Raw genomic sequence first — 57,671 nt, 5'->3', positions numbered from 1 at the left:
ATTTTCGTACCATGCACGATCTACTAACTCAAGCGCTGGTTTTCCGTTAACTGTTGTGAACGTTAAATCAGGATATTGTGTTGATGAGTGGTTACCCCAGATTGTCATGTTCTTGATATCGTTGATATGTGAACCTGTTTTCTCAGCAAGAAGGCTTAAACCGCGGTTATGGTCAAGACGGGTCATTGCATGGAAGTTTCTTGGGTTAAGATCTGGGGCATTTTTCATTGCAATTAATGCGTTAGTATTTGCAGGATTTCCAACAACTAATACTTTCACATCACGGCTTGCGTGAGCATTCATTGCTTTACCTTGTGGACCAAAGATCGCGCCATTTGCTTCAAGAAGATCTTTACGTTCCATACCTGGACCACGAGGACGCGCACCAACTAACATTGCGTAATCTGTATCTTTAAATGCAACATTTAAATCATCTGTTGCAATGATATCTTGCACTAATGGGAATGCACAGTCATTAAGCTCCATCACAACACCTTTCAGTGCTTCTAATGCTGGCGTAATTTCAAGAAGTTGAAGGATTACAGGTTGATCAGGACCAAGCATATCGCCCGCTGCGATACGAAATGCCATTGCATAACCGATATTACCAGCAGCTCCAGTGATGGTGACTCTTACAGGTTGTTTCATGAATAATTCTCCTATGGGATAAATTTCAAGTTTGTAGTAAAAATGTAATCTTTTCTATTATACGCTTTCAAGTAAGAAAGTCTTCCCCTTTACTTGATTATCAATAACAATTGATAATCAGCTTAGCGTAATTTCAAGGATGCTAAACCAATTAAAACGAGAATAAAGGTGAAAATCCAAAACCTTACAATAACTCTGGGTTCAGGCCAACCTTTTAACTCAAAATGGTGATGAATAGGCGCCATTCTAAAGAGCCTTTTTTTGCGGAGTTTGAATGATCCTACTTGCAAAATCACGGATAAAGTCTCGACTACAAAAAGACCACTCATAATAAAGAAAACAAGCTCTTGACGAACAATGACCGCAATCACCCCTAATACGCCCCCTAAAGAGAGCGCACCCACATCCCCCATAAAAACTTGAGCAGGATATGTGTTAAACCATAAGAACCCTAAACCGGCTCCCACAATTGCAGCGCAGATAATTAATACTTCGCCAGCTCCTTCCACAAAAGGAAGCGAGAGATAAGTTGTATAAACAGAGTTTCCGGCAATATAAGCAAAAATAGCCAGTGCACCAGCCACCATAATCGTAGGCATAATGGCAAGTCCATCAAGTCCATCTGTCATATTGACCGCATTACTAGCCCCAACAATCACTAAATAAGTAAAAGGAATAAATAAGATCCCTAAAGGAATCGCTAAATCCTTAAAGTAAGGAATTAATAGATCCGTTTCAGCTGGCGTTGAAGCATTGAAATAGAGCGCTCCTGAGGCAATTAACCCTGCGATACTTAAATAGAGATATTTCTCTTTCGCCCGAAGCCCTAGAGATTGTTTTTTAATGACCTTACGATAATCATCTAAAAATCCAACGGCCCCAAATGAGAGCAAAACAAATAGCACAATCCAGATATCAATATTGGCTAAATCTGCCCACAATAGTGTTGAAAACAGAATCCCCACAATAATCAAAATACCGCCCATTGTGGGAGTTCCCTGCTTAGAGAGATGACTTTCTGGACCATCGGTACGCACAAACTGCCCAATTTGCTGCTTTTGCAACATCCTGATAAAACTCGGCCCCAAACCAATACTAAATACAAGCGCGGTTAATGCTGCCATAATGCCGCGCATCGTAATATACTGAAATACTCTTAGCGGCGACCAATAGTCAGCAAGATGGGAAAGTAGCGCATACAACATAATTGATCAGTCCTTTACTATTTTTCTATTTTTTTATTTCTTTAATAAGTTTAGCACTCAACCTGTTTAATCCCACATTAATCGTCGATTCATTAAACAAGTTTTATTTTTAGCAATCTTCACACTCGACTAAGGCTTCGTAAAAATATTGCATATTCATACTATTAGATCCTTTTAACAAAATGGTTAAAAGTGCAGAATCATTATAGTGTGCAATTTTTGTAGTAAGCGCTGTGAGTAAAGCTTCATGATCTGGGTAACTAACAGCCCCTTTTCCAAATCCCTTTACGGTATGTTTTGTTAATTCTCCTAGGGCAAACAACTCACTAAATCCGGCATTTTTAGCATAAATACCACACTCATCATGAATTTTTATCTCATCAACCCCAAGCTCGCGCATATCACCAAGGACAAGCCAACGATTGCCGGCGCTACAAGCATCTATCCCCGCCTTTAAAGAGTTAGGATTAGCGTTATAAGCATCATTAATCAGCTGAACATTATCTTTAATTTTAACAACTTGTAGGCGGCCTTTTACCGGCGCTAATGCTTCTAAGCCTTGCTTAATAGTGTCAACAGACTCTCCAGCTGCAACGGTTGCCGCACTTGCGGCTAACGCATTGAGAATATTGTGGCGACCTAATAGTTGCAAGGTGATGGGCGCTACTATTTTTTGCGGCGCAATATTTAGCGTAAATTGATTATTTCCCACAATATCGCTTGCATAAATATCGGCAGGATTTTCAATAGCAAATGTGAGGGATTTAAAATCTACAACACACCCCTTCCAATAATCGACAAACTGATCATCAGCATTAATAATGGCAGTGCCAGATTCAGCTAGTCCTAGGAATATCTCTGACTTAGCTTTAGCAACCCCTTCAAGAGAGCCAAACCCCTCCAAATGACAAGCGCCGGCATTATTTAAAATCGCAATATCAGGCTGGACGATTTTCGTTAGATATTCAATCTCTTTAGGATGATTTGCTCCCATCTCTATCACTGCATGTGTATGATGCTTATTAAGTCTTAAGAGCATCAGCGGGCAACCGACATGATTATTATAATTACCTTCTGTTGCTAAAACTTCATGATTAACCGATAAGATCGAGGTGACCATCTCTTTTAAGGTCGTTTTCCCATTAGAGCCTGTTAGCGCAATCATGGTTCCTTTCCATGCTTTTCGCCACGCTTTCGCAATCTTCCCCAAAGCTTTTTGACTATCTTTAACCACAATTTGCGCAATCTCAGCCGAAGGAATAAAGCGCTCAACAACTGCGCAAATTGCCCCTTTTAATTCAGCACTTTCAAGATAATCATGCGCATCAAAACGCTCACCTTTCCATGCAAAAAATAGCTCGCCAGGTTTTAACTTTCGAGTATCGCTTGCGGCGCCAAAAAAGTAAGCATCTTGTCCTTTGAGCTCACCTTTCATAATTTTGGCTGCTTCAGATAGCTTCATATTATAGCTCCTCATTATTTTTCTGAACTTCGGCGAAATCAGAGAAATAGATCTCTCTGTCACCTAAAATTTGGTAATCTTCATGCCCTTTTCCGGCAATTAAAATAATATCGCCCTTTTGACTTCTAGCAATCGCAAGCGCAATTGCCTTTGCCCTATCCGCTTCAATGACAATATTTTCAGATGAGCGATTTTTAAAACCAGTCTCGATATCTTTAATAATTAATAACGGATCTTCAAAGCGCGGATTATCACTTGTGACAATCACTTGATCGGCAAACTCTTCTGAAATCTCGGCCATTAATGGACGCTTTCCTGTATCCCGATTCCCACCACAACCAAAGACAGAGACTAACCGCCCCTCATCTAAATGCTCACGCAATGAAATCAAGGCTTGTTTTAACGCATTTGGCTTATGGGCGTAATCCACAACGGCAACTGCGCCATTATTAAGGTGGACCATCTCCATACGCCCTTTAACATTCGTAATCGCCGGGATGGAATCGATAATATCCGTTATAGAAAGACCAAATGTTAAGAGCGTACCGATTGCAGCTACTAGATTATAAGCATTAAAGGCTCCATAAAGATGACTCTCAATAGGGTATTGCTGACCATGATATTGAAGAGTGAAACGCAATCCCTTTTCATGCAGTTTAAGATTTTGAATCTGCAGATAATTCGCTTCATCTGAATTTTTTGTTCCATAAGGGAAACGAGTCACAGCTGGTTTTTCTTCTTTTAATCTTTGATTGAGCTTTTCTCCAAAAGCGTCATCAATATTGATAACACTGTTTTCTTGATCATACTCCATAAAAAGCCGAGCTTTCGCTGCGCCATAAGCTTCTATCGTGCCATGATAATCGAGATGATCCCGATTTAAGTTGGTAAAAACCGTCGTTTTAAATTTTAATCCTTCTACTCGCTTTTGATCGAGCGCATGGGAGGTTACCTCAAGAGCAATCGGTAACATTCCACTGAGTAAAACGCGCACATCATCCACTTTATCAATCTCTGCTAAAGATTGATAAAGCGCCATAAGATCTGGTGTGGTATGGGTATTTTCTTTTAAGCTTCCCATAAAGCCGATACCATTCGTCCCTACTAATCCACAATCGATATTTAAAGCACTAAAGGCTTTAGTAATAAACTGCGTCACGGAGGTTTTCCCTTCGGTTCCCGTAACGCCAATTAACTCGATACGAGATTGTAGATCTTCATAGAACTTAAAGGTTAATTGACGCATTAACGGGTCAATCTCTACAACTTTTAAAGATGGAATTTCTTCTAATAGTGGAAACTGATTCTCGGGATCTTCATAAATTATCGCACTCACACCCGTAGAAATCAGCGCTTCTAAATAATCTAAGCCATGAGCTTTTGCCCCTTTTTTGGCAAAGAAAAGATCCCCTTTTTGGGCATAACGGCTATCTGAAGATAACCCTGAAACAACTATTTGAGAGAACTCAGGAGGAATCTCGTTCACAACACCACTTTGCTGTAATAAATCTTGTAAAGTCATTCTCTTCTCTCCTTTTTAACAACGATATTCTCTATTTAGCGATCAACTTAATATTAGGATCATCTAAGAGTGCGTCCGGCTTTGTGCCCATAATTCTTAAAGTACTTCGCATCACCTCACTAAAAATAGGTGCTGCAACTAAGCCACCGTAATAACCATCTTTTCTCGGCTCATCAATCATCACTGCAACCACATAACGCGGATCTGAAATAGGGGCAATTCCTACAAAAAAGCTTCTATGATGCGTACTACTATATTTTCCATTGATAATCTTACGAATCGTCCCAGATTTTCCCCCGACCCTAAAGTTAGGAACTGTTGCTCGCCAACCGCCAGCACCTCTTGCCTTATCCGTAGCCGCTTCTAACATCACTAAGACATCTTCTGTAACTTTCGGGCTAAATATTGGGGTCGTTTCTGGATAGTAATCATTTTTCACTAATCGTAAAGGACGATAATTCCCCTCATTCCCAAAAACAGTATACATTTGTGCCAGTTTTAACGTATTAACACTAATCCCATAGCCGTAAGCTTTTGTAGCATATTCAAAGGGATCAAGCTGCCAACGTCTTAATGTCCCTAATCGACCCGGCTCTTCACCCGTTAATCGAATTTGACTCTTTTGACCAATGCCAATTTGATTAAAGATATTAAATAAGATGGATGGATCTAATGATTCAGCAATCTTTACAACCCCGATATTACTCGATTTTGCTAAAACCGTCGTCACATCCATTGAGTCTGATAAAGAGACATCTCGAATAAGATTTTTACCAATACGATAGCCACTTCGACCCGTTTTAACGATTGAATCAGGCTTCCAGCGACCATGCTCCATACCCGCTGCAACGATAAAGGGCTTGATCGTTGACCCAGGCTCAAAGATATCTGTAATCGCGCGATTTTTAAGTAAGGTTGCACGGCGATCCTCTAATCGATTAGGATTTCCCGCAGGCTGATTGACCATCGCTAAGATATCCCCTGTTCGCATATCTGCAACAATGACCGATCCCGCTACAGCTTCATGCTTAATCATCCCGGTCTTTAGCGCTCTATAAGCTGAAATTTGAATACGACGATCAATCGTTAAATTTAGATCTTGGCTCTCACGATGATTCTCTTGATCAACAATCTCACGACGCTCAATAACACGCCCTTTAGCATCTTTTAAAATTCTTGTGGTTGTGCTATTACCCTTTAACCAATCTTGATAGGCAAGTTCAATACCTTCAATCCCATCATCATCAATATCGGTAAACCCTAAAATATGGGAGGTAATTTCAGCATCGGGATAATATCTCTTATATTCGATCTGATCATAAACACCCGGAATCTTTAATGCCATCAGCACTTTTGCTTCATGCGGAGGCAATTGTCGTTTCAGCCAATAAAAACGAGACTTTTGGCGATTTAAAACTAATTGCTTAATCTCTTCTTCAGGGCGCTTTAAAAAATAAGCAAGTTTGGGAAGCTCATGAAGATTTTGACTTAAGATACTCGGATCAATCCAGATAGATCTTACTTCGGTAGATAAGGCAATAGGCTCACCATTACGATCAAAAATTGTGCCGCGAATAGCGGGCTTATTCATATGACGAACAAACCGATTATCCCCCTGTTCAAGGAGAAAATCGGTCATATAATATTGAAGGTAAAGGGCGCGAACTGCAACTGCTACTGCGATTAAGGTAAAGATACCTAGTACAAAATATCGCCGCCATTCCCGCCACTTCCTTTTCGCAGGTTTTGATGAATTCTTCATCCGCTATAGATACTCTCTAAAAAATGGATCTGTCAGCGATTACTGCGCATTGATTTTGTTATCAAGACCTACATACTGAACATCTGTATTTGTCTCAATAACATAAACCACTGCATTTTCATCAGGAACGACCATGCGCAATTGTTCACGTGTTTCTTGGTCTAGTAATGCTTCGGTCACAAGCATGCTCTCCTCAAGTTGCAATCGTCCAAACTCTTCACGTAAAACAGTATTTTCACGTTCTACCTGATCAATCTCATTCCAAAGCTTATAGCTCTCTTGAATAGTCATCGCACGATTAACCCCTAAGAAGACAACGGCCATCATTACTACTATTACTAAATTTTCTGTTCTCATAAGACCCTCTTTGCAACTCTTAAAATTGCACTTCTTGAACGCACATTCTCACGGCATTCTTCATCACTTGCTTTAATAGGCTTCCCTATTACTTTTAGCGCAGCATCACCTGCACTGATTAATACGGGGAGATCAGGGTAAAGATCTTTTACCGTTGATTGCTCTCTCATAAAATGTTTAACGATCCGATCCTCAAGCGAATGGAAGCTTATCACTGCCAATCGCCCTTCAGGACCAAGTAACTCCACCGCATGCGATAATGCAGATTCAAGCTGATCAAGCTCTCCATTTACCGCAATTCTAATTGCCTGAAATACCCTAGTCGCAGGATGAATCCGCCCCTCTTTAAAAGGCATCGCATTACTAACAATCTCCGCTAATTCAAGCGTTGATGTAATTCGTTTTTCTTGACGATATTCATCAATGGCTCTTGCCACTCTTCCAGAAAAACGCTCTTCACCATACGCTTTAAACGCATGCGCCATGGCTTCTACTTCTGTTTCTGCAATCCAATCTTCAGCACTCACACTTGCTGCTTGATCCATTCGCATGTCTAAAGGACCTTCCTTCATAAAGCTAAAACCTCGTTTAGCCTCATCTAATTGTGGGGAGGAAACCCCTATATCCATTAAAATGCCATCCACATGCTCAATACCGAGTTCGCGAATGAGCGATAACATATTCCCCATCTCTCCACGAACAAACTTAAAGTTAGGATATTTAGCAAAATGCTCATGCGCATAAGCCTCTGCCGTTAAATCCCGATCGATCCCAATTAAGAGTCCTTCTGGATTTAAATGTTGCAAAATTTCTCGCGAATGCCCTCCTCGCCCAAATGTGGCATCAACATATATTCCAGAGGGATTAATGTTTAATGCTTCAATGGACTCATTTAAAAGCACTGAAATATGTTTATTTGGAGGATTACTCACAATTATCCTTTCTGTTTAGTCTATTAGCGCAAATATTACACTTTTTATTCAAAACTTTCCACTTTTCGCCACTTTTCTCCACTAAATTTATTTTTAAGCAAAAAAATAGAGGCTTTTGCCTCTACTTTTCTTTAAAAAACAGCGATGGTAAATGGTTTTGATTTATGGTCTTTTTTACACACAAAACAATAAATCTAAAATTCAGCGATAACCCCTACAATATGTGCGTTAACAATGATTCAAAACATAAAACAACAACTTAATCTCGACACTGATTAGGGAGTAAATGGATACTCACATCTCCGCTTTGGCACTTTAATAATCCTCTTGTTAAGTGATCAAGCGAATTAAATGAAAAAATAAACTTTTTCTCTTCATTATTAATAAATAATTTATTAAAAAGTACTTCTAAGTGATTATCTGGATAGATTGTGATCGATTTTATCTCCGGCGCTTTCTCTTTTAAAAACTGATTTGAAACCGTTATAGGAGATAATACTTTTTCCATAGAGAGATTTAATGCCACTTCTGAAATAATCTCTTTGGCATTATTTAGCTCATTATCAATCTGCTTTTTTAGCATCATATCGCGAACAACAATTCCCACAACGCTTGCAATTAGCAGCAATAAAATGAGGGTAATCATCATTTCTGGCTTGATCCGACGTAAGAAAAATTCTTGCACGTTAAACTCTGCTCTACAGGTTAAAAGAAGCTCTGATTATAGCATAATGCACGTATAAAAAATCTCTTACATCATTAAAAATTTCTTACATCAATTCATATTCTAGATTTAAGAATCTGCTAATTGACAACTTGCCGGCAGATCAGATTCTGGCATATTTTCCCCCACACAGCGCCAGCGAATAACACTTCCATTATCACTAATATCTGCTGTTAATCGTAATTGCACCACTCCATCTCCACTTTCTCCCACCACTTCTGAAGCTTTATAGGTAACGGTAATTTGATTACCATTAACAGCTATAGATTCCACACTATTTCCAGCATAACTCTCAGGCTCCCCAAGATTAAGTTCTCCATGAGAATTATCGCTACTAGGCCAGCGATTATTTAATGTGTAAAACAGCTCTACGTCTAGTTGAATACCACTTGCTAGCGTTACGCCTTCTGTTATTTTAGCACTCTGAACATAACTACGATAAATAGGAACCGCGATCATACTAATCACCGCCACTAATGCCAGCACAATTAATAACTCCATCAAAGTAAATCCCGCTTCTTGCTGGCGATAATGTTGATAGCGATTAAAAAACTTCCTCTGATTCACCAATAACGGATCTCTTAAATAGGTTTGAAGCATAATGTCTCCTTGTAAGATTAAATATAAAACTTCAATCAAAACAATGATTAGTTAATCTATTTTTATCTCTCCCTTTAAATTGATCACCAATCACTTAACCCTTATTAAGGGTAGTAGAGCAATCGATTATTTTGGAGAATTCCCCTTCAAACCAAAACCTCTATCATGTTGCTTTCTCTACTATAAAAATACAAAATAGAGACCCTAAAACGGATTTAAAATATTATTCCTCTTTATCATGGACATTTATTGAATATGAAAAAAATGCCTCACTATATCCTTCTGCTACTCATCACAGCCTTCCTCACCGCTTGCGCAAGCTCAACACAATCAGGATTAACAGGTATCAATCGCTCACAATTACAAATTGTCTCTGCCGAAGAACTTAATACTAATGCTAAAACACGCTATTTAGGGCTTATTAATAGCGCTAAAAGTGAAGGTGCAATTGATAACAACTCACGCACAGCAAAACGAGTCAATACGATTTTTAAACGACTAGTACCCCACACCACAATCTTTAGACCTGATGCACAATTATTTGAATGGGAAATCCATGTGATTAAAAGCAATGAGCTTAATGCCTTTGCAATGCCAGGGGGAAAAATGGTTGTCTATAGCGGTATTGTAGATCGCCTAACACTCTCTGATGATGAAATAGCCGCTATTGTTGGCCACGAAATGGCTCACGTTCTTCGAGAGCATAGCCGAGAAAAGGTTTCTCAAGAACTGTTAAAGTCTTCTGGTATTTCAATCGTTTCAGCAGTTCTAGGATTAGGGAGTGGTGGGGACTCACTATTACAACAAGCAGGGGATGTTGCTTTCTCCCTTCCTTTTTCTCGCACCATGGAGAGTGAAGCCGATACTATTGGCTTAGAATTAATGGCGCTTGCCGGCTATGATCCTAATGCGGCGGTTACTTTATGGCAAAAAATGGCTAAAGCCTCTGGAAATACTGGAAGCTCACTACTTTCCACTCACCCATCAAGCCCTGAAAGAATCGCTAATATACAATCTCAAATCCCCAAAGTTGCCCATCTTAAAAAATAATTATTTAAACCTTACAGTAAAGTCAGTTTAAAAACATCTATCTTGCTTGCCGCGAGAGGGAATACTTGCATGTTTTTAGAAATTACGTGCCAGCAGTTTTAAGCCTTTTTTCGGTTCGTATCGGAATTTAATGTGTAATAGCTATATCTCGTGCCCACAATTTTAAATCCAAAGCTTTTATTTATCCTATTTCACTATATTAGTAAAATCGGTTTAAAAGAGACTGAATCAGATTGCTGGTGCATCAATTATGAGAAATGCAAGAATGGTTCTATCTGCATCATGCAAGCGGGTTTGATTCGCACACTCTACTGTTTTACTTTTATAGTAAAATCGGTTCAAAAGAAGCCGACTCAAATGCCGGCGCTCTGCTATGAGAAGCAAGGAGTTGGTTCTATCAGGCATCTTGCAAGTCTGTTTAATACGCCCTTATATCAATTAATGCAAAGCTGGGGCGAATATTTCGTGTTCTTTCTAAAACCCCGCGCCAGCAGTTTTTCTTAAACCAAATCACTATAAGACGAATCAGTAACAACCAAAAAAGCTAGATCCCAATGGATACCTAGCTTTTTTTAAATCTTAGAAAAAATTGATGCTCAAAAGCTACCCTAAAAAATCGACAAACCATGCTTCAAGCGCCCAATCTGTACGAGTTTGTGATGATCTTAATCGATTAATTTCTACAAGCTTTTCATACTGTAATAAGCGCATTTTTTCTGGCATATTTAGCAAGATCATAAAAATAGCCTCCAAATTTGGAAAGAGCGATCGCCGCGCTTCTTCAAATGAACTTGTTAACAAGAAAAATAGATAACTAAAACTTAAATCCTCAGATTCTAATAATGCCGCTACGCCTTTAGCAGGCGAAATCTCTCGAGATAATAGATCGTGAATAGTTTGAAGCAAGTTTCCCCGCTTTTCTAAATAATTATCCTCTAAGTAGGACAATGCCTTAAAAGGCGCATCAAAAGAGATGGCTAATAGCAATCGTAAAACCTCAGCATTAATCTGCTGCCCCTTTTTTACCGTCAAATCTTGCAAAAAAAACAGCGCTTCCTCTACGCTAGGAGCATGGACAAAATAATCCTGACAACGACTTCTCACTGTAATTGGAAGTTTTTCAATACTACTGCTTTCTAAAATAAAAAAAAGATCCGTAGGCGGTTCTTCTAATACTTTTAACAAGCTATTTGCCGCATTAAGGTTCATGCGATCAGCATGTTTAATTACAACGACCTTCTTGCCTGTTTCTGGTGTTAAGCGCGCAAATTGCTGGATATTTCTAATCTCATCCACTTTAATTTCCGCCTCACCTTTAATCTCATAAAGATCAGGATGAAATCCAGAAGCAATCCAGCGGCAGCTTTGGCAAACACCACAAGGTAAACCATCTTTTAATTCTCGGCACAAAATACCGCTAACAAGCGCATCTGCTAAGCAGACTTTCCCTACCCCTTCTTTACCATAAAGCATTAAGGCATGAGGCGGTTTTTGCCCCTTAAAGCGCATTAAAAGCTCATGGTAATCTTTTTGTAACCACGGAACCTCTTGAAAATTCACTGCAACAACTTTATCTTCCATATTGCGCAATCAACTCCCTTAGCCGTTGATAAATCGAATCAGAAACTTCATCTACTGAAAGAAGCGCATCGATCTTATAAAACTGAAGAAATCGCTCTTTAGAAAGAGAGCGAAAACCTTCAGAGACTGCTTCAAAAAAGGCGAGATTTTCTACTTCAAAACGATCTTTCTCCCCCCTATTTTGCACACGTTTCATTCCCTCAATAATGGGAATATCAAACCAAAATGTACAATCAGGGCGAAGAGATCCTTGAATGAGATTTTCTAATACTGCAATTTTCTCTAACGAAATGCCGCGCGCATAACCTTGGTAAGCATAACTAGACTCGGTAAAACGATCACAAAGAACCCATTTTCCAGCACTAATAGCCGGGATAATAACCTTATCAAGATGCTCAGCCCTTGCAGCAAACATTAAGAGCAGCTCTGTCATTTGAGTCATATCATCTTGCAATAATAATCCTCTAATTTTTTCTCCTAAAGCTGTACCGCCAGGCTCTCGAGTAGTAACCACCTCAAAGCCTTCTGCCTCAAGAAATGTTTTTACTCGATTAATCTGCGTAGTCTTACCAGCACCTTCTGTTCCTTCAAATGTGATAAACATCCCCATTGGGTGATCAACATCTGCCATCATCTCACCTTTATTGTCGATTACGTTCACGGCGTCTATACTCTCTTACCGCATTATTATGCTCATCTAAAGTGACGGAGAAAACATGCTCACCAGAGCCATCTCCTTTTGCCACAAAATAGAGCGTTTTCCCCTCTTTAGGGTCAATCGCAGCAAAGATTGCCTCTCGACTCGGCATTGCGATAGGCGTTGGAGGAAGCCCATTTCTAGTATAGGTATTATAAGGTGTATCTCTTTGAAGATCTGACTGATAGATCTTACCTCGATAACTATCACCTAACCCATAAATAACGGTAGGATCTGTTTGTAAGCGCATTCCTTTTTGTAATCTACGAGTAAACACTCCAGCAATCTCTGGGCGCTCACTTGCAACACCACTCTCTTTTTCAACAATAGAGGCAAGTGTTAATAACTCATGCTTATTTTTTAATGGTAAATTAGGCTTACGTTGACTCCAAGCATCATCTACCACTTTTGTCATTGCACTATGACTACGCTTTAAAAGATCGGCATCTGAATAATTCTTAGGGAAAAAATAGGTATCTGGTAAAAAATATCCTTCAAATGGCTCTCCCTCTAAATTAAGCGCTGCCATTACCTCATCATTGGTTAAACCTTTTAACGTTTGATTAAGATGTGGCGACTTCTCAAGTGCTTGCCTTAATTGAGAAAAATTCCAGCCTTCAATAATTGTGAAGTTATACTGCAACACCCGCCCACTTGTGATGATCGCTAAAAGATCTTCAGGATAGAGCGTTGGCTGCAGAGAATACTCCCCCACTTTTAACTTATTTGCATCTCCTGTAAACCGCGCATACCACTTAAAATAAAGCGCATTACGAATAATATTCTTCCCTCGTAACAAGGTCACAACATCATCAATATTCATCCCCGGCGTAATATCTAAAACAATCCCTTTCTCAGGAAGATTCACAGGCGTTTTCAAGAAGCTTTCCACATCTTTTGACACCACAAAAAAACCGCCTAAAAGCAGGATTAAAAAGATAATCACACTAACTTTTGATAGAAGATAGCGAAAAAATGTCTGAATAATTTTACCAATCAGTCTCAATGGGAACCTCTTAATCTAACTTTCTAAAAATTAAGCTACCATTGGTTCCACCAAACCCAAATGAGTTAGACAATACAACATTAAGCGTTGCGGGTCTTGCAACCTTCCCAACAATATTATACTCAGCCGTTGCCGGCTCAGGATTATCTAAGTTAATCGTTGGTGGAATAATCTGATCACGAAGTGCTAATATTGAAAAAATCGCTTCAATACCGCCAGCTGCTCCCAATAAATGGCCTGTCATCGACTTGGTAGAGCTAATAGCAACATCTTTAATGGCATCTCCAAAAGTTGTTTTAACAGCCTCAAGCTCCATTAAATCACCAACTGGCGTTGATGTACCATGGGCATTAATATAATCAATATCACTTGCTTGAATGCCGGCATCTTTAATTGCCGCATCCATACAAAGAGAAGCACCCTCACCATCGGGGGATGGACTTGTAATATGATAAGCATCAGAGCTCATCCCAAAACCAATCAATTCGCAATAAATATGTGCGCCGCGTGCTTTTGCATGCTCATAATCTTCTAAAACAATAACCCCAGCACCATCACCTAAAAGGAAACCATCACGATCAACATCCCACGGTCTAGATGCTTTTTCTGGCTCATCATTTCGACGAGATAAAGCTCTTGCCGCAGCAAATCCTGCAACACCTAAGGGGGTTGTTGCCATTTCAGCACCGCCCGCAAGCATCACATCGGCGTCACCATGCTCGATTAAACGTGCCGCTAACCCAATTGAATGCGTCGCTGATGCACATGCTGTCACAGCGGCAATATTAGGACCTTTCAATCCTGTTAAAATTGATAGCTGCCCTGAAACCATATTCACAATCGATCCTGGCACAAAAAATGGGCTTACCTTATTAGGGCCACGATCAATTAACGTAGAGTGATTCTCCTCAATTCCAGGGAGACCACCAATACCAGATCCGACCATCGCACCCACACGATTTGCATTATCTGCATTAATCTCTAAACCTGAATCTTTAAGCGCATCTAACCCTGCCGCAATACCATATTGAATGAATAGATTCATTCGTCTTGCATCTCTTGGGGAAATATATTGTGAAATATCAAAATCTTTTACAGGTGCTGAAAAAGTCACAGGCGATTCACTTGCATCAAACATTGTAATTGGCGCTGCACCACTTTTCCCTGCTAAAATATTTTTCCAAGACTCTTCAAAAGTATTTCCTACAGGTGTCACGGCACCAAGCCCTGTAACTACCACTCGACGTTTCATTAAAAATTCCCCTTATGCATCTATTTATTTAAATATCATCTTAAAATAAAAAAGCGACTGTATAGAGCTTAAAATAAGTCCTAAACAGTCGCTTCTATTTACAATGTATCAACAAGATCATCAATATTTGACTCAAGACTTGAGTCTATATCAAAAATATCCGTTCAATACGCTGTAGATCAACTATTATAAGTTAGCATTAACGTAGTCGATAGCCTGCTGAACTGTAGTAATTTTTTCTGCTTCTTCGTCTGGAATATCGCAGTCAAATTCTTCTTCAAGAGCCATTACTAACTCAACAGTATCAAGTGAATCTGCACCTAAATCATCAACGAATGATGCTGAGTTCACAACTTGCTCTTCTTTAGCATCAAGTTGTTCCATGATTACTTTTTTGACTCGTGTTTCGATGTCGCTCATAACTTCAAATCCTTAAATTATTATAACAAAATGGCAACTACCAATTCTGTACTAAAAAAACGACTGTTGAATTAACAGTTCACCAAAATTAATACACTCGCAATTATAACTAATAAAAAAAAATTAGTCCATTAACATACCACCATTAACATTGATCGTTTCACCGGTGATATAACCTGCGTTTTCTGACGCTAAAAACGCCACAGCCGCTGCAATCTCTTGTGGCTCACCTAATCTTGCTAATGGAATATTTGTTAAAAGCGCCTCTTTTACCGCCTCTGGTAAATCTTTAGTCATATCTGTATCAATAAAGCCAGGAGCCACGCAGTTAACAGTAATACCGCGAGATCCCACCTCTTTTGCCATTGATTTAGTAAATCCAATAACACCTGCTTTTGCCGCAGCATAGTTCGTTTGACCAGCATTACCTGTAATCCCCACAACCGAGCTAATATTGATAATACGACCAGATCTTGCCTTCATCATAGGACGTAAAACGGCTTTTGATAGTGAGTAAACACTCGTTAAATTGGTTAAAATTACATCATTCCACTCATCATCTTTCATACGCATTAAGAGCTGATCTTTTGTAATTCCGGCATTATTCACAAGGATATTTGGTGCACCTTTCTCTTTCGTGATAGTTTCTAATACAGACTCGATACTTGCCGCATCCGTCACATTTAAGACTAAACCTTGACCTTGATCGCCTAGATACTCAGAAATTGCCGCCGCCCCATTTTCCGATGTTGCTGTCCCAAAAACATAAGCGCCATCTTTTACTAAGCTTTCAGCAATCGCTTTACCAATCCCACGAGTTGCCCCTGTAACTAACGCAATTTTTCCTTGTAAACTCATATTATTCCTCTATTTAACGATTTACTCATTACTAGATTATGAAGCAATCTAAACCACATTCATATCTTTATATTCAATACTCTACCGAGATCTTCTAACCTGCGGTAATCTTTAAACTAACTCAAAATGCCCAACTGAGTTATTTACTTGCTATCTTACACTGTAAAACGCTATGCTCCGCAAATTTCTACCTGCAAAGTAATATCTGTATCAACTTGTTTTGGCGGATCCCATGGCGAACTTTGCTCCACTAAACGAATACTAAGCTGATGACGATTCCCACTAAATTCAGGGAAAAAGTTATAGTCATTCATATTAATACGAAGCAATCCTGCGCGCCATTTCACCGATCTATAATAAAACCCATGTTTAAATGAGCACTCTTCAGTCACCATGGATCCACGAATACATCTTAAAACAAAATGAACGGCATTCATGACATTCTCTATTACCGCCATCCATTCATAAAAGTGCTCTTTACGGGTTTGAAATGGCATATTGAGCCAATTGTGCAATACCGGCAGATCAAATGCACAAATACCACCAACAATTACAAAGCGCTGGCGTAAAGTATTTAAAAAGACATTCTCTTTAATCGCATCATACGCTCTAAATGATTGCCGACTTAAGATCCCCTTTAACTCATTTGCCTCCAAGCGATCCGCTTCTGAGAGAGATTCAATTAACATCACTTGATCGAGCTGCTTAATTAGCTCAATTTTTGTATCATTTTTTGAAACAAGCGACACTAAATCCAATAACGCTCTTACTGCAGCAATCGTACTATACTCAGAATCTTGCTCGATATAGACCAAAGACTGCTCTGCAAGCATCTCTATCCTTAAAAATCGTCTAATACCTTCAGTTAAGGGAAATTCGTAAATCATTCTTATCCTTCATATTTTTGAAATCGTATTGAATTATTGCGGTTTTGAGTAAGATTCATGAAGCTTATCAAGTTGCCTCTCCACGAATTCCTTATTTTGACTCACAATGATGTAACTACCAAGCTGACGTCGATCTAATCTTGAAATCTGCGAGCTTATAATTTTTTCTGCCATCTCTTTACTAATATTATCACGGGCGATTAAGCGCTGTAGTTGCAAATCGTATGGGACTTCAACCACTAAAACCTCATCACAAATTGCTAAATAAGGGGAGGTATTATAGATGACTGGCACTACAATTACACCATATTGATAAGGTTCAAGCGATTCAATCTGCCGCTGCACTTCAGCTTGAATTCGCCCATGTAAAATAGTCTCTAGCGCTTTTTTAGCTTGAGAGTCATTAAAAATCAACTCTCTCATCCTTCCCCGATCGAGCTCCCCTTGATCAGTAAAAACAGCCTCACCAAAATGCGCTCTAATTTCTGCCAACGCTTCAAGACCAGCATCATTATCTCGATTCGTCATCGCCCGAGAGATCACATCTGTATCGATAATGATAGCCCCTTTTTTCTGCAAATAATCAGAAACAAAAGTTTTACCACTAGCAATACCACCCGTTAACAATACCAATCGAGCTTTACTACCTTTTATATCACCCATAGATTCTCAACTTCGATCCCATCAGCCACACCTTAATTATTATCGCTTTCAAAAAGATGCAGTTAATCTTGTTATAAAGTAGAGAATTATACCTGAAAATCCTAAAGAAGGACCAAACGGAATTCCTTTCTCAGTTTTCAAAGAAAATTTAAATCCTTCTAAAAACCCATAACAAAGCCCTAAAATCGCCCCTAAAAATAGAAACTCAGCAATGTTATTGCCTCCTACCCAAGCACCTATTGCAGCTGAAAATTTTAAATCCCCTCGCCCTAAAACTTCTCGCTTATAACGCCACAATCCCAAAAGATACACTAAAAGCATAACGCCATAAGCATAAATAACTCCCCAAATAGCTGCGCTTAACGTTAAAGATGATAATCCTAAAAGAGATAGCAAAATGCCAGCCCAAAGCAAAGAAAATACAAGAGGATCTGGCAAAAGATAATACTTCGCATCAAAAATCATCAATGAGAGGAGTAATGCTAAAAAATAGAGATCCACCCATTTTAAAGAGACCTCTTGTGACCTTAAGATCACCACCCAAAATAATGAAATTAAAATCAGCAAAGCTACCGATTTAACGAAATGACGCTCATCCCCACTTAACAGATTAAGGAAATCTACCGCAAAATCTTTTATCTTTAAAGAGAATTTAGCGCCTTTTAAAGGTCGATAAATTCGCAAAAACCAGAGAAAAAGGAGAAGCCCTATCACCGCTAAGGGGAATAACAGAACAAAATAGAGCTCTGTCAATGTGAGTAAAATCATATCACCATCCCCATGTTAAACATTGGCAGATAAAGCGCTATAAGAATAACTCCGACAATAAGACCAATAAACAGCAAAGAGAGCGGATCAATTAATGCGACAAAAGCATCCACCCGCTCCTCAACCTGATCAGCATGATATTCACCCGATCTCTCTAAAACCTTTATTAGCGTTCCACTCACTTCTCCCACTGAAATTAACGTTAAAGTCACATCTGTAAAAATTGGGCGATCTTGAGCAGCTATATAAAAGGACTGACCTTGCTCAAGTGAGCTTCTTAAGAGGCGCAGCTGCTTTCGCAAATATAAATTACTTACGCCTCCCTCATATAATTGAAGACTCTTAATAAGTGGGATGCCCGAATCAATCATTACACTAATAATCTGAGAAAACCCCGCATTAAAATTCGCTAACAACAACCTTCCCACTAAAGGAGACTTAATAATTAGATAATCTAATTTTTTTCGTAAAAGCCCCTCTCTTTGTAGCACCTTCCGAATAATCCATAACAATAAAATTGTATAGAACAATACCCAACTGCCATGTGATAACAAAAAGTGAGAAAGATTGATAATTTTTTGGGTAATTTCCGGCAATTCAACGCCACTTGATTGATAGAGTCCTTCAAATGTCGGTACCACTGCTACAAGAATAAAAACAAGCACCGCCATCGCAACAACAATCACCATTAAAGGATAAATTAAGGCCTTTCGAATAGCCTTTAAAGTCACTAATCTTCGGCGCTCAATACTTGCAAGATAATCAAAAATTTCCGGCAATCTACCAGCGGCCTCCCCCACTTCAATCAACGCAATATATAGCTGCGAAAACGAGCGAGGATAAAGCGTTAAAACAGATGAAATCGGTGCTCCGGAGATTACTGCCTCTTTAAGTTTTTGCAAAAAAAGTGATAATGAGCGCTTTTTAGCAGAATGAAGCAGTAGGTCTAACGCCTTAGTAATAGGAACCCCTGCAGCGAGCAAAAGAGAGATTTGCTCAGTAAAAAATAACCGCTCCTCACGCTTTAAACGAATCCCCACACCCAAACCCACCTTATTATTACCCAGAAGTAACAGTAGTCTATTTTCCCATAAAGAGGGATTAACCTCTCTAACAGCATTTTTCACCATTCCGTAAAGGCACGATCCTTGGAGATAAACAAAAATAGTTAACTCAAATACTTTAAGTAAACTAAAAAATGCCTGACTTGTTCAGGCATTTTTGTATAATACTCACAAAACCAATATTAGCTTATCTCTATCACAATGAAAGAATTAATACTGATTAGACATGGTGAAGCTGAACACCTAGCAAATAAACTTACTGGAGGCTGGAGCGATCATCCACTCACAGCATTAGGTATGCAACAAGCTTTAAAAACTGCAAAAACCATTTTTAGTTATTTATCAGAAAGGGCTCATATTAGTTTATATAGCAGCGATCTTATACGCGCACAAACTACAGCACAACAAATTCAATCTCATCTCAAAATCAATTACATTCACTATCATTTAGGTTTACGCGAATTAAATAATGGTATAGCTAAAAATATTTCTATAGGTGATGCCAAAAAGCTACTAAACCCTATTACAGGACCTACTCTAGATTGGACTCCATATCAAAACGGAGAAAGCTGGAGAATGCTAAGTCAACGCATTAATCAAACAATGGAAGAAATTCACTCACAAACGCATGATGATACAGTCATTATTATTTCACATGCTAATGCCATTATTTGCATGATACATTGGTGGTTAAATATTACAGAAGATCATCATCTTACAAATATCATGTATAGCATCGATCCTTGTAGCATTACACATTTAATACAAGACAAACATGGATGTTTAACTATTAAAAAATTGAATGATACTTCTCATTTAAAATAAAATGAGCTTAAAGCAAAAGCCTTCTTAGATTACTAAGAAGGCTTTTTAGTTTTGCGAGTCGATCTATAAGCCGAGTTCTATCGAGAATTATTATTCATCTAAGGATACAATTACTCATATCCTCAAACAACCTCCCCGTATACAGTGTGGATTACACTATAAGTATCCCTATTTGGTCTTGCTCCAAGTATAGTGAACTTTCAGTAAAGACTTCTAAAATTTTCAAAAAAGAAATAACTATGAGGGCAATATCATCATTTTACCGCAAGCAAAGAAAAAGCCCTAGCTTTATAAAAGCTAGGGCTTTTCATTAATATGGTACCGACGCCCAGATTTGAACTGGGACGCAGTTACGCACTACCACCTCAAGGTAGCGTGTCTACCAATTCCACCACGCCGGCATATCATCTCTAATCAGAGTTACTTTTAAAGTTCCGCTGAATCAAGATGGACTATACTACAGCCATTCCCTACCGCTGACAAGCTAATGATAAAAAATAATCCACCATCTTTAAATAAAAAACTTTAAACACCAAACAACCCAATATAATCAATCCCTTAAAAAGAGACAAAGCCCAATCTTTCACACCACCAACTTGACGGATATTTAAATGGTAATGCCAAGTCCCACTAAAAAAACTACAAACACAATCATCAACCTCCTCCCAATTTATCTTTTATAGCTATCCCATTATCGTTAAGTCTGCTCAAAAATTACTGAATTAGATTGCCAAGCATCGGTTACGAAAGATACAAAAATAGCGCTATTTAGCATCACGCAAGCGAGTTTGATTCACATGCCGTACTACTTTGCTTTTTAAATAACACCTCTTAAACCAAATCGGCTATAACGGCATTTTATTAAAAACAACAAAAAACCCTAACTTCTATAAAAGTTAGGGCTTCTCTATTTATATGGTACCGACGCCCAGATTTGAACTGGGACGCAGTTACGCACTACCACCTCAAGGTAGCGTGTCTACCAATTCCACCACGCCGGCATTTTTTGACTAACTATCCATTAATTTGTAGTAGGTGCTCCACCAATAACAGGGACTTCCTGAGTTGGGAGAGAGTCAATCACACTTTTGCTAGCGGTAATCTTACCTGAATTAAACATCATTACAAGGCTTGTGATGAAAAATAGCACAACCATCCATTTCGTTAAGCGCGCTAAAAAGTTTGCTTTACCCGCAGCACCAAACACAGTGCCCGAAGCGCCCTGCCCAAATGATGCGCCAATGCTTGCGCCTTTGCCTTGCTGTACTAACACAAGACCAATGATAATAAGACATACTACAATATGTAGAACATAAATTAGATTATCAAACATCTTCTCTACCTTATATAAGATTATGCTAAAGCAATCTTTGTAAATCCTTCAGCTTCTAACGATGCGCCTCCAACAAGAGCCCCATCAATATTCTCTTTTGCGAAGAGCGAATCAACGTTTGAAGCATTCACACTTCCACCATAAACGACTCTCACAAGGTCAGATATCTTATCATCGTAAGCTTTTAATGTACAGTGAATAAACTCATGAACCTGATCGGCTTCTTCCGGAGTCGCAGTCTTACCTGTACCAATTGCCCATACTGGCTCATAAGCGATAACAGCATTTTTAAATGCCTCAATACCAATCTCATCAATAACAGATGTTAATTGCGCTTTAATCACATCTTCTGTTTTTCCACTCTCTCGCTCTTCCAGCGTTTCACCAACACAGATTACAGGTGTTAATCCAGCCGCTACAACAACCTTCATTTTCTTTGCCACATCCGCATCTGTCTCACCATAAAGCGTTCGTCTTTCTGAGTGCCCGATTAAAATATAATCACAACCAAAATCTTTTACCATCGATAAAGAGATTTCACCGGTAAATGCACCTTTAGCTTCGAAAGAGATATTTTGTACGCCTACTTTAATATTCATCCCATCTAAAATGGTCGCAACTTGTTGAATGTAAATTGCTGGTGGAAATACAACAACATCTGAATCCGCGTCTTTAACTGTCTCAATGAGCGCATTTAATAGGTCACGATTTTGTGACAATGAGCCATTCATTTTCCAATTTCCTGCAACAAAACGTTTCTTCTGTTTCATTTTATTAATTCCTTAAACCAGTATTATAAAAAAATTTCTAAATATTTAATCATTCAATGCTAATAATTGCTATAATCGTACCTTATTTTCTAGTGCCTGCCTACTTTTGCAAAATTTATGGTATGGGTAGTAAGTTAACCGACTTTTCATTGAGTACAAAGATATGATCCCAAAACGTTTGAAGTCTTTTTTTTCCCGCGATCTTTCAATTGACCTTGGTACAGCGAACACCCTTATCTATATGCGTGGTCAAGGCATTGTATTAAACGAACCATCTGTTGTTGCGATCGAACGTGACCTTAGAACCGGTCGTCCACGCCTTTCTGCTGTTGGGCAAGAAGCAAAACTCATGCTTGGCAGAACTCCTGACACCATTGAGACAACGCGCCCTCTTAAAGATGGCGTTATTGCTGATCTTCCTAAAACAGAAATCATGCTTGAAAACTTTATCAACCAAGTTTTAAAACGTAATATTTTACTAGGTCGTCCTAATCCTCGCGTGATTGTTTGTGTTCCATCAGGTGCAACTCACGTTGAACGCCGAGCCATCAAGGAAGCCGCTGAAAGCGCTGGTGCATTAGAAGCAAGATTAATTCCAGAGCCAATGGCAGCAGCACTAGGCGCAGGAATTCCGGTACATGAAGCAACGGGATCAATGGTATTAGATATCGGTGGCGGAACATCTGAAGTCGCTGTGATCTCCCTAACAGGAATCGTTTATGCAAATTCAGTTCGTATCGGTGGAGATACTTTCGATGAAGCGATTATTAACTATGTTCGTCGTAACTACGGCATGTTAATTGGGGAACCAACAGCTGAGCGTATTAAACAAGATATTGGAACAGCATTCCCAACTGCTGAAGTTTTAGAAACTCAAGTACGTGGTCGTAACTTAAGTGAAGGCTTACCACGCACATTCTCCTTAACCTCAAATGAGATTCTTGAAGCGTTAATGGAACCACTACAAGGAATTGTGAGCGCAGTACAGCTTGCTTTAGAATCAACGCCTCCTGAACTTGCGGCGGATATTTCTGAGCGTGGTATTGTTATCACTGGTGGTGGTGCTTTACTTCGCAATATCGATCAACTCATCTCTGAAGAGACTGGTCTTGATGCCATTATTGCCGATGATCCTTTAACTTGCGTTGTAAGAGGCGGTGGTAAAGCACTAGAACTCCAAGGAGTTTATGGTAGCAATGCCTTTGGTCTTGAATAATTAACCATTCATCTCTAACTATCACCTATTTATAACGTTAAAGATCCATGGATAAACAAGATAAAGGTCAAGAGCAATTTGATTTCCATAGCTTTGGGCTGAAGGGAAAGGCAGTTTTTTTCTGCCTTTTTTCGATCGCGCTCATGTTTTTGGATCACCGCACAGACTTTTTACGCTATCCTAAATATTATCTAGAAGAGATTAGTCATCCACTCTCTTTAATTGCTGAAAGCCCAAGTCGTGCATTGAATAGATTGCAAGATTGGTATACCGAAAAAGAGATCTTACTGCAACGAATTGAAACGCTAGAAGAAAAAGAGCTCTACCTTGCCTATGAAACCCAGCAAATGGCTGCATTAACAGCTGAAAATAGACGACTAAGACTCTTACTGCAATCCTCATCAAAGCTTGAACACTCTACGATTATTGCCGAGTTAATTAATATCAACTCAGATCCTTATCGCCATATTGTGATGCTCAATCAAGGCGCAAGCCAAGGCGTTGAAGAAAATCTTCCGGTTCTTAACAACCTAGGAATTGTTGGGCAAACGATCTCAGTATCTCCCTCTTCAAGTAAAGTGATCTTATTAACAGATCCACATCACTCCCTTCCCATTGAGGTTAATCGTAATGGGATTCGAGGGATTGCAAATGGTAATGGTAAACTCAATGAGATCGAGATCTCCAACATTGCTTTTGATGATGATGTTAAAGTGGGCGATCTTCTAGTGACTTCTGGTTTAGATGAGAGATTTCCTCAAGGCTACCCTGTGGCGATTATCAAAACAATCACGGTAGATTCCACAGGTTACTTTGCAAAAATTATTGCAACCCCAACGGCTAAGCTTGACCGTATCCGCGAAGTACTTATTTTATCAAATGGAGGAGAAAATGAATTGGATTAAACGCTCCTTCATCATTTTAATAACATTTGGCATCTCAATTGTTTTAGACACGATTTCCATGCCGGCATTCTTCGAAGCGATTCGCCCGAATTGGACGACAATGATGATGCTTTTCTGGACTATTCGTCTACGCACACAATTTAGTGTCGGTTCTGCTTGGCTTGCAGGTCTTTTTTTAGATATCTCTAAATCTTTTGTCTGGGGACTACACGGCTTTACCTTTGCACTACTATGCTATCTGATTAAAAGATACTACTCTCGTGTCAAGGCCTTAACACTCCCTGAACAAACAGTATTAATTCCGATAGTTTTTGCAGCTCAATCACTTATTGCAATTTGGGTTAATGGGATTCTTGGGAACTCAACACCAAGCTTTACTCACTGGATGATGCCCATTATTGTATCGAGCCTCTTCTGGCCGATTTTAAATATCATCCTCAATGAAGTTTGCGAAATCTTTGGTATCACTGATAAGAAATAAGAAGGTGAACGAAAGATGTTAGAGAAACCACAAAAAAAGCAAAATACCACTAACACCCTCTTTCTTGGACGCTCACTTATCGGAGCGTTCTTAGTCTTGATCGGCTTAATTTTCCTGATCGCAAGATTATTTAATCTACAAATTATTGAGCACGATCTCTACACAACAAGATCTAACGCTAATCGAATTAAACTACTCCCACTGCCACCAACGCGTGGACAAATTTTCGATCGTAACGGTGAAATCTTAGCTACAAACATTCCTGTTTATAACCTTGAAGTCATCCGTCAGGATCTCACGCAGCCCTTAGAAGAGGTCTTAGCCGCCATTAATGAGCTCATCCCTCTATCTGAAGATGAGCTTAGCCGCTTTGAAAGAGCCTATCGTAGAGCAAATCGTCAAGAGAGTGTTGTCCTTAAAAAAGGGCTTAATGAAGATGAATCAGCGCAAATAGCTATTAACCTTCATAAACTTAACGGCATTCATTTACGAGCAAACTTAGTGCGCATCTATCCTTATAAAAACCGAGCCGTTCATGCGATTGGTTATGTTGGGAGGGTAGATACTCGCGATATTCGAGAAATCACAGAACAAGGTCTTGAACACGAATATAGTGGGATTACACATATTGGTAAACGAGGCGCTGAAAAGAGCTTTGAAAATATTTTACGAGGAACAATGGGATTTGAGACTGTTGAGTCTAGCTCATCAGGGCGCACGGTTCGAAAAATTAGTGAAGTCCCCCCTATTCCTGGGAAAAATATCTATTTAACGCTCGATATTCGACTCCAAATTCTCGCAGAAGAAGCGCTTGAAGATTACGATGGCGCAATTGTTGCAATTGATCCACAAAGTGGCGATATTTTAGCCTTTGTGTCAAAACCTACTTATGACCCTAACCTCTTTGTCGATGGCATTACCCATAAAGACTTTAACGAGCTCAATACAGACCCATCAACCCCATTTCTCAACCGAGTGATGCAAGGATTATACCCTCCTGGCTCTGTGATTAAGCCGCAAATTGGCTTAGCGGGTTTAGAAAATGATTTCATTACTGAAAAAACCATTATTAACTGTAAAGGTTACTTCTCTGTTCCTGGTAATAACCACCGATTTAGAGATATGGGCTATTACGGGCCATCAGATCTTCGTAAAGCATTAGAGCGCTCTTGTGATGTCTACTTTTATGAGCTTGCCTATAATATGGGCGTAACCACAATGACAGATTTCTTAAAACCTTTTGCACTAGGTACTAGAACCAATATCGACCTCATTGGTGAATCTGCAGGCGTGGCTCCTACGCCTGAATATAAACGCCAACGCTTTAAACAGCCTTGGTATACTGGCGATACAATTACCGCAGGAATTGGTCAAAGCTATTGGTTAACAACTCCTCTACAAATCGCCCAATCAACAGCCATTGTTGGAATGAGAGGTGAGGCGTTTGAGCCACATATTTTAGGGGCTACCGCAATGCCACCTTCAAACCAAAAAGAGTTTGTGCTACCAACACCAATCTCTCCGATTGTCCTTAAGGATGATCACTATTGGGATGCAGCAATTGATGGCATGATCTCAGTAGTGCATGGCGCAAGAGGCACCGCTAGAACAACAAAATCTAGTGATTATATTACTGCCGGAAAAACAGGAACGGCACAGGTAAAAACGATTGCACAAGGTTCTAAGTATGATGCAAAAAACCTTGATAGACGCCATCATGACCACGCTTGGTATGTTGCTTTTGCACCTGCTGAAGCTCCCAAAATAGCAATAGCCGTTATTGTGGAAAACGGGGGATCGGGTTCTCGTGTGGCAGCACCTATTGCCAAAAAAGTCTATGATGCATGGTTAAAGGATTTTGATACTCCTTTTGCCAAAGAGACATTAGCGAGAGTTAAAGCTGAGGAGATCTCGCTATTATTAGATAATGACGCACCTCAATTACCTGAACTACAATTAGAATCAATGCCCTCTTTAGAAGAGGCTCCCTTAAAGGATGAAAAGCCGGAAAATACGCCATCACCTACCCTTAAAAGTCTGATGAATATTCGTCTTGGCGCAGATCAAACAAGAAAAGAACAGACACTTAAAGGTTCAACAATAAGGATTCAACATGAGATATGAAGAGCTATATCATACTGAAGAGGTAAAGCCTAAAGGTCTCTTAGCGTTCTTTCATCTCGATACAGTACTCACCTTTTTAATTTTCATGCTAACACTCTTTAGCTTGTTAGTACTTTATAGCGCATCAAATCACAATATGGATTATGTGATGTCACAAGCGATGAAAATTATTGGGGGATTTGTGATGATGATTGTGATCGCCTTTATTCCTCCTGAGCGCATTAAACAGCTCACCCCTATTTTTTATCTCATTGCACTACTCCTGCTTCTTGCCGTAATTTTTATTGGTGTGGAAGCAAACGGGGCTCACCGCTGGATAGATTTAAAAGTGATGCGTTTCCAGCCCTCAGAATTAGCAAAGCTAGCCGTTCCAATGATGCTTGCTTACTATCTACATAAAACCAATATCCCCCCGACATTTACAAATATTGTGCTCTCTTTAATGATTATTGGGATTCCTTTTGCCCTCATCTTTATGCAGCCTGACCTTGGAACAGCCATCATTATTCTTTTTTCTGGCGTAGTGGTACTTTTTCTTGGCGGAATCCAATGGCGATATATCTTTATTGCCATCATGACAGTTGCTGTGGCAATCCCTTCCATGTGGTTTTTCGGCCTAAAGAACTACCAAAAAGACCGAATCATCACCTTTCTTAACCCAGAGCTAGATCCGCTTGGAAAAGGCTATCAAATTATCCAATCTAAAATTGCGATTGGCTCTGGCGGTATCTACGGCAAAGGGTGGCAAAACAGTACTCAAGTCTCTTTACAATTTCTACCAGAAGCGACAACTGATTTTATCTATGCCATTATTGGTGAAGAGTTTGGCCTTATCGGCACATCTCTCTTAATTATCTGCTATCTCTTAATCATCTGGCGCGGTCTATATATCTCGCTCAATGCAAGAGATAGCTACTTCCAGCTAGTTGGCGGTGCGATTAGCCTCGTTTTTTTCTTCTATGTCTTTGTAAATACAGGCATGGTTAGTGGTATTTTACCTGTTGTTGGTGTTCCACTACCATTTGTGAGCTACGGAGGGACTGCAATTGTGACTCTCTTTATCTCCTTTGGTATATTAATGAACATCTACTCACATCCCGCATCAATCACGAAAAGGATTCAATAAATGAGATTACGACTTTTAACCCTCAGTCTTATTAGCGCAATGACAATGACAGCTTGTGCTTCAAATGTTTCAAGCCAAAGCAATCTCGAAGCATCAAAGGCATCGGAACCTGCTCGCCTACAACAATCAGAACAAATATCTAAACCTTTACCTAAAGTTGATCCTACAACAAAAGCTGAGCGCACAGGCCTTGCAGAACGTGCCGATGTTCAAGCATTTATTACTAAAACAAGCCGTGAAAAAAATCTTGATGCTAAATGGATGACAGATGTGCTCAACCACACTAAGCTTCAACCTAAAATCGTAGAAGCGATGAATCGCCCTGCCGAAGGGACGATGAACTGGGGTAAATATCGCCCGATCTTTATGACAGATAAACGCATTAATGATGGTATTAAATTCTATAACCAATATGAGAGCGATTTTATTCGTGCCGAAGAAGTTTATGGCGTTGACCGCTTTGTTATTGCCGCAATTATTGGCGTTGAAACAGGATATGGACAAAACCGCGGATCATGGAAAGTCGTTGATGCACTCTCCACGCTTGCTTTTGATTACCCAAGACGAGCGGCATTTTTCTCCGGCGAGTTAGCGGCTTTCTTTCAAATCTTAAACGAAAATGGCGGGGATCCGTTTAGCTATAAAGGCTCTTATGCCGGCGCAATGGGTTATCCTCAATTTATGCCATCAAGCTATCTTGCTTATGCTGTGGACTTTGATGGTGATGGTAAACGTGACCTTTGGAACAACCCTGTTGATGCCATTGGGTCTGTTGGAAACTATCTCATGAAAGCAGGATGGGTTCGTGGCGCTAAAATTGCCGAGCAAGTCTCCGTTAGCACTAGTAACAACGCTTATCAAGCACTCAAACAAACAGGGCGCTTAACACCACCTAAAGAGACAGTAGCACAACTTAAAAATGCCGGCATTATTACTAATGCAGATCCATCTGCAAAAGTGACGCTTTTTGAATTTGAAGTTACAAGTAGCCCAAAAGTTGACGAATGGTGGATCGGTTACCGCAACTTCTATGCAATCACTCGTTACAATAGCTCAAAACTTTACGCATTAGCGGTATTCCAAGTATCAGAGGCGATTAAGAAAGGAGTTCGTTAATGGGATTTAGTACCACTAAAAAACTCCTGATCTGTACCCTAGCAATCTTTGTGATTGCTAGCTGTGCGGGTAGTAAAAAGCCAAAAGCGCATAATGGCAGAGGGGCAACCCCACAAGATCTTCCTTTAAGCAAATCAGGAAACCCTTCTAGTTATGTGGTTTTTGGCAAAACATACACCCTTCTTCCAACAACAAAAGGCTACAAAGAGAAAGGGATGGCATCTTGGTATGGGGATAAATTCCACGGAAAACCGACCTCAAGCGGAACACCTTATGATATGCATGCTTATACCGCAGCGCATAAGACACTACCTATCCCAAGCTTTGTCACGGTCACAAATACAGATACCAATAAATCGATCACCGTAATGGTCAATGATCGGGGACCTTTTGTAAAAGGGCGCATTATTGATTTATCCTATGCAGCAGCAAAAGAGCTTGATGTTGTCCAAAAAGGAACCGCGCCGGTAATCGTTGAAGCTATCGGACCACACCAATATTTAGATCCCAATAAAAAACCACGCAATAATCCTAGAACTGAGGCAAAATCTGCAATTACAGCAGCCAAGGCAAGCGCTAGCGATAATGTGACGATCGTTGAGCAACAATACTTCGATCAAGCTCCGCCTAGCCAAGAGTTTATTAATTCTAGTTACACGAATCAAACGCAATCTCTCGCAGGAAATAGCAACCTTGCATCGGGTTACCATATTCAATTAGGATCTTTTGGAAGTGAGCAAAATGCACTCAACTTTCAACAAAATATGACAAATAGACTGCAACAACCGACCCAAGTCAAGTATGATAAAGGGCTATATCGTGTCTATGTTGGTCATTATAATAGTCGTGAAGAAGCAGGAAATGCAGCATTCTCTCTTCCTGTATCTACAACCATTATCCATTTCTAAAGATAAAAAATTATGTTTAAAAAACTTTTCACAATCTGCGCTGTGGCGGTGACTTCGATGTCACTTTCCGTCGCACAATCACCAAACTCTACGCTTCAGCTCCCAGAATATGCCGTTAAATCATGGATTATCATGGATTATGAAACAGGGGCAATACTTGCTGAATCTAACAGTAGACTGCAATTAGAACCTGCAAGTATCACTAAAGTCATGACAGATTACGTTGCTGCTGATGCCCTACAAAAAGGGACTATTCACGCCAATGATAAAGTACTTGTCTCCGCAAAATCACGCAGTATGAGTGGCTCAAGAATGTTCTTAGAAGAAGGAACGCTTGTGTCTGTTAATGATCTACTCCAAGGATTAATTGTTCAATCAGGAAATGACGCAGCTGTTGCTATTGCCGAGCATATCGCATTTTCTGAAGAATCCTTTGCGGTTAAGATGAATGAAACAGCAGCTGAACTTGGCATGAAAGATAGCCACTTTAAAAATGCCAGTGGCCTACCAGATCCAGAACATGTCACCACTGCTTTTGACTTAGCCGTTCTGTCTCGCGCACTCATTAAAAATTTTCCAGAACATTATAAGTTTTATTCTCAAAAGAGCTTTACCTGGAATAACATTAAGCAAAATAACCGCAATACCCTTCTTTGGGAAGATTCATCGGTTGATGGAATTAAAACAGGCCACACAGATAGCGCCGGTTATAACTTAGCTTCAAGCGCAGAGCGTAATGGTTTTCGTATCATTGTGGTGGTGATGGGCGCTAATAATGAAGCCTATCGTCAACGTGTATCACGTGAGCTTATTAACTTCGCCTTCCAAAACTTTGATCGCAAAAAAATCTATGAAGCCAATGAAGTGATCGCAAGAGCCAATGTTCTTCATGGGATAGATAAAACGGTACCTGTTGGCGTTAGTGATAGCATTACCGCAACACTTCCTCGTGTACAATATGATAACTTAAAAGCGCAAATCAAAGTCAATAGTGGTCTCGAAGCGCCAGTTATGAAGGGAGAGCAAGTTGGTAATTTAGAGTTTTATATCGACAACCATCTGCTTCATAGCTTTCCGGTTGTCGCTTTGAAAGATGTGGAAAAAACAGGAATATTCCAACGCCTTTGGGAGAGCTTCCTGGGCAAACTTAACAATAAAATCAATAAGTTTAAAGAAGCGCTTTAAATTTAAACATTTTTTTGTAGTATTTTTGTAGTTTATTCGTTATCATACTTCCCACGTAAACAGTGTGTGTTTATTTTTTGATTAAATTTTTAGGAAACGAGAGACATGTCACAACAGATTATTGATGATCTAAAAGCACAAGGTATCACCGCAACAGAAATCTTATACAACCCAAGCTATGATGTTCTTTTTGAAGAAGAGACTAAACCAGGCCTAGAAGGTTATGACAAGGGTACAGTTACAACTCTTGGCGCTGTAGGCGTTGATACAGGGATCTATACAGGTCGCTCTCCTAAAGATAAATATATCGTACGTGATGAAACTACTAAAGATACTATCTGGTGGGCAGATTCAGGTAAAGGTAAAAACGACAACAAAGCGATCACTCCTGAAGTTTGGGCAGATCTTAAAGACCTCGTTTTAACACAACTTTCAAACAAACGTCTTTTTGTTATTGATGGTTTCTGTGGTGCTAACGCTGAAACTCGTTTAGCAGTACGTTTTGTAACAGAAGTTGCATGGCAAGCGCACTTTGTTAAAAACATGTTCATTCGCCCAACAGCAGAAGAGCTTAAAAACTTTAAGCCTGACTTTACTGTATTAAATGGCGCGAAAACATCTAACAAAAACTATAAAGAGATGGGTTTAAACTCAGAAACTTTCGTAGCATTTAACTTAACTGAAAACATGCAATTGATCGGCGGTACTTGGTACGGCGGTGAAATGAAGAAAGGTCTCTTCTCAGTTATGAACTATCTTCTTCCACTTAAAGGCATCGCTTCAATGCACTGCTCTGCAAACGTGGGTAAAGATGGCGAAACTGCAATCTTCTTCGGTCTTTCAGGAACAGGTAAAACAACACTTTCAACAGACCCTAATCGCCAATTAATTGGTGATGATGAGCACGGTTGGGATGATGATGGTGTATTTAACTTTGAAGGTGGTTGCTATGCAAAAACAATCAACCTTTCAAAAGAGCAAGAGCCAGAAATCTACGGTGCGATTCGCCGTGATGCGCTTCTTGAAAACGTTGTAATCAAAGAAGATGGTTCAGTTGACTTTAATGATGGTTCAAAAACTGAAAACACACGTGTTTCATACCCAATTTATCATATCGATAACATCGTAGAGCCAATCTCTAAAGCAGGTCCTGCGAAGAAAGTTATCTTCTTAACAGCTGACGCTTTTGGTGTGATTCCACCTGTATCAAAATTAACGCCAGAGCAGATGCAATACTACTTCCTCTCAGGTTTCACATCGAAACTTGCAGGTACTGAACGTGGTATTACTGAGCCAACACCAACATTCTCAGCATGTTTTGGTGCAGCGTTCTTACTCCTTCACCCAACACAGTACGCAGAAGTACTTGTTAAACGTATGCAAGAATCAGGCGCAACAGCGTATCTTGTAAACACAGGTTGGAATGGAACAGGTAAACGTATCTCACTTAAAGATACACGTAACATCATCAACGCAATCTTAAGCGGTGATATCGATAAAGAAGAGACAGAAATCGTTCCTATCTTCAATCTTGAAGTACCAAAAGCAATTGCAAACGTTGACGGTTCAATCTTAGACCCACGTTCAACATACGCACAGGCTTCAGAGTGGACTGAGAAAGCTGAGAAATTAGCAGACCTTTTCAACGATAACTTCGATAAATACACAGACACTGAATTAGGTGCTGAACTTGCAAAAGTTAGTCCTAAGAAGTAACCCAATCAGGGTTCTAGTGAGATCTAGAAACTGATTTTGAAGTAAGTAATTATTAAAAGCCCGCGAGTTTACCTCCGGGCTCTTTTTTTATTATAAGAAAATGAGAAAATTCTATTGTAAACCGCTTGGTAGAATACCGCCGCTTTGCGCAATTTTAGCCATAATTTGCTGATGTAGCCACATATTCATTGTTGCAGAATCACTCATATCACCGTCAAAACCTAGCTCTTTAGCTAATTTTTTACGAGCATCTAAACTACTATCTAAACCTAATAGCTTCATTAAATCTACAATAGAGGTTTTCCAATTTAATTTCTGCCCTGACTTTGCTTCTAAAGCAGTTAAGATCGCAGCTACATCCACATCCTTTACGCTCTCTTGTAATACTTCAGCGACCGCCGCATTATCTTGTAAATCTATATTCTCCAATTTTTTAGTTTCAACCTTGGGAAAAATCCCTTTCACGATACCGCCAAAAATACTCATAGCCAAACTCCTTTCTTACAACGACTAATAAATCATCCTTATAGCTATAAGGATAAAACAATATAAGAAAATATATCAATATTTACATCAATTAAGTATGAAAATAAAAGGCCATATATCGTTTAAAACGCTCTGCTCTCAATCTATTCCCAGCTACTAATTGAATATCTCAAGTATCGAGATAACAGTACTATCTGTAATCTTTCATAAAAAAGAATTAAAAGGAAGCTTTAATCAAGCAACCTTTTAATTCTCATTTATTACTATTTATGGTTATTGAGTCTAAAGTTAAAAGACTCAATTATCTTTTACTTATCATTGTGGTAAAGAGATCTTCACGCCTAATAGCTTAATAAATGCCGCCAACCAAGCAGGATGAGCAGGCCAAGCGGGAGCTGTAACAAGATGCTCTGAAACTTGCACACCATCTACGGCGATATCTGCATATTTACCACCAGCTAATGTTATCTCAGGATGACAAGCCGGATAAGCACTTACTTGGTGACCACTTAAAATACCACTTGCTGCTAATATCTGTGGCCCATGACATACTGCGGCAATAGGTTTTTTTGCCTGATCAAACTCTCGTACAATCTCTAAAACTCGCTGGTTCAATCTCAAATATTCAGGCGCTCTACCACCGGGAATGACTAATCCTACATAATCTTCACTCTTCACAGAATCAAAATCATAAGTTAAAACAAAATTATGTCCCGGCTTTTCACTATAGGTTTGCGCCCCTTCAAAATCGTGGATTGCCGTTAATACAATATCTCCTAATTTTTTCTCAGGACATACAGCATGCACCTCAAACCCTAGCATTGTTAAAGCTTGAAACGGTACCATAATTTCATAGTCTTCGACATAATCACCAGCTAGTAATAGAATTTTTTTAGAATTCATCATATCTCCTTCCTCGCTTGTTATTGATTTCCCCTAATAGATTAAACTTCAAGGGACTAATAAATAGATGGCTTATCAACCTCAATACCTGTTACTTACAAGGTCAATATCTTAAAAGTAGCAGATATTTATCACAACATCATGAAACTGATGATTTTATTGAACTTATCATTAGGATTATATGACGTTTTAAGGATGGATAACCGATACAAAATGCTGACATAAAAAAACTATAAAAATGAATCGATAAACGCTAATAAGCGTAATTGCTGCTGCGCTTCTTCTTGCATATTATCTTCTAAAAACCAAGCGGCAGATAATGCACATCCCACATAAATCCAACGAATTAAACGATCTCTTTCCAGCCCATAGTCATTATCAGAATGACACAACATCACAAGTTTCTCTTCAAAAAGCTTTATGTTCACTCGCATCATGCCCAAATCAGGATTTATAAAAAGTGGCAAATAATCAAAATAGTGTTCACCATAAAAGCCCTTAGAATCAATGGCTCTAACATCTGTTGCTGAGAAATAAAGGAAGTTCCCATGATGTGCATCCCCATGAAGAGAAACATGGGAAACCGGGGCATTTAATAGTTCTTGTGAAATCAGCTTTGCTTTTTGTAGTAACACAGAATCTGTCTCTAATAACATTGAGGATTCAAAAACTATTGTTAAAGGTATTAAGTCTTTAAATTTAGAGAGTGGAGGCGATTGATGAAGCATTACAAGCCTTTTTGCCATTCTTGCTGATACCGAGATATGTCCCTTCTCATCTAATGCTTCCGGCAATAATGAACGACTCTCTTTTGCATACGCTAATAAAATAGCTTCATGGCCAGTCTGAAACACTTTTACAGATGCTCCATTATCAGCCTTCGACCATATCTCTAATTGTGCAATTCCTCGCATTTCATCAGCATTATTGGTGATTTTTAAGAGACAAAAACGCCCTTTTGTATCCACTACTTTTTGCAGAAGGCTCGTAGCCGTATAAAAAGGATCTTCAACCGCTGAGAGCTCCCATAAACTCAGATATCTCCTCAACTTCTCTTGATCATGCTTCATGATTTATATCTCTTTTTTATAAAAGCTTACTTCATATTAAGTATAGTCGATTTGGTTTAAGAAACACTGTTTTTCAACAGTACAGCATGTGCATTAAACTGACTTGCACGGTGCCAGATAGAACGATTCTTATGCTTTTCATCATCAATGCACCGGCATTTAAATCAGCTTGTTTTGAACCTATTTCACTCTACCTAACCCACAGATAAAGACACCATACAAAAAAAGCGCCTATTCACTATTCATTAGGCGCTTTTTAGATAATACCTGTTGGGATATTGAATAAAGCAATCTTACTTCAATCGCTCTAACTTTAAGATTTTAAATTGGGGATTACCAGTGAGCTCTGTACATTTCACATACTCATCATAACAAACCTTCTCAATGGCAATAAAACGATTCACCACAAAGTAAGCAATCCCTTTGCGTCTTAATAGGCGCTTGGTATTTTGCACAAACTTAATGGTAAGATCCTGTGATGTCCCAAAACCTTGGTGAAATGGAGGATTACAGATAATCCGATCAAATGAGCGATCTTCAAGCTGGGATCCACAATCATCAAGTGTTACCGTTGCTTCAATCCCAAGCTCTTTAAGGTTATGATCACAAACCATGACTGAAGCCACATTACAATCTGTAGCAACTAATGATTCGATCTTCGGATTTTTACCAACACTTGCTGCTAAATAGCCATAACCACAACCTAGATCTAGCACTTTCCCTTCTAAAGAGAACTTATCTTTATTGAGCGTTTGCGCTAAAAAAATACTCCCTTCATCAATCTTTTTATAACCATATATGCCGGGTTTACTAACAAATTCGATCTCTTGCGCCTCATCTTCAATCTGAATAAAGTTGCGATACTCTTCCCCATCAAGCTCGATCTCTCCTCCTGCTCGCTTTTCTATACGCGCATAACGAAGACCTTTCCCTAATAGCTCTAATTCCACAACCGCGCCCATTTTTTCAGCGTGTTTAATCACGCTTTTAACGCCTTCTTTATTATTGCCGGTTAAAATTAAGCTTCCACCCTCTTTTAAGATTCGATTTGCCTGAACTAAGAGATAATTCGTTAATACTTTTGATTTATTAAGACGAAACAGAATAAAATCAAAATAGTCATCAGGGGCATCTTCTAGCTCAAAATCACTTAAATTGCCATCAAACCCCATTTTTTGAAGATCATTATCAATATCTTTGCGATTAGTGATATAACGAATATTCTCTTTAGCGCTTATTCCAGAAAGATCAAAACTTTCATCGGCAATTAATAAACCTTTGCCTTGATTAATCAGCTCGCTATCGCGAAATAGTGCATTACTTGCTTCAGCCATTTTCTTTAAAATCCTTCTACTTCTTCATCTGTTAAAGCGCGATATTCGCCTTCTGCTAATCCATCTAATGTTAGATGACCAATTTGCATTCGGTGAAGATCTTCAACATGATTCCCCACCGCTGCCAACATTCTTTTAACTTGGTGATAGCGCCCTTCCGTAATCGTTAGGCGAATCATTTTTTCAGAGTGATCTTCTAAACGCTCAACAATCGCCGGCTTTGTTAATAGCTCATCCCCGCGAAGCTCAACGCCCGCTTCTAATTGCGAAATCATCTCATCGGTCATGGGTCTTGCGAGCTTAATTTCATACGTTTTTGCCACATCACTCTCTTCATCATTATTGTGACCTGGGCGCATAATTCGATGAGACCATTGCCCATCATCTGTAATTAAAACCATTCCTGTTGTATCGGCATCTAAGCGCCCGGCAATGTGCAGCGTTTCAACATCCTCATTCTCATCTAAAAGACGAAAAAGAGAGATATGCCCATCATGACGATGGCTTGAAACATAACCTTTTGGCTTATGTAGCATAAAATAACGTTTTTTACTGCTATAAGTAATCACTTCATCATCAACTTCAATTTTATCTTGCTCTGTCACCTTAAAATCACGCTGCGTTACAAGCACATCATTAACATTGACCCAACGATTACGAATCGCTTTCCCAGCTTCTTTACGAGATATTCCTAAGGCTAATTGCAAATACTGATCTAACCGATATTGTGTTTCCACACCGCTCTTCTCTTTCATTCAACTCTCTATTATTCAGTTGTCACACGTAGAACTTCTTCAAGTGAGGTTCTACCTTCTATAATCTTCTCAATCCCTACTTGGCGCAGGCTCTTCACACCTTCTCGCTCTGCTTGTTGACGAATCTCTGAAGCAGGTGCTGCTTCTAATATCAATTGCTCCATTCGTTTAGAAATGGGCATCACTTCAAAAATAGCAAAACGCCCACGGTATCCATCATGGCATTCAGAGCAACCACTTGCCTTATAAAACTTACTCGCAGCTTGTTGCGGCGTAAATCCTAATGTTTCTAAATAGCCCGAATCGACAATATCTTCCTCTTTACAATGGCAAAGCTCTCTAACTAAGCGTTGTGCTACCACAAGTTTCACTGTTGATGCAATGTTATAGGATTCAACTCCCATATTTTGTAATCGTACTAACGATTCTACGGCTGAATTGGTATGTAAAGTCGATAAAACTAAATGCCCCGTTTGCGCAGCCTTCATCGTGATATCTGCTGTTTCATAATCACGGATTTCACCCACCATCAATACATCGGGATCTTGTCTTAAAAATGCCCGTAGCGCTTCGGCAAAATCTAAACCTATTTTCGGATGAACTTGCAGCTGATTAATCCCTTCTAAATTAATTTCTACCGGATCTTCTACCGTTGCGATATTTTTTGAAGCATCATTAAGATGATTTAAACAAGCATAAAGCGTTACTGTCTTGCCGGAACCCGTGGGGCCTGTCACTAACACCAATCCTTGCGTGCGCTCAATAGCCGATTGCACCTGATGTTTTTGATTTTGAGTTAATCCCAATTTTAAAAGGGAAAAATTCATCTCAGAGCGATCTAATAGACGAATCACGACCTTTTCACCCCAAAGTGTTGGAATGACAGAGATGCGCGCATCTACCTCATCATCTTTCTCATCCCCAAGACAGATGGTAATATGTCCATCTTGCGGTAAGCGTTTCTCTGAGATATCAAGCTCTGCCATCACTTTTAATCTTGAAGCAATAGTTTGATGATATTGTGCTGGCACCACATAAACCTTATGTAAAATACCATCAATTCTAAAGCGAATACGATAGCTCGATTCATAAGGTTCAAAATGAATATCCGAGGCTTTTCTTGTAATCGCATCTAGCAAGATATAATTAATATACTCGATGACATCATCTTCAATAGGTACTTCTTGAACCTTACGCCCAACTTCATCTAATACTTCACGCAACATAATCGCCGTACTTTGAGAATCATCGGCAGCTTTTAAAGGCTGTGATTCGTTAACCTCATTGAGAGTAGGCTTTGCCTCTTCTAAAGTATGAGAAGGAGTATCGTGCGTGTTTGTTATCTCGTGATCAAGCGTATCGAGTGCCATTTCTGAAGAAGCGTGATTGTTTTGATCTTCTGCAATCGTGACTTCATCAGCTTCTAAGTCTTGTTCTGAATCTTGAGATTTAGATTCTAACTCATCCACATCTAACGCCGAATCTTGTAAGGCAGCAAAACGGCCACTAGGATCTTCATCTGAGCTTAAATTCTCAGATAAACTCGAATGCTCATCTACAGATAGAGGATCTTCTACCAATGTCTCATCGGCTAGCTCCTCTTCATCTACATAACGCACCGTCTCCTCTTCCTGATAATGATCGACAAACTCTTCTGTCACAATTGTTTCAGAAATGGAAGATTCTTGAGGTGGTTCACTTACCGACAAAGTGGGTTCAATCCTCGATGCTTGTAAGGAAGTGAATTGTTGTGCAATCTCTTTCTCCCCATTATTTTCACCGCCTAATTGCTCTGCAACAGATTGCGCTACAACAGTTTGCGCCGAGGGATTACTAATCTTTGTTTCAGCCACATCAGATCTAACAGGAGATTCCTCATTAACATTCATGGCAAGAAGAGCCGCTTTTATTGCTTCACTTTCTGCAATCCAGTAATCGATTTTAAAAGGTGAACGTAATGCCAAAATATCAAAAAATTTCGCATTTGATGGATCTGCCGTGGCAACAATCAAACGATCCCCTAATTGCATTACTGGCGCAATAAACTGTGCGAGCATCTCCTCTAATGAAGCAAATGTTGCAAAATCAAAATTTTGAATCGGCTTCATCAATGATAAATCAATCACGGGCAAAGGATTTTCTGCCGTTTTATTTGCAAAAATTGCCGCCTCAAAGATTGCCTCACTTGTTAAGCCATGTGCTCTTAATTTCCCAACAGTGGAAGCCTCCGCTTCATACATTCTTGTAGATAGGAGTGGCACCGCTTCTTTCGACATCCACTTAAGCTCAATAAGCCCCTGAATCAATAGATTATGTTCAAGTTTCACATGCAACCTCATACTTTAATTTGTGCGGACGGCTTGTTTTATCGTATTTAGCCCCAAAATTGTCGTTATTATAGCACTACTTCTTGAGTCCACCTGACTCATAATGATAGAGTTGTAAGATATTTTAAATCATTAATGCATAAGGATAGTTAAAAAACGAATGAGTATAATCACACTCGCTTTTGATGGCGATAATGAGCGCCTCTCTAATCTCTGCGGCAACCTTGACGAACACTTGCGTCTTATCGAGCAACGAGTCATGGTCAACATTGGTAATCGTGGCGCAAATTTTCAAATTAGTGGGAATAATGAGGATATCCAAAACGCTAAAGAGATCTTAGAAGAGCTCTACAGGCAAACAAAAGATAAATGGCTTGAGCCTAACGATGTCCATCTTGTCATTCAAGAGTTTGGTCCTGAATTTAAAGATCTTAAACAAGATAAGCATGATCGTGTGATTAAAACTAAAGCAGGTCTCATTCGTGGGCGAACGCCAGCGCAAAAAGAGTATCTCTATAATATGGAGAAAAATGACATCAACTTTGGTATTGGTCCTGCCGGAACGGGAAAGACCTTCCTAGCGGTCGCGGCGGCAGTTGAAGCCCTGCAAAAGGATGAGGCTCGCCGTATTATTTTAGTGCGACCAGCTGTTGAAGCTGGCGAAAAACTTGGGTTTTTACCAGGTGATTTAACAGAAAAAATCGACCCTTATCTTCGCCCGCTTTATGACGCACTCTATGAAATGCTAGGGTTTGAAACCGTCAATAAGCTCATAGAACGTCATACTATTGAGATTGCCCCACTTGCCTTTATGCGAGGACGGACGCTCAATGATGCGTATATTATTTTAGATGAAGCGCAAAACACAACCATCGAACAGATGAAAATGTTCTTAACACGTATTGGCTTTGGCTCCACAGCAGTTATTACGGGCGATGCGTCTCAAGTAGACTTACCAAGAAATATTAAATCCGGCTTAAAACATGCGTTAGAGGTCTTAGAAGGGATCGAAGGGATCTCTATGAGTCATTTTACTTCTGTGGATGTTGTGCGCCATCCGATGGTGGCAAAAATTATCGATGCTTATGAAAAGTCAGATGAAGCAGAGCGCATTCAAAAAGAGAGAAGAGAAAAGGCTCGCGAAAAAGAGCGTGAAAAAGAACGCTTAACAGCAACACAAACAGCATAAAAATCAGTAGCGAAATGATCATATTTCCCGTATGATTTTGCCATTTTCACCCTAATTAAAGATGAGCAATATAATGAAAACAACCGCAATGAGAGATCCTGATTTACTCATTCTCGACTGCCAACGTGAAATGGATACCGATTTACCCAATGATGAAACGCTTCATCTTTGGGTCAATCGTGCTTTAGAGATCGCCGGCTTTATGAAACCTGCAGAAATCACCCTACGTTTTACCACCAATGAAGAGGTGCAAACACTTAACCGTGATTTTAGAGATAAAGATCAGCCTACCAATGTTCTCTCTTTTCCCTTTGAAGTACCGGATTTTTTACTCGATGAAGAACCCACGCTTGGCGATATTATTATTGCAATGCCGGTGATTGTAGAAGAAGCGAAAGAGCAACAAAAAACGATTCATGATCATCTTGCACATATGACGATTCATGGCACACTGCATCTTTTAGGCTTTGATCATATTGAAGATGAAGAAGCGGAAGAGATGGAAGCATTAGAGATTCAAATTCTAGAATCTCTCGGCATTAAAAATCCTTATCAAGCGCAGTAATCTCTCTCTTAAAAAAGCTTTCAGGCTTCTTCTCTTTAAAAAACATCATATCGCCCTTATAGAACATAGGGCGATACTGCCTAGGACTCAATGAAAATCACTGTATATGTGGCTAGCGCCTTTAGTAAAAATCAACAAGGTGGAAATAAAGCCGGCGTTGTCTTATTTGAAAATACCTTATCCCCCCTTCAAAAAATGGCAATAGCTAAAGAACTTGGCTACGCTGAAACAGTATTTATCACAAAATCAGAAATGGCTGACTATCGGTTTGAATATTTCACCCCAAAAGAGGAAGTCGATCTTTGTGGCCACGCTACAATTGCGGCATTTGTCATTCTAAAGCATCTTAATAAAGTCACTAAAGATCATTATACGATCGAGACTAACAGTGGCGTTCTTGCGATCACCCTCAAAGAGGAGATGATCTTTATGGAGCAAAATCAACCACAGTTTTTTGATATCATCCCTCTTCAAGAACTAATAGACTGCTTTGATACAGCCGTTATTAATCCGCAATACCCTATTCAGATTGTCTCCACAGGGTTAAAAGATATTTTAATTGCAATTCAAAGTGAAACCGCTCTTATGCAACTAGAACCAAATTTTAAGGAAATCAAAGCCATTAGCGAGCGATACGATGTCGTTGGGTTTCATCTTTATACTTTTGACAATGAGCGCATCATCTGCCGCAACTTTGCCCCAAGATATGATATTAATGAAGAAGCCGCAACGGGAACTTCTAACTGCGCTCTTGCCTGCTATCTGCATACAAAACACCATATCCAAAAGCCCCTCTATCAATTTGAACAAGGCTATTCGCTCCATTCTCCCTCTGAGATAAGCGTTGAATTAATCACTACGCCCCAAAACGATATTGAGCAAGTCTTTGTAGGTGGGAAAGGTTATTATACTGAAACAAAATCGCTTGAACTCATTAAAGCTTAATAAATAGTAAGGCTTATAGTCAATTTGGTTTAAGAAACACTATTTTAAAATATTAAGGGTACAGATTGTGTATCAAATTAGCCTGCACGCTGCCGGATAGAACGATTCTTGTGCTTCTCATCATCGATGCTCGGCAATCTAATTCAGTCACTTTTAAACCGATTTAACTATATTTAGCGCCTTTTCATAAAGAATTAACCATCGTATCCCTTCTAGATAAGAAAATAGAGAAGACTCTTTTATCCAAAGATCTGCGCTCTATCAGTTTCTAGTAAGCTCATTTCTGATTTTTCTGTTTTTGCTTTGCCTCTAAGCCTAAGATAATCACCTCTAAACCAAACAGAAAGGGTTTCTCCCCTGTATCTTTTTCCATAATTTCTAGGGCTTTTGTTAAAAGTGGGGGCATTGCCGCACTTAATGCCGGATCATCATCACGCATTGCTTCTAGGTACTCTCGCTCTTCTAAGACAGAACCTAACGTAAAATGACTTAAAACCCCTAATGTATAAAGTGCTTCTTCTAAGGTAAAACCTTGCTGACAAAGAAATTGAAGCTGTGTTTCTACAACTTGAAACTGCTCAGGAGAAGGTCTTGTTCCTAAGTGAATCTTAGCAGCATCACGATGGCTCAATAAGGCTCTACGAAAGCTTTTCGCATTTTCACGTAAAAAATCTGCCCAATACTCCCCTTCTTGAGGTTCAAAGTGATCATGATGAAGCACTAAAATCTCTACCGATAATGCATCTAATAGTGCCCGTTTATTTTTAACGTGCCAATAGAGCGAAGGCTGCTCAATATTGAGCTTTTGCGCCAATTTTCGGGTCGTTAATCCTTCCATTCCTACTTCATCTAAAAGCTCTAAAGCACTTTGGATTACTCTTTTTTTATCTAATCTAGCCATCATCTTTCCTCATTAATTTCTTGACACTCTATCACTGATAGAGTTATATTTCCACCACCTTAAATCTATCAATGATAGGGGAATTGATAATCATGAATCGCTATATCACCATCGCACTCTTAATTACCTTTTTAGATGCCACGGGTATGGGCTTAATCATGCCTGTTTTACCAACGCTTTTAGAAGAGTTTTCTGTTAAAGATTCCATTGCAACTCACTATGGTTTAATCCTGGCGCTCTACGCGTTGATGCAAGTTGTTTTTGCGCCAATATTAGGGCAACTTTCTGATAAATATGGTCGAAAACCAATTTTAATTCTCTCTTTAATAGGGGCTATTTGTGACTATACGCTACTCTCCTTTTCCAGTGCCTTATGGATGCTCTACTTAGGAAGAATGGTTGCCGGCATTTCTGCAGCTACTGGTGCAATCGCAGCTTCAATGATTGCAGACCACACAAACGCTGCAGAAAGAACAAAATGGTTTGGTAGATTAGGCGCCGCCTTTGGCGCAGGATTAATTGCAGGTCCCGCCATTGGAGGATTTATTGGTCAATATTCTGCGCACCTTCCCTTCGCCGCTGCAGCGATCTTAAATGCACTGGCGCTTATAATGGTGATCTTACGCTTTCCCAAAACGCCCTCTCAAAAGGCTGAGCAAGATTTACTGGAAATCCCCCAATCAGATATCAGCAACACGCCTTTTAGACAAATTATCAAGCCTGTATTGCTACTATTAACCTTATTTTTTACTGTACAACTTATCGGGCAAGTGCCGGCAACGATTTGGGTTTTATTTACAGAATACCGTTTTGACTGGAACACCTTTAATATCGGTTTATCCCTTGCTGGTCTTGGCTTAATGCATATTATCTTCCAAGCCTTTATTGCAGGGTATATGGCAACTCGCTGGAAAAATGAGACGATATTTGTGCTAGGGTTTATTCTAGATACCTCAGCATTTCTACTACTGGCCTTTATTAACAATGTTTGGTTACTTCTCCCCGCTTTAGTCTTATTAGCCGGCGGCGGTATGGCTTTACCGGCACTACAAGGTTTAATCTCCGTTAAAACGGCAAAAGAGCATCAAGGAAAACTTCAAGGTATTATCGTCAGTCTTACCAATATTACCGGTATTATTGGTCCTCCGCTCTTTGCCATTATCTATGCAAAAACAGTCACTCTTTGGGATGGGACTCTTTGGATTATCGGAGCATCACTTTATAGCCTCTTATTGATGCTCTATTTTCTCTATCAAAAAATAAATCGCAAAGAAGAATATACTTTAATGAACAACATTCATAGAAACGTTAATCTCGATAAGTAATCTCTCGTTTTTCAATCGTTTTAATTCTTTCCGATCTATCAAGTGGATGGAGCATAATCGTAGCTCTTTCAAGCCAATTTCCTTTTGCATCCCTTTTTAAAACGGAGATATAAATCTTCTCTTTCTCCATCTCACTCGCCGCGGGATCTGAATGGTCCTCTAAATAAATAAAATTTAGATCCATATCAGGACTTTCCATCTTCATCGGCATAAAATTGGCGCCATATTCAATTTTCATCATGACTTGGCCGCCGTATGAGGTTTGCGTATTATACGCATCGAACCACTCTTGCTTTCCGGGGATACTCTCAATTTCTAACGACTTTAACTGAGATCGTTGTAATTGCTTAAAATCATGTTCATCACTGACATAAAACTGTAAAGCTCTCTCTGATCCCTCATAAGGCGCATAAATCGCATAGCTTTGTGTCGGCATATATACGAACTCTTGCAGTACCGCTGTAAGATACCCGGCTTCATTAAATATTCGAGTATCTTTTAAACCTACCGCCTCATTACTCATCACCACTTGATAAATAGGCTCTGCAATTCCCTCAAGTGCTAAATCTGTCGGAATTTGAAATTCTTTCGATTGCGCCAAAGAAAACATTCCTAATAAACAGCATCCTATCATTACTCGCTTCATATCACTCTCACTCTTCTTAAAATCAACAACTTATCTTAACAATTAATTATGCAACCTTATCGATCTATCTCATTTTAAAAGGCTTTTCTGGGGTATTTACAAAAATTTTATAACTACTTTTAATGCTTACTTCCCTCTTAAATAGCCATTTTCAACCGATCCTTAAAAACAAAAGTAATCAATCGTTAACTTTTTATTTGACAAAAAAAGCAAGGCCTCCTAAGATAGCTTTAAAGGTTAACGAACGATTACTTACTTTTACTAAGGAGTGAGCTATGAAAAAGAAAATGATCAATCTGTTTTTAATTATTATTAGTTTAGGCTGCCTATCTTTGGCGTTTGCTTGGCATGAATATCATAAAAAAAATAGTGAGCCCAACTTCAATAATGCCATCGCCCAAATATCCACAACACCCCCTAATACTATGACGCAATTTTTAAGAGGACATTTCTAATGACAATGTGCTTTATAAGACAGCAACGCACTTTTGATATTGTCTTTTACAGCGTGGCAATTCTCTTTTTAATCACTTTTTACTGGGGATTGCCACTCTACTCTCAACCAGAGCATTATCATCAGTTTTCCGGCGATGAAATGATATTGGGGATTCCCAATTTTATGAATGTTGCTTCCAATATTTTTTATATCTTAGCGGGATTGATTGGCTTATATCGGGTTCAATATCGAAAAGTGACACTCTCAAAATCTCGCTGGAGAACCTTCTTTATCGCCTTAATATTCGTGGGGTTTGGGTCAAGTTATTATCATCTTTCACCTTCAACTCACACGCTATTTTGGGATCGCTTGCCCATGAGTATTGGCTTTGCGCTATTAAGCGCTAACTTTCTAGCAGAGCGCTATCCTGCCTGCAAAAGCAAAGCAACCTTACTTCTTTTATTAGGATTTAGTATCTATAGCGTTCTCCACTGGCATCTTGGGGAGTTGATGGAGTTAGGGGATCTTCGCTTATATGCGATCACTCAGTTTGCAACGATTGCATTAATTGCCATCATTTTGATTTTTAAACCCCAAAATCGCCTATTAGATCGTCCTTACTGGATTCTATTAGTTGGTTATACCATCGCGAAAATATGTGAGATGCTTGATCCTATGATTTTTGCGCTAAGCCATCAATTATTAGGGGGTCACGTTATAAAGCACATTATTTCAGGCATTGCTCTTATCTTATTTATTCCCTCCCCCCGTACATTTTTCCATTCATACCATGATATTTTAAAAAAATAGAAAACCATTGCCGATAACTTCCTATCAACAGAATATGTATCAGCTCTTTATGCTCAAATTACGGTATACTCAATAGAGATAAAAAATTATTTTTAGTTTCATAGAATCTAACCCTAAAGAGCTTTACGAATATGACAAAATCTGCAAAAAAACCAAGCCAAATGACCATACTCATTATTTCTTGGATTGGTCTATTTATCTTTAACTTTCTTTTTGCAAGAACAACTTCTACAGTACCCGTTCCTGTTATAGCTCTATTTATGCTCTTTACCGCAGGAGCGCTTTACAAAGAGCGCATACAATTAAGATCCTTTGCGATCCTCTCCTTTATCATTGCCGCAATCTTTATTGCTATTGCCTACTTTGGGACTATTTGGCTCCGCTTTGAAGTTTATAATCTCTTTGATATTCGGGGACCTAAATTCTTCCAAATAGCCTTTTACATCTTTATGTTCTTAAATGCAGCGGCTTTCACAACGGTTGCAATGGGGTTATTTAAAGGTATTACCACAATGAAAGGGGCGCTAATCACATGGGTCTTAACTGCGATTATCTACTTTACCATTAGCTATTTACTAAGAGACTTTCTCACTGTTTTAGCACAAATTACAGAGCAGATGCTCCCAGGTTAACCTCTATAACCCCCTAAAAAAATCAGCTTAAAAGCGACTGAGTCAGATTGCCGAGCATCGATGATGAGAAGCGCAAAACCGTTCTATCCGGCATCATGCAAGCAGGTTTGATGCACGCTCTGTGCTGTTTTGCTTTTAAGATAGTTTTTCTTAAACGAAATCGACTATACCGATATCCATAAAAAAAACCGCTGGTAAATTCAGCGGTTTTTATGTCTCTCTACTAATCATTTATCTCATAGAAGGTTAACAAGGCTTTCTAGCTAACATCACTGCCCGAATAGGAGCAGGATGCCCTTCAATGGTTTTATTATCATCTTCCGGATCTAAAAAGTCCGGCAATGAAAGATAATCCATCCACTTTGTTGTTCGCTGTTCATCAATGCTGGTTTTTGACAGATCTACACAACGAACATCCACAAAACCTACTCGCTCAAGCCAAAGTTTAAGTGCCGCAACCGATGGAAGATACCAGACATTTCGCATCTGTGCATAGCGATCATCCGGCATTAAAACCGTATCTTTATCCCCATCAATGACGATGGTTTCCAATACTAATTCCCCGCCAGGCTTTAAGGTTCCCTTTAATTGATAAAGATGATCAATCGGCGAGCGGCGATGATAAAATACGCCCATAGAAAAGGTCATATCAAAACATTCTAGCTCTTCTGGCATCTCTTCTAAAGTCATGGGCAATTGCCAGATCGGCGCTTGTGGAAGATATTGACGAACCGAGAGATATTGATAGAGAAATAACCAGTTAGGATCAACGCCAATCACGCTTTTTGCGCCTTTTCCAAGCATCCGATAACCGTAATAGCTATTGCCACAACCCACATCTAAGATATTTTTATTCGCTAAATCTAAATGTTCACTTACCCGATCCCATTTAAAATCAGAGCGCCACTCTGTATCTACCAATGTTTCACTAAACTGAAAAGGCCCTTTACGCCATGGCATCAATCTTTTTAATGCATCATGAAGCGCCGTTTCATCAGTATCTCCTTTTAAAATTACGCCATTATTCAGGTCTACTTCTAAATTTGTAAAGGCGGGGAGATCTAACAGTGCATGCTCCCAGCGAGGGCTATCACCATGCTTTTTACGAAGCGTATCTGCTAATAATGCCGGCACTTGATCCGTAAATCTACCGATCTTCTGCCCTTTAAAATGCGCCACTAACGCATCTAAATGAATCATCTTTTCCATAAGGTTTTTACTTAAACTCACTTTGTTACTTAATTGCTAAAATAGAGGAGAAATTGAGGCATTGAAACCAGAGATAAACTTCGCTAAATCCAGCCTTAAGTAAACGCGCTTTATGCTCTTCAAAGGTATCGATCTTCATCACATCTTCTAAAGATTCCCGCTTTTGGGCGATCTCTAATTCTGAATAACCTTGCGAGCGCTTAAACTGCATATGAAGATTATTTAACACCTCATGCTCACGCGCATCTTCAAAACGAAGCTTCTCTGACATAAAAAGTGCCCCGCCCGGCAATAAGCTATCAGCAATCTTCGTTAAAAGAGCTAGACGCTTTTCTCGAGGAATAAATTGCAGCGTAAAATTCATCGCAAAAAGAGATGCTCTCTCATAAGGGTAAGTAGTGATATCAGCCTCAATAACCTCAATCGGTAATAAAGACTCAAACATCATCTCTTGGGCTTTTAAATACTCTCTTGATTTTTCCACCATGGCCGCAGAATTATCAATAGCGATAATAGAAGTATTGGCAGTCTTTATAGCGCTTCTTAGCACCATAGATACCGCCCCAAGCGAGCTCCCTAAATCATAGATTAAGCTATTTTCTTTGGCAAAAATGGGTGCAAGATTTCCAATATTTTCAACAATCGTCGTATAGCCTGAAGCTGAGCGACGAATCATATCTGGAAACACCTTTACCACTTCTTCGTTAAAGGCAAATTTTCCACATTGTCTTTTTTGAGCATAGATCGAATCAGGTTCTGATTGCTCAAAAAGATATTGAATTGAACGATCGTTCACAAATATCCCCTGCTAAAATTAAAAACGCCTCCAAAGAGACGCTTTTTATATATTCAATACAATAAGATTATAAAACCTCAACTCTTAACGATTGAGCTCTAATTGACGAACCGTCATTCGTCTTCTAATCTCACTATCATCTAATAATTTACGAGACTGTTTTGCTTCTAAAAACGCAAATTGTTTCGCAACTTTATCATCCGTACTCGCGGCAATCTCCGCTTGGCGCATCTGCACAATTCTACGGATAATTTTACCCGGATCAGGATCTGTTTCAACTTTGCCGGCAAAACCTCTTGGCGCTTCAGTCATGATCTCATCATCAAGTGATGCATGATCATCTATAAATTCTGCTTCAGACTTTAAAAATGCCTCATCAAAAGCAATATCAAATGACTCTTCATCATCCATTTCACCTCTTTCAGAAGGTTTTAATGCTCGAACCTTATCTGCTAAACCTTTTTCTGGTGCATCATAAGTCTCTAAATAAGCATCTAATTTTTTAGCCTCAGTCTCAACTTGTGACTTTGTCTCTAAAGCAGAAGACTCAAACTCATTAAATGATCGCTCAACATCCGTTTTGGCGCTATTTAACTCGCTTCTTAACTTTTGTAATTCTGAGCTTTGCTTTAACTCTTCGATAGATTTTTTAATCTCATCAAGCTCAAGCTCATTTGTCAGCTCATTCTTAATACTTCTTGTGAAATGCTGAATCTTACCTACAAATTTACCGACGGTACGAATCATCTCAGGGAGTTTTTGCGGCCCAATGACCACCAGCGCGATCACAAGAATAATCAAAAACTCAGTGCTACTAATTCCAAACATGAAGCACCCTTCCTACCCTAATTGTTGATGACACTGATGAAATAATGAGAAATTGTGAGGATCATTACTCCACACGGCTATTTTTTTGCTCATCAACAACTGTTTCATCTTTTGCCGCACTCTTGTTCTCAATATTTTGAGATGATGCTTCCCCTTTTGCTTCTTTCTCGCCGTCTTTTACAGCATCCTTAAAGCCTTTTACTGCGGAGCCTAAATCTTTACCTGCATTTTTTAATTTTGCCGTGCCAAATACTAAGAGCACAACAACTAAAAGAATTGCCCAATGCCAAATACTAAATGAACCCATAATTACATTTCCTTAAGCTGAGAATGAGTATATAAATTAATTCCCTTAATGATACTCTAAAATCACGAATTTATGTAGCCTAATTTTCTTGTTTTACCTGCAATAATGATCGGTTAAAACTGCTTTATGACACACTATTTCCTAATCTTGAGCGTTTTTTCTTATCAGTTATAACCCTCGATTATGACAAGCTCACCTCAACAGCCTCAATTTTAAAGCGCTTTACAGGAATAACAATGACCGTTTTTTATAGTGATTGTTACGACCTACTCTCGACTTTTTCGCTATAATGATAAGAATTATTATTGAATAGACCTACTGGATTATTCAGCAAGGTCATTAAGCCTTTTATTTAGCTAAGGAATAGAGATGTCAAAACCTAAACCGATTGTTCTTTGCATCCTCGATGGATGGGGATTTAGTAACGAAACTGAAAATAACGCTATTGCAACAGCAAATACACCAAACTGGGATCATATGCGTGAAACTGGGGCGGTGACCTTCATTAAAACTTCAGGAGAAGCGGTAGGTTTACCTGATGGACAGATGGGGAACTCTGAAGTTGGGCATATGAATATTGGTGCTGGTCGCATTGTAAACCAAGATTTTACCCGCATTACCAAAGATGTTCGTAGTGGAGAATTTAATAATAATCCAATATTAAATACCACCATGGATGACCTCTTAAAAACAGATCGTGCGCTTCATGTCTTTGGACTTCTCTCCCCCGGCGGCGTTCACTCAGATGAAAAGCATATCTTTGCACTCATTGAGCTTGCGGCTAGTAAAGGCTTAGAAAAAATCTATCTTCATGCATTTTTAGATGGACGTGATATGCCACCACAATCAGCAAAACCCTCTTTGGAAAAGGCTGATGCACTCTTTGCTAAACTAGGCAAAGGACGCTTAGCAACAATGATTGGTCGTTATTTTGCGATGGATCGTGATAATCGCTGGGAACGTGTGGAGCAAGCTTATGATCTTGTGAGCCAAGGTTTAGGTCAATATCAAGCGGATACCGCTCTTCAAGGATTAGAAAATGCTTATGCCCGTGGCGAAAATGATGAATTTGTCAAAGCAACCGTTATTGGGGAGTCAGTAAAAATCAATGATGGTGATGCGGTAATCTTTATGAACTTTCGTGCTGACCGTGCTCGTGAAATTAGCTATCCATTTGTTCAGGCTGATTTTGAAGGCTTTAAACCAAAACACCTGCCTAAACTCTCCCATTTTGTCTCATTGACACAATATAAAGCAGATCTTCCAACGGAGATTGCCTATCCACCACTTGAGCTCAACAATGGCCTTGGCGAAGTTCTGGCTAATGAAGGTTTAACACAGCTTCGTATTGCCGAGACTGAAAAATATCCTCACGTCACCTTCTTCTTTAATGGTGGCCGTGAAAAAGTCTTTGAAGGCGAGGAGCGTATTTTAGTAAACTCTCCTAAAGTTGCAACCTATGACCTTCAACCAGAGATGAGCGCACCAGAAGTAACTGCGAAACTTGTTGAAGCGGTAGAGTCTGAGAAATTTGATGTCATTATCTGTAACTATGCAAATCCGGATATGGTTGGTCATACCGGCGTTTTTGAAGCAATTGTTAAAGCAATTGAAGCGGTAGATACAGGTCTTGGCAAAGTTTATGACGCGGTCAAAAAAGTAGGTGGTGAGATGCTCGTCACCGCTGATCATGGAAATGCGGAAAAAACATGGGATGATAAAACTAATCAACCTCATACAGCGCATACGACAACACCCGTTCCACTCATCTACGTAGGTAAACGCGCAACCTTAGAGCCTGATGGTGCACTTTGTGACTTAGCACCAACAATTCTCTATCTTTTAGGGGTAACGCAGCCAAAAGAGATGACTGGTAAAAATCTCATTCATTTCCAATAATAGATTTACATCGCCAATTATGGAAATACCCCCTCAAAAATCAGCGAAGGATCTATCCTTTGCTGATTTTTTATGGTCATATCTTTAGTTTAAAGGGGCCATTTTGCGGCGTGAAGGAATGCTTGCCTGCTTCTTATTGTGAAATCAGTTTAAAAGTCACTAAATCACATTGCCGGCGCATCGATTATGAGAAATACAAGCATCGCCCTATCCGATATCTTGCAAACACCGTTTAATACGTACCTTTATAGATTTATGTAAGGCTGGAGGGAATGTTTTATGTTCTTTCTAAAATCCCGTGCCAGCTATTTAAAACTAGGGTTTCTTAAATCGATTTTACGATCTCGAACCCGCAATTTAAATCAAAGGCTTTTCTTAATCTTATTTCACTATAAAATAGATTCACATCACAAGCGCAGATAGCTTCCTCTTAATAACTGAGGCAATTTCAAGGTTTGATCGGCTCATTTTAGATAAGGTCTTTATGAAAAAACAGATGCTCCCCCTTCTCTTCTTCTGGATTTTAAGCACGCTTAGCGCACCTTTAATCGCTAAAGAAACGACCGACATTATAATTGAACAACAAAATATTGAGCTCATTTCAAAACCTGAGCCTAGTAAGATGCCTATCGATGAGCTACGTCTATTTAGTGATATTTTTGAACAGCTTAAAAATAATTATGTCGATCCAATTAGCGATAAAGAGCTCATTCAAAATGCAATAAAAGGCATGCTTGCGCTAGATCCTCACTCAAAATATTATCCCAAAGAGGAGTATCAGCGTATTCAAAACCAAACATCAGGCTCCTTTGCCGGCATTGGGATTGAAACTCGCTTAGATGCGAATCATCAAGTACTCATTATCGAAAAAGTCTTCGATAATAGCCCTGCTTTTAAAGCGCAATTAAAAGTGAAAGATCAGATCACGAAAATTAATAACGAAGATGTTTCAATGATCAATCCTAAAGAGTACGAGAATACGCTTCAAGGAAAAGTTGACACCAACATCACACTCACCATTTTACGAGAAGGTGAAACCTTTGATTACACCTTAAAGCGCCAAAACATTCATACTCCAAGCCTTTCAAATGCGCAGCTCTACAATCATGAATTTGCTTATTTTAAGCTAGGTCGCTTCCAACAAAAAAGCGATGAAGAGCTCGTTAACGCACTGATGGCACTTGAAGTAGAAGCTAAAACAGAAAATTCTGAAATTCATGGCGTTATTCTCGATCTACGAGATAACCGAGGAGGATTACTCACTGCGGCTATCGCTGTTGCGGACCTTTTTCTTGATGAAGGATTAATTACCTATACTTCAGGACAATCAGAACGCTTTAAAGATCGTTATGAAGCCAAAAAGGGCGATATCATTACAGATATTCCGCTTATTATCCTTATCAATTCACAGTCTGCTTCTGGCTCTGAGATCGTAGCTGGTGCACTCCAAGATCATTCACGGGCACTTATTGTTGGTGAGAGAAGTTACGGCAAAGGCTCCATTCAAAGTATTCAACCACTTAAAAATGGAGATGCTATTCGCTATACATCTGCCCGCTATTACACCCCTAATGGAAACTCCATCCAAAACTATGGCATCACTCCCGATGTGATACTGCCCAATATCAGTGCTAAAATTAACACCCAAGAAACTTCTCGTGAAGTGGATAATATCGGCCATTTAGAAAATAGTAATGATCCTAATAATCAATCTCGAATGCCGGCAAACTTTGCTGACCTGATTGAACAAGGGGATTTCCCGCTCTATGAAGCGCTCAATATCCTAAAAGCGATCAGCTACTCGAGCAATATCGTAAAATAGTACAGTGTATATATCAAATCAGCTTGTACGATGCCAAAATACTACGATTCTTGCGCCTCTTATCAAGGAAGCCGGCAAACTGATTTAATCAATCACTATTAAACTAATTTTACTATAGGAAGCAAGCATTCCCGCCGCAGGATAGTCCTTTTAAACCAAAGATACTATTAAAATTACCGCAAATTATCTGCGACTCCTTGCTTTTTATGGGCAGATTGTAGGTAAGTTTTATCATCATTCTAGGAAAAAACCTCTTGAAGTGATAATAAAAAACGGTAGGTTACTTGCGCGACTTCGTAAATCAAGCCTTATGAAAACAATAAGATATTTTCAAGTGGAGCTTGATTTCCCCCTATTTGCCCCAATATTATGCTATGGCAAAAAACAAATCTAATGACAAGGAGCCTCCCGCTCCTTTATGAAGGTATTATGGAAGATATTACAATTCAAGGTGCTCGTACGCACAATCTCAAAGATATCAGTCTCTCACTTCCCCGCAATAAGCTGGTAGTGATTACAGGTCTTTCAGGTTCAGGAAAATCCTCTTTAGCATTCGATACGCTCTACGCTGAAGGTCAGCGCCGCTATGTTGAGTCTCTCTCTTCTTATGCAAGACAATTCCTTTCTGTGATGGGAAAACCTGATGTAGACCATATTTCAGGTCTCTCACCGGCAATCTCGATTGAACAAAAATCAACCTCGCATAACCCAAGATCAACCGTTGGTACGGTCACTGAGATCTACGATTATCTTCGCCTTCTCTTTGCTCGCATTGGTACGCCTCATTGCCCAACACATCATCTACCACTTAATGCGCAAACAATCCCACAAATGGTCGATATGACGATGGGTTTATCAGATGAGCTTCGCTTAATGCTCATCTCTCCGATCGTGCGTAATCGTAAAGGCGAACACCTTAAGCTCTTTGAAGAACTCAAAGCAAAAGGCTTCTTACGTGTTCGTATTGATGGCACAACTTACGAAATTGATGAGCTACCAGAAATTAATGCCAAACAGCACCATGATATCGATGTCGTGGTTGATCGCTTTAGAGTTCGGGAAGATATCCGCGTTCGTCTCTCTGAGTCACTTGAGACAGCGCTAGATCTCTCTAACGGATTAGCGGCGATCGTCGATATGAAAAGTGAAGAGACGCTATTACAATTTTCGGCAAACTATGCCTGCCCAGAATGCGGATTTACCATTGCAGAGTTAGAGCCTCGTCTCTTCTCTTTTAATAACCCTGAAGGCGCTTGCCCTAGTTGTGATGGTCTTGGAGTAAATCAATACTTCGATCCAGAAAGAGTTGTTGCAGAACCTTCACTACCGCTTTCTAATGGTGCGATTCGTGGCTGGGACCGAAATTCAAGCTACTACTTCTCTATGATCGAATCACTTGGTAAACATTATGGATTTGATCCAGATACGCCATTTGAAAAACTCCCAAAAAAAATTCAAAAGATCCTTCTTTATGGATCAGGAGAAGAAGAGATCGAGTTCCATTACTTGAGTAATCGCGGTCAAAAATCGATCCGTATCCATCCCTTTGAAGGGATCTTAAATAATCTTGAGCGCCGTTACCGTGAAACAGACTCTCAAATAGTTCGAGAAAGCTTAACTCGCTTTCTTGCGATGCGTTCTTGTCCTGATTGTGAAGGTAGCCGTTTAGGCGTTGCGGCTAAAAATGTCCTCATTGAAGGTAAAGCCATTCATCAAATTACCGCACTCCCCATTAGTGATGCGCTTGATTGGTCGCAAAACGTGATCCTTAAAGGTGCCAAACAAGAGATTGCAGATAAGATCTTTAAAGAAATTCAAGAGCGCCTAGGCTTTCTTGTCAATGTGGGGCTTGATTACCTGAATCTCTCTCGCTCAGCTGAAACACTCTCCGGCGGTGAAGCACAACGTATTCGTCTTGCATCTCAAATTGGCGCAGGATTAATGGGCGTTTTATATGTACTTGATGAGCCTTCCATAGGACTTCATCAGCGAGATAATGATCGCTTACTACAAACCCTGTTTCATCTACGTGATCTTGGTAATACAGTGATTGTGGTTGAACATGATGAAGATGCGATTTTATCATCTGACTATATTGTCGATATTGGCCCTGGCGCCGGCGTTCATGGCGGGAATATCGTAGCAGCAGGAACACCTAAAGAGGTGATGAAAAATAAAGATTCTCTTACGGCAGATTATCTCTCTGGTCGTAAAAAAATTGAAGTTCCTAAAGAGCGTACAAAAAATGATCCTAAACAGCAGATTAAACTCATCGGCGCTTCTGGCAATAACCTTAAAGATATTACCGCATCATTCCCATTAGGCTTATTAACCTGCGTTACCGGCGTTTCAGGTTCTGGAAAATCAACGCTCGTTAATGATACGCTTTATAGCTCTATTGCGCGTATTCTTAACAAAAACAATAGCATTGAAGTTGCGCCTTACAAGAAAATTGAAGGCTTAGATCTTATTGATAAAATCGTCAATATCGATCAAAGCCCGATTGGAAGAACTCCTCGCTCTAACCCTGCTACTTATACAGGGCTCTTTACACCCATTCGAGAAATTTTTGCCAATACGCCAGAAGCAAGAGCTCGCGGCTATCAACCCGGACGCTTTAGCTTCAACGTGAAAGGTGGCCGTTGTGAAAACTGCCAAGGGGATGGCTTAATCAAAGTTGAGATGCACTTCTTGCCTGATGTTTACGTCATGTGCGATGAGTGCCAAGGAAAGCGCTATAACCGAGAAACGCTCGATATCCTCTATAAAGGAAAATCAATTAATGATGTCCTTAATATGACCGTAGAGGAAGCTTATCAATTTTTTGATGCCATTCCTGTGGTCCATCGCCGCTTAGAAACTCTCATGGAAGTAGGATTAAGCTATATTACGCTTGGGCAAAATGCGACAACCCTTTCAGGCGGAGAGGCGCAGCGTGTAAAACTCTCTCGCGAGCTTTCAAAACGTGATACGGGTAAAACAGTCTATATCCTTGATGAACCCACTACAGGGCTTCACTTTCACGATATTGCCCAACTACTTCAAGTCATTCATACGCTTCGAGATAAAGGCAATACCGTTATCATCATCGAGCATAACTTAGATGTAATTAAAACTGCCGACTGGCTCATTGATATCGGCCCTGAAGGTGGCGCTAGAGGCGGCAATATTATCTTTGCCGGTACGCCAGAAGAGATCACAAAATGCAAAGAGAGCTATACGGGGAAATATCTTAAACCGCTTTTAGAGAAGAAGTAGTCTTAGTAATTAACAATATTAGTTAAATATTTTTATAAAGCCTAGTATGATGACTGCTAGGCTTT

General features: G+C 39.5%; 54 protein-coding genes and 2 tRNA genes (1 of these 56 only partly in view). 21 read left to right on the top strand and 35 right to left on the bottom strand.

All coding sequences use genetic code 11. The features are described 5' to 3' along the window. The 9 genes from MMG00_RS01240 to MMG00_RS01200 all read right to left on the bottom strand — a co-directional run. Window positions 1-648, bottom strand: the 5' portion of a protein-coding gene (locus MMG00_RS01240) for a malate dehydrogenase (RefSeq protein ID WP_242150245.1). 333 nt of this gene lie to the left of the window's left edge; 648 of the gene's 981 nt are visible here — the first part of the coding sequence; it begins with the start codon at window positions 646-648; the stop codon falls past the left edge of the window. Between the two features lie 122 nt (window positions 649-770). Further along, complete coding sequence (gene mraY, locus MMG00_RS01235; protein ID WP_242150242.1) at window positions 771-1,853, bottom strand: phospho-N-acetylmuramoyl-pentapeptide-transferase; 1,083 nt, start codon at window positions 1,851-1,853, stop codon at window positions 771-773. 109 nt (window positions 1,854-1,962) lie between these two features. Next, window positions 1,963-3,315: a UDP-N-acetylmuramoyl-tripeptide--D-alanyl-D-alanine ligase gene (locus MMG00_RS01230; protein ID WP_242150239.1), complete on the bottom strand. Its 1,353-nt coding sequence runs from the start codon at window positions 3,313-3,315 to the stop codon at window positions 1,963-1,965. 1 nt (window position 3,316) lies between these two features. Next, window positions 3,317-4,837, bottom strand: coding sequence for a UDP-N-acetylmuramoyl-L-alanyl-D-glutamate--2,6-diaminopimelate ligase (locus tag MMG00_RS01225; protein ID WP_242150236.1), 1,521 nt, complete (start codon window positions 4,835-4,837; stop codon window positions 3,317-3,319). A 31-nt stretch (window positions 4,838-4,868) separates the two neighbouring features. Further along, the gene (locus MMG00_RS01220; RefSeq protein WP_242150232.1) at window positions 4,869-6,599 is read right to left on the bottom strand and encodes a peptidoglycan D,D-transpeptidase FtsI family protein; all 1,731 of its coding nucleotides are present in this window, start codon (window positions 6,597-6,599) and stop codon (window positions 4,869-4,871) included. 39 nt (window positions 6,600-6,638) lie between these two features. Beyond that, window positions 6,639-6,956, bottom strand: a complete 318-nt coding sequence (locus tag MMG00_RS01215) for a cell division protein FtsL (RefSeq protein WP_242150231.1) — start codon at window positions 6,954-6,956, stop codon at window positions 6,639-6,641. Continuing rightward, window positions 6,953-7,888 carry a 16S rRNA (cytosine(1402)-N(4))-methyltransferase RsmH gene (gene rsmH / locus MMG00_RS01210; RefSeq protein WP_242150228.1) on the bottom strand — a complete coding sequence of 312 codons (936 nt, stop codon included), beginning with the start codon at window positions 7,886-7,888 and terminating at the stop codon, window positions 6,953-6,955. Before rsmH ends, MMG00_RS01215 begins: the two co-directional genes overlap by 4 nt. A gap of 259 nt (window positions 7,889-8,147) precedes the next feature. Beyond that, window positions 8,148-8,537: a hypothetical protein gene (locus MMG00_RS01205; protein ID WP_242150224.1), complete on the bottom strand. Its 390-nt coding sequence runs from the start codon at window positions 8,535-8,537 to the stop codon at window positions 8,148-8,150. Window positions 8,538-8,681: 144 nt separating this feature from the next. Next, window positions 8,682-9,212, bottom strand: coding sequence for a pilin (locus tag MMG00_RS01200; protein WP_242150222.1), 531 nt, complete (start codon window positions 9,210-9,212; stop codon window positions 8,682-8,684). 255 nt (window positions 9,213-9,467) lie between these two features. Between MMG00_RS01200 and MMG00_RS01195 the strand changes: the two genes are divergently transcribed. Next, a complete protein-coding gene (locus MMG00_RS01195) occupies window positions 9,468-10,262 on the top strand; it encodes a M48 family metallopeptidase (RefSeq protein WP_242150220.1) in 795 nt (264 codons plus the stop codon). A 603-nt stretch (window positions 10,263-10,865) separates the two neighbouring features. Here the strand turns inward: MMG00_RS01195 and MMG00_RS01190 are convergent. From MMG00_RS01190 to MMG00_RS01145, 10 genes are all read right to left on the bottom strand, one after another. Then, window positions 10,866-11,843, bottom strand: coding sequence for a DNA polymerase III subunit delta' (locus MMG00_RS01190; protein ID WP_242150218.1), 978 nt, complete (start codon window positions 11,841-11,843; stop codon window positions 10,866-10,868). Next, entirely contained in the window at window positions 11,833-12,504 is a 672-nt protein-coding gene (tmk, locus tag MMG00_RS01185) for a dTMP kinase (protein ID WP_242150216.1), read from the bottom strand. Before tmk ends, MMG00_RS01190 begins: the two co-directional genes overlap by 11 nt. Then, entirely contained in the window at window positions 12,485-13,546 is a 1,062-nt protein-coding gene (mltG, locus tag MMG00_RS01180) for an endolytic transglycosylase MltG (RefSeq protein ID WP_242150214.1), read from the bottom strand. The genes tmk and mltG overlap by 20 nt, the downstream gene beginning before the upstream one ends. A gap of 10 nt (window positions 13,547-13,556) precedes the next feature. Continuing rightward, window positions 13,557-14,798 (bottom strand): beta-ketoacyl-ACP synthase II, encoded by a 1,242-nt coding sequence (gene fabF / locus MMG00_RS01175; protein ID WP_242150212.1) that lies wholly within the window; start codon window positions 14,796-14,798, stop codon window positions 13,557-13,559. 186 nt (window positions 14,799-14,984) lie between these two features. Then, on the bottom strand, window positions 14,985-15,218 hold the full coding sequence (gene acpP / locus MMG00_RS01170) for an acyl carrier protein (protein WP_026878288.1): 234 nt from the start codon (window positions 15,216-15,218) through the stop codon (window positions 14,985-14,987). Window positions 15,219-15,341: 123 nt separating this feature from the next. Further along, window positions 15,342-16,076: a 3-oxoacyl-ACP reductase FabG gene (gene fabG / locus MMG00_RS01165; protein ID WP_242150210.1), complete on the bottom strand. Its 735-nt coding sequence runs from the start codon at window positions 16,074-16,076 to the stop codon at window positions 15,342-15,344. Between the two features lie 170 nt (window positions 16,077-16,246). Continuing rightward, window positions 16,247-16,963 carry a cell division protein ZapD gene (gene zapD, locus MMG00_RS01160; protein WP_242150208.1) on the bottom strand — a complete coding sequence of 239 codons (717 nt, stop codon included), beginning with the start codon at window positions 16,961-16,963 and terminating at the stop codon, window positions 16,247-16,249. A gap of 33 nt (window positions 16,964-16,996) precedes the next feature. Further along, the gene (gene coaE, locus MMG00_RS01155; protein WP_242150205.1) at window positions 16,997-17,626 is read right to left on the bottom strand and encodes a dephospho-CoA kinase; all 630 of its coding nucleotides are present in this window, start codon (window positions 17,624-17,626) and stop codon (window positions 16,997-16,999) included. Between the two features lie 48 nt (window positions 17,627-17,674). Further along, window positions 17,675-18,394, bottom strand: coding sequence for a prepilin peptidase (locus MMG00_RS01150; protein WP_242150203.1), 720 nt, complete (start codon window positions 18,392-18,394; stop codon window positions 17,675-17,677). After that, window positions 18,391-19,524, bottom strand: a complete 1,134-nt coding sequence (locus MMG00_RS01145) for a type II secretion system F family protein (protein ID WP_242150200.1) — start codon at window positions 19,522-19,524, stop codon at window positions 18,391-18,393. Before MMG00_RS01145 ends, MMG00_RS01150 begins: the two co-directional genes overlap by 4 nt. A gap of 135 nt (window positions 19,525-19,659) precedes the next feature. On the opposite strand from MMG00_RS01145, the gene MMG00_RS01140 reads away from it, so the two are divergent. After that, entirely contained in the window at window positions 19,660-20,283 is a 624-nt protein-coding gene (locus tag MMG00_RS01140) for a histidine phosphatase family protein (protein ID WP_242150197.1), read from the top strand. Window positions 20,284-20,599: 316 nt separating this feature from the next. Here the strand turns inward: MMG00_RS01140 and MMG00_RS01135 are convergent. The 4 genes from MMG00_RS01135 to tpiA form a co-directional block, all read right to left on the bottom strand. After that, a tRNA-Leu gene (locus MMG00_RS01135) sits at window positions 20,600-20,684 on the bottom strand. A gap of 515 nt (window positions 20,685-21,199) precedes the next feature. After that, window positions 21,200-21,284, bottom strand: a tRNA-Leu gene (locus MMG00_RS01130). Window positions 21,285-21,304: 20 nt separating this feature from the next. Continuing rightward, window positions 21,305-21,616 (bottom strand): preprotein translocase subunit SecG, encoded by a 312-nt coding sequence (gene secG, locus MMG00_RS01125; protein WP_242150195.1) that lies wholly within the window; start codon window positions 21,614-21,616, stop codon window positions 21,305-21,307. 20 nt (window positions 21,617-21,636) lie between these two features. Then, window positions 21,637-22,386, bottom strand: coding sequence for a triose-phosphate isomerase (gene tpiA / locus MMG00_RS01120; protein WP_242150194.1), 750 nt, complete (start codon window positions 22,384-22,386; stop codon window positions 21,637-21,639). A gap of 163 nt (window positions 22,387-22,549) precedes the next feature. On the opposite strand from tpiA, the gene MMG00_RS01115 reads away from it, so the two are divergent. From MMG00_RS01115 to pckA, 9 genes are all read left to right on the top strand, one after another. Next, window positions 22,550-23,602, top strand: a complete 1,053-nt coding sequence (locus MMG00_RS01115; protein ID WP_432805924.1) for a rod shape-determining protein — start codon at window positions 22,550-22,552, stop codon at window positions 23,600-23,602. Window positions 23,603-23,649: 47 nt separating this feature from the next. Then, window positions 23,650-24,507: a rod shape-determining protein MreC gene (mreC, locus tag MMG00_RS01110; protein ID WP_242150192.1), complete on the top strand. Its 858-nt coding sequence runs from the start codon at window positions 23,650-23,652 to the stop codon at window positions 24,505-24,507. Next, complete coding sequence (gene mreD / locus MMG00_RS01105; protein WP_242150190.1) at window positions 24,494-24,988, top strand: rod shape-determining protein MreD; 495 nt, start codon at window positions 24,494-24,496, stop codon at window positions 24,986-24,988. The genes mreC and mreD overlap by 14 nt, the downstream gene beginning before the upstream one ends. Before the next feature lie 15 nt (window positions 24,989-25,003). Continuing rightward, window positions 25,004-27,112: a penicillin-binding protein 2 gene (gene mrdA / locus MMG00_RS01100; protein ID WP_242150188.1), complete on the top strand. Its 2,109-nt coding sequence runs from the start codon at window positions 25,004-25,006 to the stop codon at window positions 27,110-27,112. Further along, window positions 27,102-28,238: a rod shape-determining protein RodA gene (gene rodA / locus MMG00_RS01095; RefSeq protein ID WP_242150186.1), complete on the top strand. Its 1,137-nt coding sequence runs from the start codon at window positions 27,102-27,104 to the stop codon at window positions 28,236-28,238. The genes mrdA and rodA overlap by 11 nt, the downstream gene beginning before the upstream one ends. Then, window positions 28,239-29,354 (top strand): lytic murein transglycosylase B, encoded by a 1,116-nt coding sequence (mltB, locus tag MMG00_RS01090; RefSeq protein ID WP_242150183.1) that lies wholly within the window; start codon window positions 28,239-28,241, stop codon window positions 29,352-29,354. Then, window positions 29,354-30,262: a septal ring lytic transglycosylase RlpA family protein gene (locus MMG00_RS01085; RefSeq protein ID WP_270049328.1), complete on the top strand. Its 909-nt coding sequence runs from the start codon at window positions 29,354-29,356 to the stop codon at window positions 30,260-30,262. Before mltB ends, MMG00_RS01085 begins: the two co-directional genes overlap by 1 nt. A gap of 12 nt (window positions 30,263-30,274) precedes the next feature. Further along, complete coding sequence (locus MMG00_RS01080) at window positions 30,275-31,447, top strand: D-alanyl-D-alanine carboxypeptidase family protein (RefSeq protein ID WP_242150180.1); 1,173 nt, start codon at window positions 30,275-30,277, stop codon at window positions 31,445-31,447. A gap of 105 nt (window positions 31,448-31,552) precedes the next feature. Next, window positions 31,553-33,163, top strand: a complete 1,611-nt coding sequence (gene pckA / locus MMG00_RS01075) for a phosphoenolpyruvate carboxykinase (ATP) (protein ID WP_242150178.1) — start codon at window positions 31,553-31,555, stop codon at window positions 33,161-33,163. Between the two features lie 111 nt (window positions 33,164-33,274). Here the strand turns inward: pckA and MMG00_RS01070 are convergent, their stop codons facing one another. The 6 genes from MMG00_RS01070 to MMG00_RS01045 form a co-directional block, all read right to left on the bottom strand. Further along, window positions 33,275-33,649 carry a DUF3597 domain-containing protein gene (locus MMG00_RS01070; RefSeq protein ID WP_242150175.1) on the bottom strand — a complete coding sequence of 125 codons (375 nt, stop codon included), beginning with the start codon at window positions 33,647-33,649 and terminating at the stop codon, window positions 33,275-33,277. Window positions 33,650-33,964: 315 nt separating this feature from the next. Further along, window positions 33,965-34,552 carry a DJ-1/PfpI family protein gene (locus tag MMG00_RS01065; RefSeq protein ID WP_242153211.1) on the bottom strand — a complete coding sequence of 196 codons (588 nt, stop codon included), beginning with the start codon at window positions 34,550-34,552 and terminating at the stop codon, window positions 33,965-33,967. 230 nt (window positions 34,553-34,782) lie between these two features. After that, window positions 34,783-35,622, bottom strand: coding sequence for an aminoglycoside phosphotransferase family protein (locus MMG00_RS01060; protein WP_242150172.1), 840 nt, complete (start codon window positions 35,620-35,622; stop codon window positions 34,783-34,785). 293 nt (window positions 35,623-35,915) lie between these two features. Continuing rightward, a complete protein-coding gene (locus MMG00_RS01055; protein WP_242150170.1) occupies window positions 35,916-36,956 on the bottom strand; it encodes a class I SAM-dependent methyltransferase in 1,041 nt (346 codons plus the stop codon). 5 nt (window positions 36,957-36,961) lie between these two features. Beyond that, window positions 36,962-37,711, bottom strand: coding sequence for a pseudouridine synthase (locus MMG00_RS01050; protein WP_242150167.1), 750 nt, complete (start codon window positions 37,709-37,711; stop codon window positions 36,962-36,964). 11 nt (window positions 37,712-37,722) lie between these two features. Then, the gene (locus tag MMG00_RS01045) at window positions 37,723-40,038 is read right to left on the bottom strand and encodes an ATPase, T2SS/T4P/T4SS family (RefSeq protein ID WP_242150164.1); all 2,316 of its coding nucleotides are present in this window, start codon (window positions 40,036-40,038) and stop codon (window positions 37,723-37,725) included. Between the two features lie 160 nt (window positions 40,039-40,198). Here MMG00_RS01045 and MMG00_RS01040 point away from each other — a divergent pair, with 160 nt between their 5' ends. The 3 genes from MMG00_RS01040 (at window position 40,199) to MMG00_RS01030 (ending at window position 42,737) form a co-directional block, all read left to right on the top strand. Next, on the top strand, window positions 40,199-41,227 hold the full coding sequence (locus MMG00_RS01040; RefSeq protein WP_242150161.1) for a PhoH family protein: 1,029 nt from the start codon (window positions 40,199-40,201) through the stop codon (window positions 41,225-41,227). An 88-nt stretch (window positions 41,228-41,315) separates the two neighbouring features. Further along, the gene (gene ybeY / locus MMG00_RS01035; protein WP_432805931.1) at window positions 41,316-41,792 is read left to right on the top strand and encodes an rRNA maturation RNase YbeY; all 477 of its coding nucleotides are present in this window, start codon (window positions 41,316-41,318) and stop codon (window positions 41,790-41,792) included. A gap of 90 nt (window positions 41,793-41,882) precedes the next feature. Then, entirely contained in the window at window positions 41,883-42,737 is an 855-nt protein-coding gene (locus tag MMG00_RS01030; protein WP_242150157.1) for a PhzF family phenazine biosynthesis protein, read from the top strand. A 277-nt stretch (window positions 42,738-43,014) separates the two neighbouring features. On the opposite strand, the gene tetR is transcribed toward MMG00_RS01030, so the two are convergent. Continuing rightward, window positions 43,015-43,638, bottom strand: a complete 624-nt coding sequence (tetR, locus tag MMG00_RS01025) for a tetracycline resistance transcriptional repressor TetR (protein ID WP_242153205.1) — start codon at window positions 43,636-43,638, stop codon at window positions 43,015-43,017. Window positions 43,639-43,730: 92 nt separating this feature from the next. Here tetR and tet point away from each other — a divergent pair, with 92 nt between their 5' ends. Continuing rightward, entirely contained in the window at window positions 43,731-44,963 is a 1,233-nt protein-coding gene (gene tet / locus MMG00_RS01020) for a Tet(A)/Tet(B)/Tet(C) family tetracycline efflux MFS transporter (RefSeq protein WP_242150154.1), read from the top strand. Here the strand turns inward: tet and MMG00_RS01015 are convergent. Further along, window positions 44,947-45,609, bottom strand: a complete 663-nt coding sequence (locus MMG00_RS01015) for a hypothetical protein (protein ID WP_242150151.1) — start codon at window positions 45,607-45,609, stop codon at window positions 44,947-44,949. The two genes, tet and MMG00_RS01015, sit on opposite strands and share 17 nt — an antisense overlap. A 275-nt stretch (window positions 45,610-45,884) precedes the next feature. On the opposite strand from MMG00_RS01015, the gene MMG00_RS01010 reads away from it, so the two are divergent. The 3 genes from MMG00_RS01010 (at window position 45,885) to MMG00_RS01000 (ending at window position 47,487) form a co-directional block, all read left to right on the top strand. Beyond that, window positions 45,885-46,064, top strand: a complete 180-nt coding sequence (locus MMG00_RS01010; RefSeq protein WP_242150148.1) for a hypothetical protein — start codon at window positions 45,885-45,887, stop codon at window positions 46,062-46,064. Next, window positions 46,064-46,855: a ceramidase domain-containing protein gene (locus MMG00_RS01005; protein ID WP_242150146.1), complete on the top strand. Its 792-nt coding sequence runs from the start codon at window positions 46,064-46,066 to the stop codon at window positions 46,853-46,855. The genes MMG00_RS01010 and MMG00_RS01005 overlap by 1 nt, the downstream gene beginning before the upstream one ends. A 131-nt stretch (window positions 46,856-46,986) precedes the next feature. Continuing rightward, complete coding sequence (locus MMG00_RS01000; protein WP_242150142.1) at window positions 46,987-47,487, top strand: hypothetical protein; 501 nt, start codon at window positions 46,987-46,989, stop codon at window positions 47,485-47,487. A gap of 246 nt (window positions 47,488-47,733) precedes the next feature. On the opposite strand, the gene cmoB is transcribed toward MMG00_RS01000, so the two are convergent. The 4 genes from cmoB to tatA all read right to left on the bottom strand — a co-directional run bounded on the left by cmoB (window position 47,734) and on the right by tatA (window position 50,627). Further along, window positions 47,734-48,687, bottom strand: a complete 954-nt coding sequence (cmoB, locus tag MMG00_RS00995; RefSeq protein WP_242153202.1) for a tRNA 5-methoxyuridine(34)/uridine 5-oxyacetic acid(34) synthase CmoB — start codon at window positions 48,685-48,687, stop codon at window positions 47,734-47,736. 34 nt (window positions 48,688-48,721) lie between these two features. Further along, complete coding sequence (cmoA, locus tag MMG00_RS00990; protein ID WP_270049324.1) at window positions 48,722-49,492, bottom strand: carboxy-S-adenosyl-L-methionine synthase CmoA; 771 nt, start codon at window positions 49,490-49,492, stop codon at window positions 48,722-48,724. 84 nt (window positions 49,493-49,576) lie between these two features. Further along, the gene (tatB, locus tag MMG00_RS00985) at window positions 49,577-50,320 is read right to left on the bottom strand and encodes a Sec-independent protein translocase protein TatB (RefSeq protein ID WP_242150139.1); all 744 of its coding nucleotides are present in this window, start codon (window positions 50,318-50,320) and stop codon (window positions 49,577-49,579) included. Window positions 50,321-50,384: 64 nt separating this feature from the next. Continuing rightward, window positions 50,385-50,627 carry a Sec-independent protein translocase subunit TatA gene (gene tatA, locus MMG00_RS00980; RefSeq protein ID WP_242150136.1) on the bottom strand — a complete coding sequence of 81 codons (243 nt, stop codon included), beginning with the start codon at window positions 50,625-50,627 and terminating at the stop codon, window positions 50,385-50,387. A 369-nt stretch (window positions 50,628-50,996) separates the two neighbouring features. Between tatA and gpmI the strand changes: the two genes are divergently transcribed. From gpmI to uvrA, 3 genes are all read left to right on the top strand, one after another. Further along, window positions 50,997-52,526, top strand: coding sequence for a 2,3-bisphosphoglycerate-independent phosphoglycerate mutase (gene gpmI / locus MMG00_RS00975; RefSeq protein ID WP_242150133.1), 1,530 nt, complete (start codon window positions 50,997-50,999; stop codon window positions 52,524-52,526). Between the two features lie 484 nt (window positions 52,527-53,010). Beyond that, a complete protein-coding gene (locus tag MMG00_RS00970) occupies window positions 53,011-54,348 on the top strand; it encodes a S41 family peptidase (RefSeq protein WP_242150128.1) in 1,338 nt (445 codons plus the stop codon). A 429-nt stretch (window positions 54,349-54,777) separates the two neighbouring features. Beyond that, window positions 54,778-57,606 carry an excinuclease ABC subunit UvrA gene (gene uvrA, locus MMG00_RS00965; RefSeq protein ID WP_242150125.1) on the top strand — a complete coding sequence of 943 codons (2,829 nt, stop codon included), beginning with the start codon at window positions 54,778-54,780 and terminating at the stop codon, window positions 57,604-57,606. Window positions 57,607-57,671: the final 65 nt, after the last annotated feature.

Source organism: Ignatzschineria rhizosphaerae, assembly GCF_022655595.1.
GTDB lineage: Bacteria > Pseudomonadota > Gammaproteobacteria > Cardiobacteriales > Wohlfahrtiimonadaceae > Ignatzschineria > Ignatzschineria rhizosphaerae.
This window is presented reverse-complemented; position numbering and strand designations above follow the sequence as displayed.

Bases quoted from the DNA above. Each gene is read 5' to 3' on its own strand.
- mraY (WP_242150242.1), bottom strand. From the start codon at position 1,853: ATGTTGTATGCGCTACTTTCCCATCTTGCTGACTATTGGTCGCCGCTA.
- MMG00_RS01230 (WP_242150239.1), bottom strand. From the start codon at position 3,315: ATGAAGCTATCTGAAGCAGCCAAAATTATGAAAGGTGAGCTCAAAGGA.
- MMG00_RS01225 (WP_242150236.1), bottom strand. From the start codon at position 4,837: ATGACTTTACAAGATTTATTACAGCAAAGTGGTGTTGTGAACGAGATT.
- MMG00_RS01220 (WP_242150232.1), bottom strand. From the start codon at position 6,599: ATGAAGAATTCATCAAAACCTGCGAAAAGGAAGTGGCGGGAATGGCGG.
- MMG00_RS01215 (WP_242150231.1), bottom strand. From the start codon at position 6,956: ATGAGAACAGAAAATTTAGTAATAGTAGTAATGATGGCCGTTGTCTTC.
- MMG00_RS01205 (WP_242150224.1), bottom strand. From the start codon at position 8,537: ATGATGATTACCCTCATTTTATTGCTGCTAATTGCAAGCGTTGTGGGA.
- MMG00_RS01200 (WP_242150222.1), bottom strand. From the start codon at position 9,212: ATGCTTCAAACCTATTTAAGAGATCCGTTATTGGTGAATCAGAGGAAG.
- MMG00_RS01195 (WP_242150220.1), top strand. From the start codon at position 9,468: ATGAAAAAAATGCCTCACTATATCCTTCTGCTACTCATCACAGCCTTC.
- MMG00_RS01190 (WP_242150218.1), bottom strand. From the start codon at position 11,843: ATGGAAGATAAAGTTGTTGCAGTGAATTTTCAAGAGGTTCCGTGGTTA.
- fabF (WP_242150212.1), bottom strand. From the start codon at position 14,798: ATGAAACGTCGAGTGGTAGTTACAGGGCTTGGTGCCGTGACACCTGTA.
- acpP (WP_026878288.1), bottom strand. From the start codon at position 15,218: ATGAGCGACATCGAAACACGAGTCAAAAAAGTAATCATGGAACAACTT.
- fabG (WP_242150210.1), bottom strand. From the start codon at position 16,076: ATGAGTTTACAAGGAAAAATTGCGTTAGTTACAGGGGCAACTCGTGGG.
- zapD (WP_242150208.1), bottom strand. From the start codon at position 16,963: ATGATTTACGAATTTCCCTTAACTGAAGGTATTAGACGATTTTTAAGG.
- coaE (WP_242150205.1), bottom strand. From the start codon at position 17,626: ATGGGTGATATAAAAGGTAGTAAAGCTCGATTGGTATTGTTAACGGGT.
- MMG00_RS01150 (WP_242150203.1), bottom strand. From the start codon at position 18,394: ATGATTTTACTCACATTGACAGAGCTCTATTTTGTTCTGTTATTCCCC.
- MMG00_RS01145 (WP_242150200.1), bottom strand. From the start codon at position 19,524: ATGGTGAAAAATGCTGTTAGAGAGGTTAATCCCTCTTTATGGGAAAAT.
- MMG00_RS01140 (WP_242150197.1), top strand. From the start codon at position 19,660: ATGAAAGAATTAATACTGATTAGACATGGTGAAGCTGAACACCTAGCA.
- secG (WP_242150195.1), bottom strand. From the start codon at position 21,616: ATGTTTGATAATCTAATTTATGTTCTACATATTGTAGTATGTCTTATT.
- tpiA (WP_242150194.1), bottom strand. From the start codon at position 22,386: ATGAAACAGAAGAAACGTTTTGTTGCAGGAAATTGGAAAATGAATGGC.
- MMG00_RS01115 (WP_432805924.1), top strand. From the start codon at position 22,550: ATGATCCCAAAACGTTTGAAGTCTTTTTTTTCCCGCGATCTTTCAATT.
- mreC (WP_242150192.1), top strand. From the start codon at position 23,650: ATGGATAAACAAGATAAAGGTCAAGAGCAATTTGATTTCCATAGCTTT.
- mreD (WP_242150190.1), top strand. From the start codon at position 24,494: ATGAATTGGATTAAACGCTCCTTCATCATTTTAATAACATTTGGCATC.
- mrdA (WP_242150188.1), top strand. From the start codon at position 25,004: ATGTTAGAGAAACCACAAAAAAAGCAAAATACCACTAACACCCTCTTT.
- rodA (WP_242150186.1), top strand. From the start codon at position 27,102: ATGAGATATGAAGAGCTATATCATACTGAAGAGGTAAAGCCTAAAGGT.
- mltB (WP_242150183.1), top strand. From the start codon at position 28,239: ATGAGATTACGACTTTTAACCCTCAGTCTTATTAGCGCAATGACAATG.
- MMG00_RS01085 (WP_270049328.1), top strand. From the start codon at position 29,354: ATGGGATTTAGTACCACTAAAAAACTCCTGATCTGTACCCTAGCAATC.
- MMG00_RS01080 (WP_242150180.1), top strand. From the start codon at position 30,275: ATGTTTAAAAAACTTTTCACAATCTGCGCTGTGGCGGTGACTTCGATG.
- pckA (WP_242150178.1), top strand. From the start codon at position 31,553: ATGTCACAACAGATTATTGATGATCTAAAAGCACAAGGTATCACCGCA.
- MMG00_RS01070 (WP_242150175.1), bottom strand. From the start codon at position 33,649: ATGAGTATTTTTGGCGGTATCGTGAAAGGGATTTTTCCCAAGGTTGAA.
- MMG00_RS01065 (WP_242153211.1), bottom strand. From the start codon at position 34,552: ATGAATTCTAAAAAAATTCTATTACTAGCTGGTGATTATGTCGAAGAC.
- MMG00_RS01060 (WP_242150172.1), bottom strand. From the start codon at position 35,622: ATGAAGCATGATCAAGAGAAGTTGAGGAGATATCTGAGTTTATGGGAG.
- MMG00_RS01055 (WP_242150170.1), bottom strand. From the start codon at position 36,956: ATGGCTGAAGCAAGTAATGCACTATTTCGCGATAGCGAGCTGATTAAT.
- MMG00_RS01050 (WP_242150167.1), bottom strand. From the start codon at position 37,711: ATGAAAGAGAAGAGCGGTGTGGAAACACAATATCGGTTAGATCAGTAT.
- MMG00_RS01040 (WP_242150161.1), top strand. From the start codon at position 40,199: ATGAGTATAATCACACTCGCTTTTGATGGCGATAATGAGCGCCTCTCT.
- ybeY (WP_432805931.1), top strand. From the start codon at position 41,316: ATGAGAGATCCTGATTTACTCATTCTCGACTGCCAACGTGAAATGGAT.
- MMG00_RS01030 (WP_242150157.1), top strand. From the start codon at position 41,883: ATGAAAATCACTGTATATGTGGCTAGCGCCTTTAGTAAAAATCAACAA.
- tetR (WP_242153205.1), bottom strand. From the start codon at position 43,638: ATGGCTAGATTAGATAAAAAAAGAGTAATCCAAAGTGCTTTAGAGCTT.
- tet (WP_242150154.1), top strand. From the start codon at position 43,731: ATGAATCGCTATATCACCATCGCACTCTTAATTACCTTTTTAGATGCC.
- MMG00_RS01015 (WP_242150151.1), bottom strand. From the start codon at position 45,609: ATGAAGCGAGTAATGATAGGATGCTGTTTATTAGGAATGTTTTCTTTG.
- MMG00_RS01010 (WP_242150148.1), top strand. From the start codon at position 45,885: ATGAAAAAGAAAATGATCAATCTGTTTTTAATTATTATTAGTTTAGGC.
- MMG00_RS01005 (WP_242150146.1), top strand. From the start codon at position 46,064: ATGACAATGTGCTTTATAAGACAGCAACGCACTTTTGATATTGTCTTT.
- MMG00_RS01000 (WP_242150142.1), top strand. From the start codon at position 46,987: ATGACAAAATCTGCAAAAAAACCAAGCCAAATGACCATACTCATTATT.
- cmoB (WP_242153202.1), bottom strand. From the start codon at position 48,687: ATGATTCATTTAGATGCGTTAGTGGCGCATTTTAAAGGGCAGAAGATC.
- tatB (WP_242150139.1), bottom strand. From the start codon at position 50,320: ATGTTTGGAATTAGTAGCACTGAGTTTTTGATTATTCTTGTGATCGCG.
- tatA (WP_242150136.1), bottom strand. From the start codon at position 50,627: ATGGGTTCATTTAGTATTTGGCATTGGGCAATTCTTTTAGTTGTTGTG.
- gpmI (WP_242150133.1), top strand. From the start codon at position 50,997: ATGTCAAAACCTAAACCGATTGTTCTTTGCATCCTCGATGGATGGGGA.
- MMG00_RS00970 (WP_242150128.1), top strand. From the start codon at position 53,011: ATGAAAAAACAGATGCTCCCCCTTCTCTTCTTCTGGATTTTAAGCACG.
- uvrA (WP_242150125.1), top strand. From the start codon at position 54,778: ATGGAAGATATTACAATTCAAGGTGCTCGTACGCACAATCTCAAAGAT.